Consider the following 57,671-nt stretch of genomic DNA (forward strand, 5'->3'; position numbering starts at 1 on the left):
AAATACCGACACTCGCATAACCTCCCTAGCAGGAAGCTTGCAGCATCTGGTTTTTTACGACCGCTGCAGAAGCCCGTGAGGCACTCCGCTGCGGTTCGACGTATCTAAGAGAGCGGCGTCGCGACGTCAACCAGGTATTTCCCGAAATACGACATTACGATGCAGCCGCCGTGTTGCCGCTTGATGCGCCGCTGCCAGTCGCCCCCCCCTTTCCGTCGGCAACACCCTGCATCCGCTCTGGCCATCGCGACCCAACGGATGGCCTTCTGACCGTTACATTCCGCCGTTCATGATCGTTGTTCAGTATTCCGCATGGGCGGCGATATCGGCGCACGACCGTTAGAAGCGGCAGGGTATCGGATCGGTCCTAGGGCGAACTACCCTAGTCATTTCGTCGACCGATCCCGCATCGCCAGCATCGCTTCTGGCTCGTCCGTCAGCAACATCGATGCGCCCGCCCGGACCAGTTTTCCCCACACCGCATCGGGGAGGCGCAACGCATCCTTGTCGCTACCTGCGCCCAGCACGAAACTGCCGTCGAGCATGTTGACCCACAGTCGCACGCCGAGCCTGCGCGCGCGCGTGGCGATCGCTGGGAGCGCCGCCTCGGGTAGGTGATACGGCAGTTCGATCCCGACCGGCTTGGTGCGGCCCGCCATCTGCGCGGCGATGATGTCGGGAATGGTCGCGCCGCTGTCGTCGCCCTCCATCGGAATGACGAGGAACGGCACCTGATCATACGGTGCCATCGCCGCAATCGGCGGCGAGCCAATCCCGACCCGCGTCTTGAGCGTCACGCGGTCCTGCGCCCCCAACGCGCGCACTGCCGCGATCACCTGCGGGTAGATCGCATCCTTGACGTCGAGGTTGAGCGTGATCCGTCCCTTGGCGCGCGCGAGGATTTCGTCGAGCGTCAGCACCTGTTCCGCCGTTACCGGGGCGTCGCGACCGCCCTCGTTCTGGCGAAGCCGCAGCGCCTTGATCTGCGCGAGCGTCAGGTCGGCGACCTTGCCGGTGCCCGTGGTGGTGCGATCGACGGTCTCGTCATGCACCATGACGAGATAGCCGTCCTTGGTTTCGCGGATGTCGGTCTCCATCATGTTGGCCCGAAGCGCGACGCAATGCTCGAGCGCCGACACCCCGTTTTCGGGCGCGGCACCGAACCCGTGGCGCGGCGCGGGCTCGTGGCAACCGCGATGCGCGATGACGACGAGCTTACCCTGGGGATTGCGGATGTTCGCCATGATGGCGTCGGTCGTGGTGGCGCTGGCGGTGCTGGTGGCGAGCAACAGCCCGCCGACCGCGCAGGGCAGGAATTTCATCACCAAGTCCATCACGCGAGGATCGGGTTGCGACGCGCGCATGCTCACCACTTGAGCCCAAGCGAGAAGCGGACGTTCCGGCCCCAGAGCGGCCGCCCGAAGATCGCGTTGGGCGTCCCCTGCCCGGTCAGCGTGTCGCCCGCGGTATTGCCTTCGGTCAGGCCGTGCGCGTTGGTGATGTTGTCGCCCGCGACCTGGAAGCTCCACGGACCGCGATCCACCATCACCCCTGCGCTGAAATAGCCATAGCCGGGCAGCGCGGTCGTGTTGGTCACGTCGACGAAACGCTTCCCGACATAATCGTAACGACCATAGACGCTCACGCGGTTACCGCCCGCCTCGAAATCGAGGCTCGGGCGGATGTTGCCGTACACCTTGGGCTGGCGGACAATCTGCTTGCCGGCGACCGCGCCGGCATTCGCTCCGGTGCTGCTGGTAAAGTTGATGTATTTGGGGTCCTGCACCGTCAGTGCGCCCGACAGCGACAAGGGGCCGCGGATCCGGAGCTGGCCGTCCGCCTCGACGCCCTTGTCCTGCGCCGAGCCGACGAAGTTGACGATCTGGTCGCTTCGCCCGGTGGTCGGGTTGAAGGTGGTAAAGCTCGCGTTGAGCGGATCGAACTTGGTATAGAAGCCGGTGACGTACAGATACGACCGCCCCGACACCGCCTTGACCCCGGCTTCGTACAGCTTCGCCTTGGACGCGGTGAACGACGATCCCGCGATCGCGACTGCCGACGCATAGGCGGGCACCTCGAGCTGCGAGGCTCGCGCATACACACCGAAGCTGTGGCTCAGATCGTAATTCGCACCGGCCGTCCAGTTCGTAGCCTTGGGCTTGAGCTTGGTGTTGATGATCGCGCCGGTGAAGCCGCGCGTGCTGTTGTCTGCGAGCGTCGTCGCGTTCCCAAGGTTATAGGCCGCGGTGGTCTGCGAGAAACCGGTGTAATTATACCATTCCTGCCGCAAACCGAGGTCGATCCGCAGCTTGTCGGTCACGTCCCAGGTGTCGGTGCCGTACACCGCGACCATCTGCGCATCATATTTGCCGCCGACCAGCGAGGACGCGTCGTTGAGCGCGCCATTGTCGGTGACATAGCCTCGCACCGCGCCCTGCGCGTCATAGGCGATGAGATCGAGCGTCTTGGGCTGCGACGTCACTTGCAGCAAATAGTTCTGATAGACGCCGAAGACGGTGCTGCCCCAGTCTGCGCCATAGACGCCGACGCGAATATCGTGCGTGCCGATCGGCGTCTCGAACTTGCGCGTGATGCTCAGATCGCCCTGGCCCGAATAGAATTTCGCCTCGGTCGAGCGATATTGGGCGCTCAGCACCAGGCCCGACTGGCTCGCCGGATCATAGACGGTCGCGCCGTTCGTCCCCGCGACCGCGTAGCCGAGCCGTGCGACATTGCCGAACGCCGACTGCGCCGCCGACCGGAAGCCATTGGCGAAGGTCGTCGCATCCTGCGGGTTGGACGTCGTGTAGAGCGCGTCGAGGGTGGAGCGCCCCGAGGTATAGCCGGCCTTCGCCGAGACGTGCCACGGCCCGTAATCGCCCTCATAATCGAGCTGCGCATTGCCCATCCGCATGTGGCGCCCATCGGCGAGGTCGCCGCTCCGGTTCTGCACGACGCCCGCGCCATTGCGGTACGCGATGTTGACAGAACGCAGCGCCGGCGTGCTCAACGTGCCCGTCAGCGAATTGAGGAACGGGTTGAGGCTGACCGACGGGTCGCGCGGGTCCGCGGTCGGCAGCGACAGATAGAAGCCGTTGCGGTCGTTCACATATTCGCCCGACAGCTTGATGGAGCCGTTGGAAAAATCGTGCTTCAGGTTGCCGCGGATCTGCCCGCCGCGGTCGAACGGAAAGCCCGCGTCGCGATAGCCGTCATTCTGGCGGAGGAACCCGCCGACCGCATAATAGGTGTCATGCCCGAGCGGGCCGGACTGATAGGCGTCGAGCCGGTACAGCCCGGACGTGCCGAGCGTCAGCTTGGCCTCGCCGTGCGGCGTGTCGGTGCCGGTGCGCGTGATGACGTTGGCGATCGCCGCGGCGCCGCTCGCGTAGATCGGCGCGGGGCCGCCGCGGACGACCTCGACGCGCTGCGTCATCAGGTCGGTGCGGTTCATCCCGTCGCCCGCGTTGAAGAAATAGCCGTCGAGATCGTGGAACAGCGGCAGGCCGTCCTGCTGGAAATAGAGATAGCCGCGATCGGTCGGGATGCCGCGGACGCGCGTGATGTTCTGCACCTCGCCGCCGGTCGATTCGACCTGGACGCCCGGGATCGCGCTGAGCAGCTGCGCCATGCTCTGCGGCGCGAGCTTCTTGATGTCGTCGCTCGACAGCGTGTTGACCGCATAGGAGACGTCGAAGCGGCGCTGCGCACGCGCCGAGCCGGTCACGACGATGTCGCTCGGGACAGCCTCGGGCTCGGCGGCGGGGGCAGCGGCCTGCGGTGCAGCGCTCGCCACCGGCGCGGGCTGCTGCGCGACGGCCGGGGTGGCGAGCGCGGCGAGCGCCCACAGGCCGGTGCTGCTCAGGAAACGATTCTTCTGCATGATGATACCCCCCAAAGGTCACGATTGGGGGGCGCTATGATCAGCGGTCATGACAGTTTTAATTACTTTCGCGTAATTAAATAATCGCGACCAGAATTGTATGGATGACGCCGTTCAGCCCCCGTTACTGGGTGCGGTCACCGCATGGATCGGTGCGAGCGCGGCACCGATCACCACCGCGGAGCTGCCGATCGGCGACGCGTGAACCTTGGGAATTTCCCCGCGATAGTCCGCGTCGCGCGCCGCTACGAGATGATCGATCCGTACTGCCAGCCGCTCCAGTATCGCCAGCGGCAGCGCACCCGAAATGACGACCGCGCCAGGGTCGAGCCAGACCGTTCCGGTGATGACCGCATAGTCGAGCTGGCGCGCGACGCGTTCGATCCAGTCCGCGATCAGCGGCGCGTGCCGCGCCTGCAGTGCGTCGATCTCCGAGAGCGACTCAATCGGTTCGCCCGCAGCCTGCAACAGATGCAGCAGGTCGATCCCCGAGGGGCGCGGCTGCCCGGTCGGGAACAACCGTCCGACTTCGCCCGCATTGCCATGCTCGCCCGCGAACAGATCGCGCTCGGCGATCAGCCCCGCGCCGATGCCATGCCCGAGGAACAGCACCAGCACCGAGCGATACCGCCCGATGATGTCCTTCTGGTAAAATTCGGCAAGCGCGGCGGCGGTCGCGTCGTTCTCGATCCACACCGCCATGCCGAGCACGTCGCCGAGCATCTCGGCAAGCGGCACGTCGCTCCAGCCGGAAAGACGGTCGACGACCTGACGATGGTCGCGATTGCCGCGGATCCTGTAGCCCGGAACCGCCACGCCCACCCCGAGGAACCGCCCGCGCATGAAGCCATGGTCGGCGGCCAGCGCGCGCAGCCGCGCATCGAGCGTCCGCGCGAACACGAGCGGATCGGGGCTGTCGAACCGAAGCGAATCCCGGATCAACGGCTTGCCCGAGAAATCGACGAGCACCAGTTCCAGCCACCCCGGGTGGACCGTCGCGCCGACCGCCCATCCGCCATGCTCGGAAATAGCAAGCGGCACCATCGGCCGCCCCCGCGTCGCCGCGCCCTGCGAATCATGCTCCTCGACCACCCCGAGCGCGATCAGCTGCTGCGTCATCCGCGTCATCGAGGCGCCGTTCATGCCGAGCGTTTCGGCGAGCTGGATCCGAGGGCTCGGTCCGCCGATGCGGAGCTGCCAGAGGATGCGCTTCTGCTGCTCGGTCAACAGGATCTGCGGGCGATGTCGGTTGATCATCGCGACCGTATATATCTGCAGCATGTCAAGAAAATGAAAGGCGAGGCCGCTACCCGCTCGCACGATGGCTGCTCCCCTGCCCACCCCTGCGCCTATTCGCGATGAGTCCGGGCCGCGGCGCGGGATCAACCTCGGCTATGCGGCGGGCAATCTTGGCAAGAGCGTCGTCTGGACGACGTTCGAGAGCTTCCTGCTTTTCTATCTCGTCACCGCCGCGCATCTCCCGCCCTTCTGGGCGGGGGCGCTGCTCTCGGGGATGATGTTCTGGGACGCGTGCGCCGATGTCGTGGTGGGGCATCTCGTCGACCGCTACGCCCGGCCCGACCTGCTCGGCCGGCTGATCCAGATCGGCGCGCCGCTGTGCGGGCTCGCCTTCTGGGCGATCTTTGCGATCCCGGCGCAATCCTATCCGCTGCTCGTCGTCGCGGCGGTCGCGGCCTGCCGGATCGGCTACACCTTGTGCGACATCGGGCACAACACGCTGCTCGTCCGGGTCGCGACGACGGCGCGGAATGCGTCGATGGTGTCGGGGCTCCGCCTCGTCTTCAGCGCGATCGGGGCCGGGCTGGTGGGCCTTGCCTCCTCCTACCTGCTGGCGGTGCCACGCGCCGCAGAGCCGCATACGGCGTTCGGACTGTGCGCGCTTGGCGGCGGCCTCCTGTATCTCGCGACCCTGACCCTCGCCCGGCACGTGACCCGCACGCTGCCGGCTGCCGCGATCGCTCCCGTGCGTGCGAGTTCCGCTGCGCTGCTCAGCCGGCTTTGGCGCAACCACGCCTATCGGCGCGTGCTGATGCTCATCGCGATCCAGTCGAGCCTGATCCCGATCTTCAGTCGCGCGCTGCCGTTCTTCGGCACGGTGGTGCATGGCGATGCAGCCTGGGCGGGGCTCGCTCTGTCGACGATGACGCTGGCACAAGCGCTGTCGCTACCCGGCTGGATCCTTCTCTCGCGGCGCTGCTCGTCACAGACCGTCCTGCGGCTGGTCTATGGGGTCATGGTTGCGGGTCTCGTGCTGCTGGGCTGGCGGCTCGACACGGGCGCGGGATTGGCGCCGCTCGTCGTCATCGGCATCGCAAACGCCGGTGCCAATATGGCGATCTGGGCACTCCTCGCGCGCAGCATTCGTGCCGGCAAGGACGGGGGCGGCGGATCGGAAGCGCTGCCGATCGGCTTGTTTCTCGCGACGCTCAAGGGCGCGGCAGGCGTCGGCGGGGCCATCCTCTCGATTGCGGTCGCCATGCAGGATGGCGCGTGCACCGCGTGCCTCGGCGGTATCTCCCCCATAATAATCGCCGCGCTCGCGTTGCCGGTGCTGGGCTGCGTGTCGTGCCTGCTCCTGCTGCGCCACACACCCGGCTAATCTTAGAACAGGGTGCAGTCGCGCCCCTCTCGACCGCTTGGTTGCCGAGTGACGGTAATCGGCCTCGGAGCGCGTCACCCCATCATCCGCCCACGCAGATTGAACAGGATCACCAGCGTTCCCGACACCATCAGCGCGATGATCAGCGTGGAGAATAATATCAGTTGCAGGTCATGACGCGAGGAGCGCTTCAGGCTGATGTGCAGGAAACAGCGGAACTGGACCGCCATCTGCACGAGGCCCAGCGCCAGCACGGTCCCGAAGATCGCGCGCGCCCCGAAAGACGGCCAGCGGACCAGCGCAAAGGCCGCCACCGTCAGCACGAGCGACAGGACGTACCCAACCGCATAGGTGCGCAATTCGCGGGTCCGGTCGCTCATCCGATATTTCCTTGCAGATAGACGACCGAGAAGATCGCGATCCAGACGATGTCGAGCAGGTGCCAGAACAGCCCCAGCCGCAACAGGTTGATCCTGACGCGCGCATCGAAGCCGTACGCGCAGACCTGGCCGACCATCACGATCAGCCAGAAACAGGCGACCGCGACGTGGAGGCCGTGCAGTCCGACCAGCGCGAAGAACGACGACAGGAAGCCGCTGCGCATCGGATAGGCGCCGTGCGCGACCATCGTCGCGAAGTCGTTCGCCTCGAGCGCGAGGAAGACCAGGCCGAGGCCCAGCGTCGCGCCGAGCCAGCCGAACAGCACGCGGCGCGGTTCGTCATACTTCATCGCCAGCGTCGCGCGGCCGAACGTCGCGCTGCTCGTCAGCAACAGCAGCGTTTCGACGAACGCGGGGAGCAGCTTGAACTCGGATGCCGGAGTCGGGCCGCCGACGGTACTCGCGATCATCGTGCCGTAGGTGGCGAACAGCAGCGCGAAGATCACCGCGTCGCTCATCAGGAATATCCAGAACCCGAAGATCGCGTTCTCCGCCTGGTCCTTCGTCAGTTCGCCGGTGTCGCCGAGGTTGAGGCCGGCGTGCGCCAGTTCGGGTTCGCTCATCGGACGATCTCCGCCAGGCCGCGGTTGACGGCCGCGGTCTCCAACTGGCGCGGGATCGCGAGGGTTACGCGGACGCGGGCGAGCCAGGCCTCATGCGCGCGCGCGATCTCCGCGGCGGGGATGGTGCGGTGCTGGTCGCGCCCGAAGCTGCGCATCACGACCGCCGCGACGATCACCTGGAGCGCGACGATGGTGAGCCCCCAGATCGCCCAGACCAGTCCGAACGCGGCGACCGCTGCGGCAAGCCCGATCACGACGCTGGTCGCGCTGCCCCGCGGCACGACGATATCCGTGTAGGATGGCGGCGAGGCGTAGGGATCGGGTTGGCCCTCGTCGTGCTTGTGATCGTAGAACGGGTTGCGCCCGTCGACCTGCGGCAGGACCGCGAAATTATATTCGGGCGGCGGTGCGCTGATCGACCATTCGAGCCCACGGCCATCCCACGGGTCGCCCGCCTCGACGCGCGTCGCGGCCCGGTCGCGGATGCTCACCCATAGCTGGATGCCGAGCGACGTCAGCGCCGCCAGCAGGATGAACGCACCGACGCCCGCGACGTACAGCCAAGGTCGGAACGAAGGTTCGAAGATCGCCTGTGTCCGCCGCGCCATCCCGCTCGCGCCGAGCACGTAGAGCGGGAAGAAGGCGAGGTAGAAGCCGACCACCCAGCAGGTGAACGCGATCCGCCCCCACCGCTCGTCGAGGCGAAACCCGAACGCCTTGGGAAACCAGTAGTGATAGCCCGCCAGCATCCCGTAGAGGAGGCCCGGGATCAGCATGTTGTGGAAATGCGCGACCAGGAACAGCGTGTTGTGGACGAGGTAATCGAGCGGCGGCATCGCCAGGATGATGCCGGTGAAGCCGCCCAGCACGAACGTCATCATGAAGGCGATCGCGTAGAGCATCGGCACGGTGAAGCGCACCTCGCCGCGAAACATCGTCCAGATCCAGTCGTAGATCTTGACGCCCGTCGGCACGCCGATCGTCATCGTCGCGATCCCGAACGCCGCGTTGACGTTGGCCGACTGCCCCATCGTGAAGAAATGATGGACCCACACGGTGAAGCTGAGCACCGCGATCGCCATCGTCGCGATCACCAGCGAGGTGTAGCCATACAGATCCTTGCTCGAGAAGGTCGACACGACCTCCGAATAGACGCCGAACGCGGGCAGGATCAGGATGTAGACCTCGGGATGACCGAACAGCCAGAACATGTTGGCGTAGTTCATCATATTGCCGCCAAGGTCGTTGGTGAAGAAATGGAACCCCAGATAGCGGTCGAGCGCGAGCAGCAGCGTGGCGACAGTCAGCGGTGGCATCGCGAAGATCATCAGGATCGACGTGCACAGGCTGGTCCACGCGAACATCGGCATCCGCATGAAGCGCATCCCCGGCGCGCGCAATTTGTAGACGGTGCAGGCGATGTTGATCCCCGCCATCGTCGAGCCGATCGAGCCGAGCGTCACCGCCCAGATCCAGTAGTCGACACCGACGCCCGGGCTGAACGCGCGCTCGGTATAGGGCGGGTAGCCGCTCCACCCGCCGGTCGAGAATTCTCCCACCACCAGCGACGTCATCATCAGCCCGGCCGCACCGATCGTGAGCCACAGCGCGATCGAATTGGCCCAGGGAAACGCCATGTCGCGCGCGCCGATCTGAAGCGGCAGGACATAGTTGATCATCCCCGTCAGGAACGGCATCGCCATGAAGAAGATCATGATCGAGCCGTGCGTCGAGAAAAGTTGGCCGAAATGATCAGGCGACAGGAACCCAGGATTCCCGATCGCCACCGCCTGCTGCATCCGCATCAGCACCGCCTCGACCAGCGCCCGCGACAGCATCACCAACGCGACGACGATATACATGATGCCGATCTTCTTGTGGTCGAGGCTGGTGAGCCACTCGGTCCACAGATACCGCCACTTGCCGTAGCGCGTCAGCAGCGCCGCGACGACGACCGCGCCCACCACCACCAGCGCGCCAGCGAACGCGCCGATGATCTCGCTGATCGTCGGGTTTTCCCAAGCGCGCACGAACGGCAGGTCCTGCCAGCCGAAACGCCCGAGCACCGCGGGCCAGAGGGGAACGGAAACGGTCATCGAACGGCTTTCGGAGGGGAGTGGGTCATGCCGCCGGTCGCCGCGAGCACATGCTCGAACAGCAGCGGCGGCACGCGGGCGAACTCGACGGGCTGCGTGATGATCGATCGCAAGGACAGCCGCCGCCACGTCTGCGCGTCAAGCGTGCGCGTTCCCCGGCGCGCAGTCGCCGCCCAGCGATCATAGCCCGCGGGCGACACCGCAACGACATCGAACTTCTGCTGCTGGAACCCGGCGCCGTTATACTGCGTGTTCTCGCCGCGGAACCGCCCCGGCCCGTGCGCCTGGATGTTGAGCTCGGTCGTCATGCCGCCCATCGCATAGATCTGACCGGCAAGTTGTGGGATGAGCATCGACTGCATGACGGTGCCGCTCGTCAGTTTGATATGCACCGGGCGCCCGGCGGGAATGGTCAGCCGATCGACAGCCGCGACGCCGAGATCGGGATAGACGAACACCCATTTCCAATCGAGCGCGATCGCCTGCACTTCGACCGGTGCGGCGCCCGGCAGGCGCCGATACGGATCGTCGATCTGCGTCCAGTGCCACAGCAGCATGGCGAGCCCGATGACGATCCCGGCGGGCGGGATCCAGATCAAGGCCTCCACCCACCACGAGAAGTTCCACTTCGGCCGGTATGCGTCGCTGCGATTGGACAGACGGTAATGCCAGGCAAACAGCGGCGTGAGCAGCAGCACCGGCCCGGCGACGAACAGCAGAACGATCGAGACGGTGATGAACAGGTCGCGCTCGTGCCCCGCAACCGGCCCCTGCGGATTGAGGAACCCGTGCGACAACGCCGTGCACCCACCAAGACCGATCAGCGTCGCGAGCAGCGATAGCCGCGACACCCCGCGCTTGAGCCGTACGATCACCTGTCCCCCTTATCGCCCCCTCCGCCCTCTTAAGCAACGACGGCACCGCCGTCTTCCCCTAACAGACCGGATTAACAGACCGTGCGAAAAAATGCTCCGAACAGCTCGGTTTCACACGATTTTAATCAAAAGATCTGGTTGTGGGCGAGTAGGTCGGCGCATTCCAAAACTGAGCCGGCAGCGTGATAACGATACTCGCGCGCTAGCGTCTTCCGGCTGGCTTGATAGCCGGACGCGCTTTGCTTCCCCATCCTGTTCGAGCCGATCAGCCAGAAATTCGTCGTTCGCGGCAACTTGACCCATTGCGAGGGGTTAGGGCTGCATGACCCTTTCAACCATGCCCTATGCCCTTGTCGTCGACGATGATCCGCTGATCATGATGGACACGACAGGCATTCTCGAGGACGCCGGGTTCCGCTTCTACGAGGCTATGGACGGTGACGAAGCGAAGCGAATCTTGGCGACGAATTGGGAAAATATCGTCTTGCTCTTCTCGGATGTCGACATGCCCGGGCACACGAACGGTTTCGCTCTGGCGCGGCATGTTGCCGAACACTGGCCAGCGATCGAGATCGTGATCGCGTCCGGCCATGTCCTGCCAAAGGCCGGCGAAATGCCCGACAAGGCGACGTTCATACCCAAGCCCTTCAACAAGCAAATGGTGCATCGGCATTTGCGGCAAATGCTGCCTGACAACAAATTACCGGAACCGCTCAAAAAGGCCGTTTGAATCTTCTGAACACGACAGCGCTTTCAAAGCGGGCAGTAATCCCCGAGAAGGGAGACGTGGTTCTCATCCTGGGCGCGGTGCGAAGTTGCCGTTGCCAAACGTCATCAGCATTTGGCAAGGTGCTCGAGGAAGTTGGTCAGCTCCAGCCTGCGACATTCTTCTTCGGCGAACCGGTGGTCAACCCCGAGTGCCCACAGCGCGGTCGTTCGTCCCGCATCATTCTGCAACACATCGAGCTGATCGGCGCGGCGTTCGACATCGGCCACAGTCTCCGCCAGCCCCGCATCGACAATATCCGACGCCTGCCGACGTAGCGCCACCGCAATCTCCCCGGGCGCCAATTCGGGATGATATTGAACGCCCCAGAACACGCCGCCATCATGGCGTATCTCCACGGCCTGCACGGCGCTGACCGCGTTGCTGGCAAGCAGCGTTGCGTCAGCCGGCAGCGTCTCGACCTCGTCGCCATGAATCGCGGGCGCATCCCAGCATGGACCTCGCCCCCTCAGCAGCGGGTGGTTGCGACCCTTTTCGGTCGGCGCGATGCGGCGCGAAATCCCGGCCTCCATCCGCTCCATCTTGCGGACCGTCCCGCCCGCGGCTGCGACGGCGAGTTGCAGCCCGGCACAGGAACCGAACGACGGCGTCCCGGAGGCAAAGACGCTCGCCATGAACGCCAGTTGCCGGCGAACCTCGGGGCTATCGTCGTAGACATGCAGGGGTGCGCCGGTGACGAACACCGCATCGTATCGCGCGAGATCGGCTGGCGTGAACGATCTGGCATCGGCATCCGCCGGCGCAATGATCGTAATGTCAGCACCGGGCCGCAATTGGGCGAGCGTCGCGGCGTAGGTTTCGCCCGAACTCTTGCCGGCGTGCTCGCGACGCTCATCGCGTTCGGCCGCTGTTTCGCTTTCGGCGACTAGGAAATTCGGCAAAGCATGTCCTCACGGGTCAGGACAGACTGAACGCACGGCAGACCGCATGTTCCTGCGCCGACCGGAGAATAGATGTGAATTCACCACCGGCGCTAGCGTACCGCCCGGTAACCGGTAGACGAACATTGCAATGCCGGGATTGCCCAGCCTGTTCTGACGGCGGGTGCGGTCGATCACGGCGTCGGTCGCGATGATCACGATGAGCCGGGGTGCGCGCAACGCTGCCCCGCCTATAATCCAGCTTGATCGATCATCGACGCGACCTCGACCGGCAAAGCGGACTCCGACTTGGGCAGGAACCGGTTCAGCGCGGTCTGCACGCGTTTGCGCGCGACCTGATAGGCCTTGTGGCGGATCGCGCGCGTGGCGTTGGTCCGCCATGACGGGCTCTTGCCGAGCAAGGCTTCCCACTTCGCTTCCTCTGCTTCGAGGATGGACAGTGCCAGGCGCAATCCATCGCGCCGCCCGCGCGCATATTCGTCGGACATCACAGGCTTCTCCCTCACAGACTCAGTGTTGGCGTCGCGCCCGCGCCTTGGCAAGGCAGCGCCCTTCGCAGGATGGGATAAGCCAGCAACGCGCAAGGCGCGGAATCAACCTGGAGCCGGGATAGACCGGTCTGGCTCGTATCCGATCAACGGCATTGCGCGCCAGGTCCGAATTAGGCAGCCTATGCGCTCATGGAATGGGAGACCGGATCGTGTCTGTTGCTGTCCTGGAAAGCCATCGGCTGAAGCTCATCGCGCTCGTCCCCGAAAATTCCGTCTCGATCTTCGACCGGTTCCGAGAATTCCCGCGGTTTGCCGATTTGCAGCAGATCGCGGTTCGGGGCCGTACTGTTGCAGAGCGAACCGCGACGGCGGCGCGCATCGATGCAGCCGTATCGATCTCCGACCGGGCCGTCATGCTGCTGGCACAGGGAAGCGCGTGCGCGGCGGCCGCATGGTGGGCACGGCTGTCGCCGAAATCCTATACGGCGAACGTTTCCGGCGCCTTGCTCGTGGCGCCCGAACGGGCCGGGCTCACGGGCCACGGCTTTGCATCGCCGAAGATGAAACTGCCCTTTCCGTCGATCGCGGTCGGCGCGGATGACGAAACGCAGCGGCTGGGCATCGAATGGGGAAGTCGCTTGATCGACGGCCCGATCCTGACCGCAGCGAGCGCGCCAACCAACCGATTACGCGCGATCATCGAGCGCTTCACCGCCGCCGTCGTCGAGCGCGACGTCGGTGCCGCCTATCGCATCCTCAACGCCATCGGCGATGGCTAGGTAACGCTCGACACGCACCTGATGCCGAGCTGGCATCGGGTGCGTGTCCGAACGCTCGGCCTCAATGGCCAAGCCTTACTCCGGCGCGCCGTCAGTCCGCAGCGCGTCGAGCTTGTCCTGTGTCCGCGTCTCGAAGTCGCCGGCGTCGTGGCGCTCGGGAAGCTGGCTGGAAGGCTCGCCCATAACGCGGTTGACCATCCGCCCGCGTGCCACCGCTGGCCGCGCGGCGATCATATCGGTCCAGCGCTGGACATTCTTATACTCGTTCACCTGAAGGAACTCGGCGGCCTCATAGACGAGCCCCTTTACCAGCGCGCCGTACCAGGGCCACACCGCCATGTCGGCGATCGAATAGTCGTCGCCGCCGACATACTCGCTGTCGCCCAGGCGCCGGTCGAGAACGTCGAGCTGCCGCTTCACTTCCATCGCGAAGCGGTCGATCGCATATTCGATCTTCACCGGTGCGTAGGCGTAGAAATGCCCGAAGCCGCCGCCGAGCATTGGCCCCGCCCCCATCTGCCAGAACAGCCACGACAGCACCTCCGCGCGCTTGGCGGCATCGGTGGGCAGGAACGCACCGAACTTCTCGGCGAGATAGACGAGGATCGATCCGGACTCGAAGACCCGGATCGGCGTTGCACCGCTGCGATCGATGAGCGCCGGGATCTTCGAGTTCGGATTGGCCTCGACGAAGCCGCTGCCGAACTGGTCGCCGTCCATGATCTTGATCAGCCACGCATCATATTCGGCGCCCACATGCCCTGCCGCGAGCAGTTCCTCGAGCATCACCGTCACCTTCACCCCGTTGGGCGTCGCCAGCGAATAGAGCTGGAGCGGGTGCTTGCCGACGGGTAGGTCCTTGTCATGCGTGGCACCGGCGATCGGGCGATTGATGCTGGCGAACCGGCCCCCGCTTTCCTTGTTCCACGTCCAGACCTTGGGCGGCGTATAGTCGGCGGTCTCGGTCATTCGGATTCTCCGCTACGATTGTTCGGTGTCGGCGAAGTGAGCTGTTGCGGGACCCGGCGCAAGCGCGGAGTGGCTTTGGTCGAGACCGGTGGACGCCGGCCTGTGGCGCGTAGCGTGGTTGTACGACGACGAATCTTCGTCCTGATACGGCTACCCGCCGCCTCCTGCGGGGGTGGCGCGCTCGTGACGTAGATCGCCATGAATTGGCAGGTACTCGACACCACAGCACGAAGTATTCCCTAAATAGCGTATGCCGGTAGCCACGATCCCTAAAATGCTGGTCTTACGGCCCTGTACTGGCTTTCACCGGCTGTTCCCCTTTATTGACCGCCGCACGCGGAAAATGGTCCCGCTTCGTTGGCGACGAACAGCGCCAAATACGGGGCTTTGTCGACCGAAGGCACGGTGCACGTCGCGCTTGGCATACGCGCGGATGGCGGGCTCGACATTCGCTGGCGCGAGCGGGGCGGGCCGCCTGTGCAGGCGCCGACGCGCCGCGGTTTCGGCTCGGTGGTAATCGAGCGGACGGTACCCTTCGATCTCCAGGGCACCGCCGAGATCCGGTACGCGCTCTCCGGTCTCGAAGCGGACTTTTATCTCCCCGCAAAACACGTCGTCGCGGTCGATAGAGACATGGCTATCGGCTGCGACGCCGTTGCCCCCGAGGAGGCACCCGTCGTGGCGGGCTCGACGGAAATCAACCGTCTCAACAGCACCTCTATCTTGCTGCTCGAGGACAGCATGATCATCGCGCTCGAAACCGAGGACATGCTGTACGCGCTCGGGGCGAACCGGGTGACCACCGCCTCGACGATCGCGGAGGCCGATGCCCTTCTCGCCGCCGGCCGTTTCGACCTGGCGGTACTCGACATCAATGTGGCCGGTCAGGTCAGCTTCGATTTCGCACAGCGCGTCAGGAAAGCCGGTGTGCCGTATATCTTTGCCTCGGGCTATGGCGACCAGGTGGCGCTCGATGGCGAGGAGACCGGCACGATCGTTCTGCAAAAGCCGTTCGAGCTCGAACATCTCCGACAAGCTCTGCTGATGAGCCTCGCCACCCGTCCCGCCTGAAAAGGCGCGGGCGCCGTCGGAGCGGTTGGAAGTCTTTACCCACAGACGCGCCTGTTTGCGCGCATCACATGGCTCGGCATCGGACATATCTCTGAAGGGTCGACCTGCCCTTTATTTGCCCTACAAGAGCGGCTTGGAAGTTGTGAGAGCTTGATGTCCGATCGCCTGAAGGTTTTGCTCCAGTACGTGCTGCCAAAGCAAAGTCTGACAGTCTTTGCGGGGCGAATCGCCGGCGCCCAGGGCGGCTCGGCGACAACGCGGCTGATCCGCTGGTTCGTCGGCCGATACGCCGTCGATATGCGCGAGGCCGCGGATCCGGACATCGCGAGCTACAAGAGCTTCAACGACTTCTTCACCCGCCCCCTCAGGGCTGGCGCACGTCCGGTTGCGGCCGCGGATTTCGTCTGCCCGGTCGATGGCGCGATCAGCCAGTTCGGCGCGATCGACGACCATCACATCGTGCAGGCAAAAGGGCACAGGTTTACCACGACGGAGCTGGTCGGCGGCGACGATGTGCTGGCGGCCCGGTTCCGACACGGCAGCTTTGCCAACCTGTATCTCTCCCCCAAAGACTATCATCGCCTGCACATGCCCTGCGACGGCAGGCTGACTCGCATGATCCATGTGCCCGGACAGTTGTTCTCGGTGAACCCCGTCACCGCGCGCGGCGTGCCGAACCTGTTCGCGCGCAACGAACGCGTGGTGTGCGTGTTCGATTCCGCGGAGCATGGCCCGTTCGTCATGGTGCTGGTCGGCGCCACCATCGTCGGCAGCATGGCGACTGTCTGGCACGGCGTGGTCAATGCGAAGCGCAGCAACACGACGACCGAATGGAGCTACGCCGATCAGGACATCGTCCTGCGCAAGGGCGAGGAAATGGGTCGCTTCCTGCTCGGCTCGACGATCGTCATGCTGTTCGGGCAGGATAGTATCGTCTTCAACGACCAATGGGTGCCCGAGCGACAGGTACGATTGGGCGAGCCGATGGGCCATCGCCCGACCTGAGCCGTTACGGCGATACCGGCACAGATGGCGCCGAACCTTTTAGGCGAGCTATCGTTGATCGCCGATGACCTGCCCGCCGACGTCGCCGCGCCCATGAGCGTATTTTTTACCGCCGACACGCATTTCGGCGACCATCGCACGATCAACATTTCTCGCCGACCGTTCGCGAACGCTGCGGACATGACCGAGGCGCTGGTCGAACGCTGGAACGCCGTCGTGGGCAGCGATGACGTGGTTTGGCACCTGGGAGACGTGGCGCGTCGACCGGCGGACGTCGCCGTGCTGCTGGCACGGCTGAACGGTACCAAGCACCTGCTTCGCGGCAACAACGATCCCGATGCAACGCTTGCCGCGCAAGGGTGGGACAGCGTGGCAGACTATGCAGAGATCACGCTTGAGGGGCGGCAGCTCGTCCTGTGCCATTACCCCTTCAGAAGCTGGAACGGGCAGCACCCCGGCGCGATCAACCTGCACGGCCACAGCCACGGACGATTGAAACCGATGCTGCACCAGTTCGACGTGGGCGTCGACGTCCACGACTTCGCTCCGGTCCAGCTCGACCGGCTGCTCCGGAGCCGCTGACGCAGCTCTGCATTTATTCCGCGGGGGCGGTGCTGGCGGCCGTAACCCTGCGAGCGGCACGCGCATGCTCGCGCGCGAAGTCGCCGACGCCGCGGTCGGTGCCGCACAGCCGGTCCCAATGGCGAAAATACAGACCGTAGTTGCAGCCATAGAGTTCGTGATGCCGCTGGTGATGGCTGGCCGTGATCAGCCAGCCTCCCAGCCGCCCCGTCCACATGAAGCAAGGGAAGATCTCCCAACCCATGTGATTGGTTACCCCCATCACCGTCATGATCGTCAGGACGATGGCCAAGCCGCCGACATGGATCGGCACGAAGAAGACCAGCAGCGGGATGACCACGGCGCCGGTCAGCGCCTCGATCGGGTGGAACGCCATCGCGGCCCACGCGGTCGGCGGACGGCTGGCATGATGGAGCGCATGCGCGAGCTTGAACGGTGCCGGACGATGCATCCAGCGATGCGTCCAGTAGAACCAGGCGTCATGCAGCAGCAGATACAGGAGGACCGAGACCGGCGCGTACCAGAGCGGATAGGCATGGATGTCGGTGTACACCTGCGTCCAGCCATGATGCTCCCAGCCCCAGGCGACGACCCCCGCCGGGATTCCGTAGAGCGCCGCAGACGCAAGGCTCCAGACGATCTCGCGCCGAACCTGCGGGTCCAGCCCGAGGTACAACCCGGGATGCTTTCGGACCGTCACCCACGCGAACGCGCCTGAGACGAGGAGATAGCGCACGCCCACGATGACGGTCATCGCTAGCGCGGACAGGAGGATGGCGATGATCATGAGCGGTCTCGGGCCAGTTGGCGGCCGGCGAACTTTTCGACGGTCGCGCAACGCCGCGCCGGCAGTCCCCACCATGGTGTTCCAGGAAAGAGATGATGCTCGTGATGATAGCCGCCGAAGTGGAAGCAGGTCAGCAGCGATAATAGCGGGCCGATTTTGATGCTGTGCGCGCGGTGCGAGTCCGCAAACGGCTCCGCGCCGTCGCGGTGCGGCAGCCAGGTGCCGAACACGAACAGCTGCGCCACGGCGCCCACGGCCGGCAAGGCCCAGAAGACGACGATGTTGCCGAGCGGGGCGCCAAGCAGCAGCGTATAGATCAGCGCGACCAAGGTGATCCGCACGATCTGGCCGTGCGAATAATAGGTGCGGAAGAATTGCATGAACCAGCCGACCAGGCTCGGATCGCCACCATGGAAATCGGGATCCCCCGCTCTCCCCGTGCTCTCGTGATGCAGATGATGCCGCGGGAGCAGTGCCGCATAGGACAGGCAGGCATAGAGCGCGAGGCAGGTCGTTCCGATAGCCCGGTTCAGGCGGGGATAGCGCGGCGCCAGCGCCCCGTGCATCGAGTCATGCGCGACGATGAACAGGCCGGTGCTCAGCCACGTCTGCACGAGGATCGCCACGATGGCGACCGGAACGGTGCTCAAGCTCCAGCGCCAGAAGAAGATGCCGACGATATGGATCGTCAGCCATGCCACGACGATCGCCGCGGCCAGCGAGACGCCGATCGCGGTCTGCCGGGCCAACGCCCGGTCCGCGGGGCGCGGCGCGCCGGTCATCACTTCTTCACTGCCAACGTCGGCATCGTACGAGTTTCCTGCCCCCCGACCGGACGGCGCGCCGGCTGAACGTTGGCGCGCAGCTGGGCTTTCAGCACGGCCGGCTTGCGCGCGAACAGGAAGCCGTGGCTGACGGTACCGTCCTTGCCCTCGACCGCATGGTGGAGGCGGTGCGCCTGCAGGAGCCGCTTGAAATAGCCCTGCTTGGGGACCCAGCGAAAGCCCCCGCGCTGGTGCACGAGCATGTCGTGGACGAACGCGTAGATACCACCATAGACGGTGATGCCGAGCGCCGCCCACCACAAGGGCTCCCACCGCAGGCCGACGACGAACAGGACGATCGGCACGATCGCGAAGACGATCGCGTACAGGTCGTTCTTCTCGAACCAGCCATCATGATCCTCGTGATGCGATTTGTGCCAGCCCCAGCCCCAGCCGTGCATGACATACCGATGCGCCGCCCAGGCGAAGCACTCCATGAACAGCACCATGAAGACGACGATCGCGAGTTTGTCGAACCAGGCCATCAGGCGTGGCTCACCGAAGTGCAGGCGAACGGAGACAGCGATTTCAACATGATCCGTACATATCCCTTACGCGACGTCGATGCGAGGGGGGGCATCGGCTAATTCGCATGATGGCGGGCCCCATGCGCGTGAAACTAACCGCGCGCCGGTGGCACCGCAGGCGGACACGCTGCGTTCGACCGCAATGACCGCGCCCGTCCCATCCGCCGACCGCCCCGATTTGCCTTCCTGGGTGTTGATCGCGGCGATGCTGCTGAGCCTGCTCGCTACGCAATATTCGCACATGTTTTCAATCGATCCGGTCCGGGCGGTGCCTGCGGTCCTGGCGATGGCGGCACTCGGCGCGGCGATGGTGACCGGCAGGCGCACCGCGCGGCCTCGCCTTGCCGCCGGCGCGACCGCCTTCCTTCAGATGACGTTGTTCACCGTGCTGGGCGTCGTTCTGGCCTATGCGCTGGCGGCGCAGTCGGGAGCCTTGTGGGATCAGCGCCTAGCGGCGGCGGATCGCGCGATCGGGTTCAACTGGCCAGTGGTGCTGCGCCTGCTCGACATGGCGCCCGCGGTGATCTGGGTGCTCGGACTGGCGTATCACAGTCTGACAGTGCAGATGATCGTCGTCATCGTGTGCCTGAGCGCCCTGTCGAGATTCGACACGCTGCGAACGGCGGTGTGCGCCGCGATCCTGTCCGGCTTCGTCACGATCCTGATCTCTGGACTGACGCCTGCGATGGGCAATGTGTTCGACCCTTCTCATTACCGGCATCTCTGGCCATCCGTGGCGTGGGTCGAGCAGGGTCTGATCGCCGGGCTTCGCGATGGATCGCATCATGTCCTCGACCTCACCATGCTGATGGGCATCGTCAGCTTCCCGAGTTTCCACGCGACTCTCGCCGCGATCTTCATCTGGGCGTTCCGGGCGATACCGCGCCTGTCCGTACCGGGTAGCGCATGGGCGATACTGACGATCATCGCGACGCCGGTCTTTGGCGGCCATTACGGCGTCGACGTCATCATGGGGCTAATCCTGGCGCCGCCCGCGATCATCATCGCCAACCGCCTCACGCGGCGCAGGCCGTCTTCCCATCCGGTCGGCGCAGTGTTGCCGGCATAGCGTCCGCCCAGCCCCCAAATGCGGCATCGACCAGTGCCGCGGCTTCGGTGGCGCCCCCGCCTGCCGCGATTTCCGTCGAGAACAGTCGCGCGGCGCGGCGATAGCTCCGGTCCGTCAATACGCGTCGCAGCGCGGGTTCGAGCGCGCCCCTGCCCGCGTCCCTGGACGACACGACACAGGCCGCGCCGACCCATGCGAGCCGAGCCGCCGTGGCCGGCTGTTCGAACCCCAATGGCACCGCCACGATCGGGATCCCCGCCGCCAGCGCGTCCAACACCGTGTTGAACCCGCCGTGCAGGATCGCGGCCGAGCAGTGTTGCAAGACCGTGGTCTGCGGCAGGAACGCGCGGACCAGCGGTTCACCGGGAAGCGAGGCCGCCTCTCGGTCGCTCAGCCCGCCCCCATGCGCCACCACCGCACGCGCGCCGACCGCGGCACAAGCGCGCGTCATCGCCGCGAACAGCGACCGCCGCGCCCCCTGCAACGAGCCTAGCGAACAGAATATCAGCGGCCGGTCGTCGTCCCTCGGAAGGCTCTCGTCAGGCTCGCTCCGCCGCCAGGGGGCGCCATATCGGAAGCTTGCCGGCAGCGCGGCGCGCGGAAAATCGAGGCCGGCGGGACATTGGGCGATCTGCAGCCGGTCCGACCATTGATATCGCGGGTCGGGATCGAGCCCCCAGAGACGCGCATATCCCGCGACCGTCCCGGTGATCGGCTTCATCAGCAGGTCGCTCACCGCATACCCACCCCTGTTCCGGTTGAGCCCGATCACACCTGGCCGATAGGGCCATCCGAGAAACGGCGGCGGGACCATCGGCTCCCGGAGCAGCGGCAACCCGGTCACCGCGGTCACGAACGGCAAGCGCAGATGTCGCGCCACGAGCACGCCTGCAGGTTCGACCGAGTCCGCGATTACCGCGTCGACGCCGAGCCGCGTCAACGCTACCGGCAAGGTATCTAGGAGAAGGCGAGTCATCGCTGCGCTGGTGCGGATCATCCTGGGAAGCCCGATCGGCCCTGACGGCCTGGCCAACGCCGACATATAGGTCGCGAGCCCCCCGTCGCGGTCCGCAGGATGATCGAGTGCCGCGAAGCGTACCGCCGGATCCGACACGAGCGGCGCCGCTTCCGCCAGATTGACCACGGTAACCTCGGATCCTGTTGCCGCGAGTGCAGCCCCTAGCGCGACCAGGGGATTGATATGCCCCGCAGTCGGCGGCGCGATGATCGCGATATGTCGCCGTCCAGAGATCACGTGGCCAAAGCCTTCCATTACCGCCGAAAAATCAGCGGTTTCTTCCAGCGTCCGTGCTAGGCGATAGTTCCATCCGACGGGCAGATCTCGCCGAACCACGCGAGAGCAGCCGCGCCGCGGACGGCCATTAGGGGGTGCCCTTGTCAGTGCGGCATCGCCTTCGCCTTTAGCCGGACACTGCCTAACGCGAGAGGATTGCAGCGACTCGATCGGCATAGCGCATTAGCGTTGGCACTGTGTCGGGCCCGACAAGCTTGCGGGGTTCGGGATCGATCGCGCACAGCGTCCCGTAGAACGAACCGTCGTCTAAAATGATCGGCAGCGATATGTAGCTCTTGAATCCGTAGAGCGCGGGGGCGGGATGGCTGTGCCACTTCGGATCACTCGAGACATTGTCGATCACCACCGCGTTGCCGGATTCACGGATGTCGTTGCAGATGGTCGTCGACACGCGAAGTTCGTCGCCGGGCGACATGCCGAATTCAATCTGGTCGAGGACCTGGCACGCGATCCACCGCGTGTCGGTAACGCGGGCGACGGCGACGAATCCCATGCCGGTGACGGCCGCCACCTCTTCAAGAATGCCGCGTATGCCGACATTCTCGCTATGAAGCGCGGTGGTGGCTGCGATCTCGTCAAGCATAGAATATCCCCCAGCCAAATCGTAGCAGATACGCCGGGTCTATAGTCTTACTTATGTTAGTGACTAGCAGTTTACCATGCTATTCGCACAGGACGGTGTTCTGAGGCGCACTGCGTTCCAATCGCAGCGCTTTCGGCAGGCGAGCCGTTAGATCTGCGGCTGCGTCCCCTCACCTTCACCAACTGCGGCCGTGCTATGGACGCGCGCGCCGCCCGCTATGCGCCGCGCCGGATCCCGCCCGCCGGCGGCGCATTCAGGCGAGCGCCCACCGCAGAAGCCCCCCGGCGCCTACGCCACCAGCGCGGACGGCCAGGCGCTGGGCACCCGGTACGCTGCGTCCGTGCAGGGCGAGCGCCCAAGCTGGTAGCAACTCTGCACCGGCATGCAGCAGGACTTTCTGCAACGGCAACGCAGCCACGCTGGTCGCCGGCTGGTTCATCAGCGCCGATGCCACCGCGCGTGTCCGCGCATCGCAGCGGAGTTGCGACCGCATGCTGCCCAGATAGGTCGCAACGGCCCTGCGGGTCTCCGGCACACCGGTGGCGCCCAACCGGCGCGCCAGCATCGCCATTTCGCCATAATAGGCGTCTTGCCGCCAGCCCGGGAACGCCGGCGAACGATATCGCAGATACGCGGCGAGAAAGCTGCGCGCCTCCGCCACATGGACCCATGTCAGGAGTGCCGGGTCGTTCGCCGCATAGGGCGTGCCATCCGGCATGGATCCCGCCACATACTCGTGGATCGCCCGGACTCGTGCGATCGCGGCGTTGGCGGCCTCGGTCGATCCGCGCGTCGTGACGCCGATGAACTTCGCGGTCCGTCGCAACCGACCGTGCATATCCTCGCGGAAGTTCGAATGGTCCCATACGCCGGCAAGCGCCGCCGGGTGGAGCATCTGCAAAAGCAGAGACGATACGCCGCCGATCATCATTGAGGGAAAATCGCCGTGCACCGCCCACACCGCCGAGCCCGGCCCGAACAATCCGGTATCACCGGCGGGCCGTTCAAGGCCCGGGTCCGCCGCAGGATCCGGCCGCATCACCGCGTGTATCTGTCGGCGGATTGCGGTGCGCAGAGGGTTCATGCCGGTACCTGTGCCGAGAGCATCATGGATTACGATGCAGCCTGGACGGGCAAAAGCTGCTTCGACGGGACAACGCGCGAAAGCCGAAACGGTACGCGCCCCCCGCTGCCATAGTTTCCCAACCTGTCGAGGGTCGCGGCACCGCGAGAGGCGTCAAGACCGCGGTTTCGGCCATTCGACCATCACCGGGAGATATCCTTGGGCCGACTGAGCGCCACCGCAATACCCGCGCCAACGACACCGAGGAGCAGTATGACGGGGTTGAGTTTCTGCGCCTGCAACGCGGTGCTCGACTGGCGGGCGCCGACCGCCTGGCTTCTGCGCAACGCATCGACCCGCGGCGCATAAAGGTTGTCGCGCCGCGTCGGATCGCCGGGATCTGCCGGCGCCTGTTGCGCCGCCGTGCCGAAAAGTTCGAGGATCTTGTCGCTCAGCCGCGGTGCGGCGCGCGAGAGGAATGAGGCCACCAGCCCCCCGCCGCCGGCATAGATCGTCCGCCGCGGCGTCTCGCACGCGAACAAGACCGCGTCGGCGACCACCGACGGCGCGTAGAGCGGCGGTGGCAGGCGCGGTGGCTGGTCCATGAAATTACGCGCATGCTCGGGGAACGGCGTATCGATCGCACCGGGCTTGATCAGCGTGACCGAGATGCCCGCCCCCTCCTTCTCCAGTTCCATCCGCAGCGTATCGGTCAGCGCCTGCACCGCATGCTTGGTGGCGCAATAGGGTCCCTGCTCGACGATCGCGCGGTCACTGAGGATCGAGCCGATCGTGACGATCGCCCCGCCCCGCCCGCGCAGATGGCGTGCCGCGACGAGCGAACCGTGCAGCACGCCGAAATAATTGACGTCGAACACGCGGCGGTGATCGGCGATCGGCACCTGCTCGAGCGTGCCGTACGTCCCGATACCGGCATTGTTGACCCATGTGTCGAACCCGCCAAACGCTTCGACCGCCACCGCGGCGACACGCTCGACCGCGGCCATGTCGCTGACGTCGGCGACGCAGATCGCGATGCGTCCGCCGTCGGCGGTCAGGCGATCGCGGAGAGCCTCGAGCGCCGCCTCGTTACGCGCGGTCGCGACGACGGCCGCACCGCGACGCACGGCAGCCTCGACGGTGGCGAGGCCGTTGCCGCTGGTCGCGCCGGTGACGACGATGACCTGATCGCGGAGGCGTTTGAGCGTGACGGCCATGACGATCACGCTCCCAGCGGCGATTGCGCGTAATCCGCGAGCAACGCCGCCACATCGTCGTAGATGGCGACCGGGCCCGCGGATTGCAGTTGTTCGTCCGTGAACTTGCCCGATCGCACCGCGACCGCGGCGATCCCGCACCTTGCTGCCGCCTCGATATCATAGGGTGTATCGCCAACGACGATGACGTGAGCCGGGTCTAGCCCTGGCAGCTTTTCGAGCGCGGTCGCGAAGATGTCGGGCGCGGGCTTGGTCTTCTCGACGTCGTCGCTGCTCGTCGTCGCCGCGAGCAGGTCGCGCGCGTCGAGTAGGTCGATATAATGATCGAGTTCGGATCCCGACGCGGACGATGCCAGTACGACCCGCTGGCCCAGGCCATGCGCGTAAACCAGCAGGGCGTTCGCCTCCGCGAACGGTTTTGCCACGTCGAGATACTTCGCCTTGAAGATCGCGCCATGCGCGTCGCCGAGCGCCTCCTGCTGGGCCTCGTCGGCATCGGGTAACAGCGTCGGCACGAGCATGTCGGTCCCCTTGCCGATCTGGTCGTGGATGCGCTGCCGATCGAACGATGCCCCCACGCCTGCGAAAGCTTCCCCCCAGGCGAGCACGTGCATGTCGTTGGTATCGACCAGCGTACCGTCGATATCGAAGAGAATGGCTTTGATCTGCATGAGGCTATCCCGGATCTGAACTCGTGCGTCCGCGCGTTGGCACGCCAAGGAGCCGGAAGGCGTGGCGGTCGAACGGCGTCGGCAGATTGCGATAGCGTCTTAACGGCCCGCGTTGCGAATTGGCTCCGGCATGTGCGAACTTCGCGGATCAGTCGTCGATCCGGCGGACAATCCAGACTGCGGATTCATCATACCCCAGATCACCGCGGATCGATGAAGATCTGCAACTTACTAATAATTATAGCTTTTACGGCATCGTTCTATTGGTCGCGCTGCTGTTCAGGACTAATCGAAATCAGTGCGAAATATTAAAGCTGTTACCGGTCGGAACGATGAGGCGGGTCTGATCGCTATGATCCTCGGGAGATATATGCCCTGACGGCCGCAACGCATACGCGAAATGGCCGGAAAACCGCGACGGCATTGCATGGTATTGACGACGATCGGTCGGCGCTTGCGCCGGGGCGGATCCATGTCTGGAGCGATGCCGTGCCGCGCGGGACCCTATCATCGTAACTGAATGACGGAGACTTCTGATGCGCGCACTGGTTTGGCATGGAAAAGGCGATGTTCGGGTCGACACTGTCGCGGATCCCGAGATCCAGCATCCGCGCGACGCGATCATCAAGGTTTCGGCCTGCGCGATCTGCGGGTCCGACCTTCATCTGCTTGACGGCTACCAGCCGACGATGAAGCCTGGCGATATCCTCGGGCACGAGAATATGGGCGTCGTCGTCGCGCTTGGTTCGGAAGTCACCAATCTTAAGATTGGCGACCGAGTCGTCGTGCCGTTCACCATCAGTTGCGGCGATTGCTTCTTCTGCCGCAAGGGCCTGTTCTCGGCATGCGAGCGGACCAATCCGAATGCCGAACTCGCGATCAAGGCGATGGGCCATTCGCCCGCTGGCCTTTTCGGGTTCAGCCACATGCTGGGCGGCTATTGCGGTGGCCAAGCCGAGTATCTGCGCGTGCCGATGGCCGATATCGGCCCGATCAAGGTGCCCGACAACGTCACCGACGATCAGGCGCTGTTCCTGTCCGACATCTTTCCGACCGGCTATATGGCCGCGGAGAATGCGAACATCGAAGAGGGCGACACCGTGGCGATCTGGGGCTGCGGCCCGGTCGGCCAGTTCGCGATCCGCTCGGCGCTGATGCTCGGCGCGGGCCGCGTGATCGCAATCGACGAAGTGCCCGAGCGTCTGGCAATGGCCGAGGCTGGCGGTGCGGAGACGATCAACTTCGCCGAAGTCGACAGCGTGTATGACGAGCTCCAGTTCCGCACCAAAGGCCGTGGCCCCGACAGCTGCATCGACGCGGTGGGTGCCGAGGCGTCCGGGCACGGCGCGGTGGATGCGGTGATCGACAAGGTGAAGGCGGCGACGTTCCTCGCGACCGACCGCGTGCACGTGCTGCGCGAGGCGATTATGAGCTGCCGGATGGGCGGCACGGTGTCGATCCCCGGCGTCTATGTCGGGATGGGCGACAAGATCCCGATCGGCGCGATGATGAACAAGGGCCTGACGATCAAGACCGGCCAGACGCACGTCCAGGCCTATACCAAGCCGCTGCTCGCGCGGATCGAGGCGGGCGATATCGATCCGAGCTTCGTCGTGACGCACCCCGCAAGCCTCGAGGATGCGCCCGAGATGTACCAGAAGTTCCGCGACAAGCAGGACGGGGTCATCAAGGTCGTGCTGCGACCGTAATCCCCTGCCCGCCCCGGTCCGCTCGTGTCGAGCGGACCAGGGCTGGTGAATTTGGCGTATCGCACCCTTATATCCCGTGCTTCCCTTCAGCCGCTTACGGTGTCGCGTGTCCAAGAAACTAAAGATCGACTTCGTCTCAGATATCTCCTGCCCATGGTGCGTAATCGGTCTGCGCGGCCTGGAGGCGGCACTGGCACGCACTGGCGATCTGATCGAGGGGGACATCACCTTCCAGCCGTTCGAGCTGAACCCGAATATGGGCAAGGATGGCCAGAACATCGTCGAACACATCGCCGACAAATATGGCTCCACGCCCGAACAGTCGGCTGCCAACCGCGCGATGATCCGCGAGCGCGCTGCCGATCTGGCCTTCACGATGCAGATGTCGGACATGAGCCGCATCTACAACACGTTCGACGCACACCGGCTGCTGCATTGGGCGCACCTGGAGGGGAAGCAGGCAGCGCTAAAGAATGCGTTGTTCGTGGCGTATTTTACCAATCAGCAGGCTGTGTCCGACCATGCTGTGCTGGTCGCCACCGCTGCGGCTGTCGGGCTCGCCCCCGCGCGCGCCGCCGCGATCCTGGCGTCCGACGAGTTCGCGGACGAAGTTCGGACTGCCGAACGGCTCTGGCAGTCGCGCGGGATCAGCGCGGTACCGGCCGTCGTCATCAACGATCGCTATCTGATTTCGGGCGGCCAACCGTCCGAAGCCTTCGAAAGCGCGCTACGCAACATCGCCGCCGAGGCCTGATCCCGTTCATTGGATCCGGCCCAATCCGGTGGCTGCGCTAGCCACCTGATACACTACAGACGCAGGTACCGACCCGCGTCCCGCTCGGCATTCAAGCGTCTATGCAACGCTCGCCGAAAAGCCCAACGTGGCGCCGCACATCGGTGCCGCACGCTACCGTGCCCGCTGATAGGCAGCCTTCTGGGACAACAGCCAGGAGAAATCGGCGGTCAACTGCCTAGACTGTGCATAGGCGCCGGATTTCGGATCGTAGCGCGTGTAGATACCCGCCGACGAATGGCAACCGGTGCAGCTTTCGGTCATGAACGCGGTCAGGTTTCCCGATGGCCGGGTCTGTTTCGTCCCTCGATTGAGCACGCTGGTCCACGGCTGCGGACAGGCGACTCCCGGTGGCAGTTCTTCGCCATTGCATTCCGACTGGTTGCCCGACTGAAAATAGGTTTCCATTGTGATGTTAGTCAGGAACGTCGGCGTCGGATTCCCTCCGGACTTGTTGGCGATCGCGCCCGGCAGCCCGCCATTCCAGGGTGACGGCGGCGTGGACGGGCTGGTCGGCCATTGCGTGTCGATCAGCCGGTAATATTGCCAGATGCTGCCGGCGCGCCGCATCGCAGTCGAGACCTGCGCGTTGAGATCCTGCTTGTCATCGGGAATCGGGATCGCCCGCCACGCCTGAGTCGGGACGCGTCGATAGACATTATTGTGGTCGGCCACGGGCTGCTGGTTCACCGCACATATCGCGCAATTCGGGTCGGTAAACGACGGCGCGAGATTGGGGTGCGCGATCGAATCGACGTCGAGATTGTCGGCCTGTTCGAACGTCGACCAGATCCATTGCGGCGACGTGCTGCTCTTGTGCCCGATATGCATCCCGACCAGACCGACGGTCACCTTGCGCTCGACCTGCTCGCCTCCCGGCCCCTGATCCATCACCACCGCAGGCGTCGCATAAAATCGGCTGAAATCGTCCTTGCCCGGCTTCAGGATACGCCAGGCGAACTTCAGTTCGAACGCCCCGCTCCAGTCCTGCGCCGGCGTGCCCGACGGCATCACGACCTTCCCGCCCGCCTGGCTGAAGGCAACCTGGCCGTTGATGTTGTAGAGCCCCTTGTCGCACAGATAGGCGGTTTCGTTCGGATCGATCATCATCTCGTAGAAGACGAATTCGCCATTCTGGTCGATCAGCGGGGCGGTGAAGGCCTGCTGTATTTCGCTGAGCCGCGCCGCGTTAAGTTCACCGACCGCGGATATAACACCCAATGCCCGCGTGGTGCGCGGGTCCGTGCCCGCGAGCGCGGCGGCGGAAAACGGCTTTAGCCCCTTGCTGACTGCGCGGGACAGGTCGCGCGACGCCGCCATCAGGCGGGCGCCCTGCGCGCCGCACGCGGCCGGGCGGGACCCATCGTCTTTGAAGATGTCGCTGGAGTTGTGCCACAAGGTCCAATGCGGCGCACCGAACGCGGTGTCGGTGATGCGCGGCGCCGGTTTCCCCTGCGCATCGGTCGGCCAGTTAAGCGCAAAGAACATCTGCCACGAATACAGGTCGAATTCGCGCTGCACCTGCGCGAATTGTCCCGCTTTTTCCAGCCGGGTCTTGAGCGCGATATCGACGTCGCCGGGCATCTGCGGCGTGACCATCGGTGCGAACGCCGGGAAGTCGGTGAGATAAGCGGGCGTGGCGGCGCGCGGCGGTGCCGCCGCGTAGATCGCACCGCCCCCCAGCAAGGCCACAGCGATCGGAATCGCTATCCTGCCGCGCCCCATGCCGTGCCTAAAAAACGAACGCATCGCCGCTCTCCTGATCAAGACTCTTTCGTCACGCCAACCCACCTCCCGTGCCGCTCGCCCGCCGCTCCCGGGAACACACGGCATGTGCGCACCCGCCATAGCTGCGGTCGTCGCGCGGTGTGTCCGCGGGGCGAGCGGGATCGGGCAGAAGCATCCAATGGGCACCATCGCCGCTGCAAATCTGCTGCCAACTCTGGCCAGCCAGCGTAGCCAGCCAGGGCACCGCAGCCTCCGCAGGCATGCCGATCAGCGCGGCCGCGGCCGGCAGGAAACGCAGCCCGATCAGCCCGTATCGCAGCATGGGTCGATCCGACCGCCAGAGCCTTCCGGTCGCCACCCCCCGCATCACCGTTCAGACGCCGCGCCATCGTCAAGCACCGCCGACTGGTCGAGATCCCTCTCCCACGTGCATAGCCAGTCGACCACGGATATTGCCCTCCACACTCTCCACCGCGCAGTTATGCGGTGACACGGGACGACGCTCAGCAAGATATGGCCTTACTGAAAACGCTCGTTGCAATAATTATCGATACCGTATCGACTATGGTCAAACTAAAGCCCGGCCGTTTTGGACCTGTTGCTCATGGACAAGTTCTGGAATCGGCGATTACTCTAGCCGGTGAAAGGATGCCCCATGCCTTCAGCTGCCACCAAGATTCGTCGTTCGATCAGCGACATCCAAGCCGATTATGATCGCGGCGACAAGATTGAACTCGAAACGCTGATGCGCGCGTGGAAAGGCTTGAAGGATCTATCGCCCACCGACCCCAATTCCTTCTTCATGCTCGGCGGATTCCACGGCGAGCCGTTTCGTGGTCCGGGCGCCTACGCCAATGCATGGTGGGGCGGATATTGCCAGCACGGCACCGTACTGTTTCCCACCTGGCACCGCGTCTATCTCTACAGACTCGAAAAGGCGCTGCAGAGCATTGACGGTTGCGCGGGCGTGACATTGCCCTTCTGGGACGAATGCGCCACCGACTCGCAGGAAAACGGCATTCCGCGGGCGCTGACCGATCGCTATTTCGAGCTCGACGGGGTACAGATCGACAATCCGCTTCGGTCGTTCGTGCTGCCGATCGCCATCGTCGACCAGGTCGCGGCCGATGACGGCACCGATCCCAACAGCCCCAACTATAGCAAGCCCGCGGGCTATGAGACGGTCCGCTACCCCCTGTCAGGCCTTGTCGGCACCGCGGCCGACCGTGCCGCGACGCAGGACCATAATGCCGGCTTCCCCAATTTCGCCGCGAACGTGAAGACGCTGGATGCCAACATCATGGCCTGGCTGACCATGCCGGTCTATTCCGGCCAAAAATACCGTGGCCTTGTCGTCAGCCAGTTCGCCGCATGCATGGAGGCGCCGACCTACACGCTGTTCTCGAACAAGACGTCGATGGATGCGTGGAACGCAGCCAACAGGGACATGCCCGTGGTCGCGCTGGAGTCACCGCACAATTTCATCCATCTCGCGGTTGGCGGGTTCGACATCCCTACCTACAACGCGTCACCGATCGCGGGCGCCAATGGCGACATGGGCGAGAACGACACCGCGGCGCTCGATCCGATCTTCTATTTCCATCATTGCTTTATCGATTACGCGTTCTGGACGTGGCAGAAGCGTCACGACGCGAAACACGTGCTGACGATCGACGAGAATGATCCCGGTGCGTCCTACGCCAACAACCAGCCGCCCGCCGGCGCCAATCCCGGCGACATGCTGACGATGAAGACACCGCTCGCGCCGTTCCTGCGCGACGACGGCACGCCGTACCTCAGCACCGACTGCGTCGATATCGTCGGACAGCTGGGCTACGACTATGGTCCGGGATCGCTCGACGAATATGCCACCCCGACGCCGATCGCCGAGGCGACTCTGCTCGCCGAGGAGCCTAGCCGGCAGATCCACATCACGGGGATCGACCGGTCGAAGATCGCGGGCTCGTTCGTGGTCGCGGCCTATGCGGAGATCGACGGTGCGCGCCGCTTGGTTGGGGCGGAGGCAATTCTCAGTCGCTGGACCGTAGGCGGATGCGTGAACTGCCAGACCAAGCTGCGCGCGAGCAGCAATTTCCGCGTCGCAGCCGACCTGCTCGCGAGCGGCGACGTCAAGGTCGTGCTGCATACCCGACACGGTGCGCTGGGCGACGCGCCGCCGGCCCTGACGTCAGCCGGGCAAGTGGGTACTGGGGTCAGAGAGATTGCGAGCAATACGGCCAGCGCGGTCGACATGCCGTTTCGCATGGAGATCCGTTGACCGGGGAAGGTTCTCCCTCCGCCCGCACTCGCTCCCCGATGACTGCGGGCAAAAGCAGTGATGGTTATCAGTAAGCTCTGACAGAGAGCGGCTATCCGCGATGCTATGTTTGGGCCCTGCGGCTCGGGGATTCCACCTTTGAGACATCGGAGCGATCCGGGTTTAGTCTAATCGCTCAGCCAATCGGTTGTGATCTGGCCCCTATTCCCCTCCGGCGCCAGCACAGAGCGCAGGGCTTCCAGTAGAGGCGGCAGCGCCTGTGTGAAGGCGTAGGGCGGATTGACGAAAAAAAGACCTGCGCCGTTATAGATGCCGGGCTGGTCGTCGTCGTACAACCAATGCTCCACCACCAGCAGTTTCGGGATGCCGAGCTTGCGTAGCTGCTCCTTCCATCGCCAATGCACGCCACGATCTTTCAGCGGATACCAGATCATCGTCACGCCATGCGCCCATTTGCGGTGTGCAGCGGCGAGCGTCGCGGTGATACGTGTGCGGTCATCGAGCTGCTCGTACGGTGGGTCGACCACCACCACGCCGCGCGCGGTTCGGGGCGGCAGCATCGCCAGCCAAAACTCGTAGGCGTCGCGCTCATGCACGGCAGCAGCTGTGCCACGCATCACGCCGCGTAGGGTATAGGCATCCTCAGGGTGCTTTTCGTTGAGGATGAGGAAATCCTGCGGGCGCAGAAGCTGCGCCATAAACTGCGGTGAACCGGGATATAAGCGCGGCTCGGCCCCAAGATTCACGGCTTGCACGGCGGCGCGGTAGTCGTTCAGCAGGGGGTTCAAATCGACAAAGGCCCGTAAAGCGCCGTGTGTCGACTCCCCAGTGCGTTGAGCGTCGTCGCCGCCAAGGTCGTACAGCCCGCAGCCGGCATGGGTGTCTATTAGGGTCAGCGCCCCCTGTTTTTGCTGCAAGGCCCGCACAAGGGCGATCAGCAGGCTGTGCTTCACCACATCGGCGCTATTGCCAGCATGGAAGGAATGGCGATAATTCATTGCGGTTCAAAAATCCTGACGAATTGCCTCTATACGTGATCCTGGGCGCGGCTGCCGTGCGCGAGGCGATCAAAGTAACCAGTCCGGTGCTGGTATAAAGTCGGGGGGAAACCTTCAACGCACTTTTGCGCGGGGCCTTGTCAGCGATTACCACCAGAGGCGGAAACGCAATGGTCGGGGCTATGACGGAATTGCCCGCGCGAAATTTGGAATAGCTGGGATTGATCAACACCTGCCGCCCACTTGGCAGCAGCAGTGACGGGAAACCAGCGAGTTACGCCCGATTTCCGCTTTCGAACTTCAGCAAAGATCACGGCGTGGGTCAAATGGATCAGCCGCCGTGACTGCTGGAGATTGCACAGAGCCCCCCCACCCCCAGAACATAGAGGATAAGCACGATGAGGGAGTCTATTCCCATACGCCAGACCTGCCGCTTAGGCCGAAAAATCAGGCCTGCCGCGTAGACGCAGGTCAGCAGCACGCCAAGACTTGCAAGATAGATGTCGCTTGCCTGCGCATCAGGTAACACCGCCTTGCCGGAGATGATGACGGCGAGGAGGAATAGGACCGGAAGAAAGGCGTTTCCGCCGAAGATGTCGCTGACCGCGAGCTGATAGTCCTTCATGCGTACCGAGGTGATGCCGGTCGAGAGCTCTGGCAGTGACGTGGCGGCTGCGAGTACCGTCGCGCCGAACAGAACCCCGCTCAGCCCGATGTGCCCAGCTATAGCATCGCCGCTCCGCTCGAGCAGGACCCCGGCTGCAAGGGTCGCGAGTGCGGCCGCGCCGAACACCATCGCAATACGAACCGTGCTTTCGCCTTGCTGCCCGGACGCATCATCCTTCTTTGCTTGCGAGTGACCCCTGGGCTCCTCCTGCCCGTCGGGCGCGGTACCACTCGTCTCTTGCCATGGCAGCCCCTTGCTGGCCTTGCTCGACAGCCACACGCCAACGACCCATAGGACGGCGATCAACACCGCCCCTGGGGTGAGGCGAGCAGCAATGAGCGTGCTGGGCAACTGTGTCGCCATGATCGAAACGATCAACACCGCCACTACCAGCACCGCCTCCACAACTAGCGAGAGGCTGGCGGCGCGATAGGTCAGCGGCACCGTCTCCTTCATGGCGATGTCCATGGCCACGAGCACGACCGTCTGGATGGCTATGCCGCCCAGGATGTTGCCGACCGCCACAGCCAGATTGCCTGCCAGCGCCGCGCTGACGGTAATCGCGACCTCGGGCAGGTTGGTGGCCACCGCGAGGACGATGATGCCGCCGAGCGCCTTGCCAAGGTGAAGTCGCGAAGACAGGGTGTCGGTCGTGTCGGCAAGTTTCACGCCCGCGATCCATATTACGCCCGCGCAGGTGGCAAAGATCGCGAGTAAAATCGGCAGGTCGAGTTCGTCGAACATGCGGGACTTTCAATTTGTCGAGGCGCGACAGAGGGCTGATCTGAGCGCACCAGCAGCCCGGGCGTTCCATGACAACTCATGAAACGATCCAAGGGACGTCGAAGGATCGGGCTTGACTGGGCCGCAGCATCAAAGCTCATGACGCGGCACGTTGAACTTGAACCACGTCACTGTCGGTATCCGAGAACTGGGGCCGCCAATCCGCCTTCATCTGCTTATTCTGGTCACAGAATTTGCGCCGGCGCAGTCGTGCCGCAACCGCAGATTGGCCGCGTGGGCAAGCGCCACCAATATGCCGCCAGTTACCGTGACCGCACGTTCGACGCCGCCTTCCGACAGGGCGAAGGCACCTGTCATCAGCAAACCCAGTCCAGCGCCGCCAACACAAAGCGGCCACAAGGCCGCGTGGCGGGCACGTCCGCCGAGGAGCGCGATCGCCGCGAGCGGCACCGCCAACGGCAGCACCCAGCGGTGAAAGCTTTCGGGTATGACGATGATCGCGGCGACCGCCGGGACAGCCGCCAGGAGAAGCGGCAACGCCAGGCAGTGGACCATGCAGACTGCCGAGCCCGCCATGGCTGCTCGATCGAGCCAATCCATTCTGCACGTCCCTGTCGTTCTCATCTTGCTGTAACCGATGCTATCAGCGTAATGATACATCGTATCACTGCATGTGAGGTTGGTCGATGCTCCGAGATGAGACACTGCGATCGCTCGCGCCTGGCGCGGTCGGCCTGTTCAAGGGGCGCATCCTTGCCGGCGAGCAGGCGATCGTCCACCGCTCGCCGCCGACCGCGGGTACCGGCGAGGCGCGGTTGCTGCTGGTGATCGATAGTCCACCCCCGGCGGAGACCGCCGCGCTGTGGGAGCAGGCGATGCAACGTGGCTGACATATTCACGGCGCATCGTCGTCACGCGATCGGCGAGCGCCGTCTCGCTCCTCCCATGATCCAAGCCATCAGGATCCAGACCCCATGACCCGCGTGCCGCTTCTCATCGCCGTCACGCTGGCGAGCCTTGGCGCCGCTGGCGGCGCGCAGCGGGCGCTCGGCCCGGCGGGGTATCTCAAGCCGGGTGCGTTCGACGTGCTGGCCGTCCTGCCGCCTGCGCCGAAGCCAACCGATCCTCGCGGGGTCGCCGACCGCGCGATCTTCACGGCGACGCGCGCTTTGCAGGGGAGTCCGCGCTGGGCGATGGCGACCAACGACGTGAAGCTGGCCCCGACCGACCTCTTCCGCGACTTCAGCTGCGCCATAGGGATCGCGATGACGCCCGAAAACGCCCCGCGGACCGCCGCACTGCTGCGCCGTGCGATAGTCGACACCGCGGGCCAGACCGGGATTGCCAAGACCTTCTACAAGCGGCAGCGACCGTTCCTGATCGACCGGGGGCCGATCTGCCAGCCCGCGGCGGAGGTCGCGGACAGCTATGATTATCCGTCGGGCCATACCACCGCGGGCTGGACGATGGCGACGTTGCTCGCGCAGATCGCGCCCGATCGCGCGACCGCGTTGCTCGCGCGCGGCCGGGCGTATGGCGAAAGCCGGATCGTGTGCGGCGTCCACAATGCGAGCGCGGTCGAAGCGGGGCGTCTGTCGGCGTCGTCGACACTGACCGCGATGCAGGCCGACCCCGCCTTCGCCGCCGATCTCGCCGCGGCCAGGCGGGAGATCGCCGCGCTCCGACAGACCGGTGGCGCTGCGAAGACCGACACCGCACAGTGCACACGCGAAGCGGCACTCGTCGCCCAGCCCCTCTATTGACGAGACACTCATGACCGACACGACCATCTCGTCCCTGCTCCTCAATCGCCGCACCATGATCGGTGCCACCGCCGCCATGATCGGCGCACCCGCGATTCTGCGCGCGCAGCAACTCTTCGCCGCCTACCCGTTTCGCCTCGGCATCGCGGCGGGCGATCCGGCCGCGGACGGGTTCGTCATCTGGACCCGGCTCGCCCCCGCCCCGCTGGCAGAGCATGGCGGCATGCCGATGCAGCCGGTCGAGGTCGAATGGCAGGTCGCGACCGATCCGCGCTTTGCGACGCCGGTAGCCGGTGGCAAGACGCTCGCGCGTCCCGAACTCGCGCACTCGGTCCATGTCGAAGTCGCCGGCCTGTTGCCCGATCGCCCCTATTGGTACTGTTTCACGGTCGGCAACGAGCGTTCGACCACGGGATGTGCGCGCACGCTGCCCGTCGCAGGCGCATCGCTCGACCGCCTGCGCTTTGCGGTCGCGGGCTGCCAGAATTACGAGGACGGGCTCTACACCGCCTATCGCCACCTCGCGGCGGACGATCCCGCCTTCGTCTTTCATTATGGCGACTATATCTACGAAGGCGGGAGCGCGCCGATGCCCGTCGGCTATGACGGCAAGCCGCGCCGCTTCGTCCGCGAGCATGCCGGGCAGAAGCTGTTCGACCTCGCCGATTATCGCCGCCGCTACGCCCAGTACAAGACCGACCCGGATCTTCAGGCCGCACACGCCGCGGCAGCATGGTTCGTGACCTTCGACGATCACGAGATTGAGAACAACTGGGTCGGTGAGATCGACCAGGAGAAGGATCCGCCCGAGGTGTTCGCGCTACGCCGGGCGGCGGCGTTCCAGGCCTATTACGAGCACATGCCGCTGCGCCGCTCGGCATTTCCGGGACCAGCGGGCATGCAGATCTATCGGCGGGCGACGATCGGCAATTTGCTCGACCTGCATTTGCTAGACACCCGGCAGTTCCGGACCGACCAGCCCTGCGACGACGGCTTCAAGACGCGTTGTGCAGGCTGGGCGGATCCTGCCGCACAAGTAATGGGACGAACCCAGGAGGCATGGCTCTCCACGGCGCTGAAGCAGAAGACGGCGCGCTGGAACGCACTGGCGCAACAGGTGATGATGATGCCGCTCGACCGGCGGACGGGTGACGAACCTGCGCCGATCCGCAACATGGACAGCTGGGGCGGCTACGACGCGCCGCGCGAGCGCGTGCTCAAGATGGTCCAAGGCCTCGGCAACATGGTCGTGCTGACCGGCGACGAGCATCAGAATTATGCGGGCGTCCTGCGCACGCAAGGCGGCCAGGGGGATGCCGTCGCGGTCGAATTCGTCGGCACGTCGATCACCTCGGGCGGCGATGGCGCGGACCGGCGGGTCGGCGAAGACCGCATCCGCGCGCGCAATCCGTTCCTCGCCTGGACCAACGACCGGCGCGGTTACTTGCTGTGTGATGTGGATGCGGACCAGTGGAAGACGGACTTCCGCACCGTCGATACCGTCACCCGCCCCGATGGCATGGTCAAGACGTCCGGTACGGCGATCGTCGAGCATGGCCGTGCCGCCGTGACGGTGACCTGACCGCGCCTCCGCGTGAAATCCGATACCTCACTTCGTGCCGGCAAAAGCTGCACGTGAGTCCCGGTTGCCGGTGTTGGCGCGGTTCAGAACGCGCCAACACCGTCGTCGTGCGACAGTCGCGTGATCCTCAGCCGCTGCCGACCACCTGCGTTATGGAGCTGGCACAGGCGCTCGACCTGTACGAGCGAAGCGGCGAGTATCGTCGCGGACGCGAGCGCCCCCGAACGGTGCATGCGTATGATTTCGTCGTCGGGTACCTGCATCAGAAGTTCGGTACCGATCGTGTAGAGGCCATCGAGGACATGCTCCTGGCCGTCGTCGCTCTGGAGCACGAGATCGAGCGGGCGGATCAGACGCTGGGCCGCATAGCCGTCGATCACCGTGCGCGCTGCGCCGATGTCGGCGACCAGATGATCCAGGGCTGCAGCAATATCCGTCAAGACCGGCGACGGCGCCCCGCCCTCGAACAGCGGTTCGCCCGACATCCCGATTGCCGGATCATCCTCGACCACCGCCAGTCCGGCGACCCCGTTCGGGTCCAGCCGGAATCCCGTCAGTTGCAATGCGCGCGGGCAATAGGTCGCATGGAAGCGGCGATCGTGGACGAACAGGTTGATCGGCTCGACCAAGCCGACGAGCGCGACGAGGTTGAAACGCCCCGTATTAGCGTCCTTGGCGAGGCAGAGCGGCATGTCCGCCACGGCGAGTGCCAATTCGGACAGTCCGATCTGCACGATGCGCTGCGCCGGTCCGACGATGGTCGAGTCGAAACGGAGCGCGCCGTGATCGGACCTGTTCAAGGGGCGGATGCGACTCATACCCGTTGCAGCCCGTGTTCGCGGACTGCGCGAAGGAGGTCGCGATGCCGCGGCATCTTGCGGACGAGCTCGGCACGAACCCGCGCATTGCGAGCTACCAACGAGTCGACCAATTTGCCGTCGGCGGTAGCGGGCTCCCCACGATAGCTGCTCGCGAAGCGCATGCCGTGAAGCACATATTGATAGCTCGGCCAAGAAAACACCTCACGCGCATGCGCAAAATCCTGCGCAGCGGGAGCGTGGTGTTTCCAAAGCGCTAGCCGCTCCCGCAGCCCTTCAGGCATCGACGTCGGAGCAGCATTATCGCGCCAGAAGGCGGTGTCGCGGCGATGCGTAATCGCATAATGGAGCTTCAGAAACTCGATGATCCGCTGCCAATGGTGGCTGAACGTCGCGTTGAACTGCCGCGCGATCGCATCCATCGTCGAGCGTGTCTGAGGCAGCCGATCGACGAGCGAGTCGAGCGACGTTTCGATCAGCATCAATGCCGATGCTTCCAGCGGCTCCAGGAACCCTGCGGACAGGCCGATCGCGACGCAGTTGTTCTGCCAGAACCGCTCACGATGTCCTGCTTCGAAGCTGATTCGACGGACCGGCAGCGCATCGGATGCGGGACCGACGTACCGGCGCAGTGCCGCTTCGGCCTCGTCGTCGCTGGTATGGGCGCTGCTGTAGACGTGACCGACGCCGCGGCGTGTCCAAAGACCGATATTCCATATCCACCCGGCGTCCTGTGCGGTCGAGATGGTATGGCAGGCGATCGGGTCGTCCTCGCCCTGATAGGGTACCTGCATCGCCAGCGCGCGGTCGGCGAACAGGATGTCGCGACAGCTGCGGAACGGGACATCATAGACTCCCCCGATCAGCAGCGCGGCAAATCCGGAGCAGTCGACGAACAGGTCGCCCGCTAAAATACGTCCGTCGGCGAGTTCGACGTTCCGGATATCGCCATTGCCCTTCAGGTTCGCGCGAACGACATCGCCAACGACATGCTCGACACCCAGCGATGTGGTCGCGTGGTTGCACAGCAAGGTCGCGAATTTGCCGGCGTCCAGATGATAGGCGTAATTGGCCTGTCCGCCATATTCCGGCGCCGTGATCGTCTTGGGTGCCAGTCCCGCGTCGCACAGCGCCGACTGGTAATCGACCCAGTCGGCAAAACTGGCCCGACTGGCGCCAACCTGCGCCGGCGCATCCGTGCCCATCCCCGTCTCGGTCGCCGATGCGTGGAGCCAATAGGGGGAGAGATCGATGTCCCCTGCCCCCGCCGGTGGGTTTAGCGGGTGATAATAGGCGTCACCGGCGCTCCCGTCGGTCCAGCCCACGAACTGCGCACCCTGCTTCAGCGCGGCGTCGCATGATCTGATAAAATCGGTCTCGTCGATCCCGATCTTTCGCAGTGTGTTACGCATCGTCGGCCAGGTCCCTTCGCCGACTCCGACACTCGGTACCGTCGCCGATTCGACGAGCAGGACTTTGACCTTGCTGCCGCTGCTGACAGATCGCGCCGCGAGACGACAGGCGGTCAGCCACCCCGCCGATCCGCCTCCGACTACGATGACGGTCCGTATCGCTTCTTCGTTAACGTCAGCGTGCGACATCACGTCTCCTGTTGTCTTCCCGGCTTTTCGACCCCGTAAGGCCGCCGTTTTTTCTGGCTTTCATTTATACGATAATCCGGTAGAAATCGATGTAATTCGCCCAAACGAGGCGGGTCGAGAACTGTATACAAAGGGAGAGCGATGATGATCAAACAGGGGCCATCGAAATCTAAGTACCTTTATTCTGCGTTCGGACTCGCAAGCGCGCTCGGCGCGATGGTCGCCGCCGTTCCGGCGATGGCGCAAGCGGTTCCCACGACCAGCAGGCAGGCAAGCGACAGCCAGCCTGCAGCAGATTTTCCGCCACCCAATCAGGCCGCTGTACTGCCGAGTCAGAGCGACGCCGACGCGACGGTCAACGACATCGTGGTGACCGGGATCCGCCGCAGCATCGAGTCGTCCGCTGCGCAAAAGCGTGATGCAGCCGGCATCCTCGACGCGATCTCGTCGGAGGATCTGGGTAAGTTCCCCGACGCCAACGTTGCCGAGTCGCTCCAGCGTATTCCTGGCGTCGCGATCGACCGCAGCAATGGCGAAGGCCAGTCGGTCACGGTCCGCGGCCTCGGCCCCAACTTCAACACCGTCCTGTTCAACGGCCGCAGCTTCGCGTCCGACAATTACAACCGGTCATTCTCGTTCGATCTTCTTCCCGCCGAATTGATCAGCGGCGCGCAGGTCTACAAGAGCTCGCAGGCACCGCTCCAGAGCGGCGGCATCGGCGCGACGATCAACCTCCAGACCCCCAAGCCACTCGCGCTAAAGGGCTTCAAGGGGGTGTTCACGGGGAAGGCGAATTACGAGAAGAATAGTGAAGTTTACGCCGCAGCTGTTCGGCCTGCTGAGCGACACATTCGCCGACGGGAAGCTCGGCCTGCTCGGCTCGGTCTCGTACCAGCGCCGCAAGGCCGCGGTGACGTCGATCACCACCGACGGTTACATTCCGAACACGACGGTCGGACCGACCGCCACGCCGCTGTTCACCAACGTCTACGCGCCGCGCAACCAGAATGTCGGCACCACGACCGACGACCGCACCCGTCTTGGCGCGACGCTGGTGGCGCAATACGCCCCCACTGACGAGCTGACCTTCACGGTCGACGGCCTGTTCAATCGCTTCAAGAGCGATAGCAGGACCAACGCGCTCGGCAGCTGGTTCGAACCGTCAAGCTACACCGCCGCGACGATCGACGGCAATCGCTCGATCACGTCGCTGACGACCAACGGCAACGCCGATTTCATCGCGTCCGGCGCGGTCCGCGAAACCAAGACCTACAAAGGCGGCTTCAACGCCGAATGGCGCCCCAACGACCAGGTCCATATGGTGTTCGACGCCACATGGTCGCGTGCGAAGAACGCAGGCGGCGGCAAGACCTATTTCGCGGTGATCGGCACGCCCACCAGCTATTCGTTCACCGCCGCGGGCGACGACGATATTCCTTCGACCTTCGGCTATGACGCCGGCGCACTGACCGACCCGTCGCGCGGCAAGACGCACATCGCCGGGATCAGCGGCAACGACGTCACCGAGAAGGTGACCGAATATCGCTGGAATACCGACTGGAAGCCCGGTTGGGGGATCATCGACACCATCCGCTTCGGCCTGAACCGCACGTCGCGCGACAAGAGCAACGTGCCAATCACCTCCGATCCGAACGTCGGTTGCGTCTATTGCGGCTATGCCACCTCTGCCGACCCCGCGTTGCTGAGCCCCTATTCGCCAAATTCGCTCGGTGCCAGCAGTGGCTCCGCGCCTACGCAGTTCCTGAAGTTCGATGCCAATCGCTACTTTGCGTTCCTGACCAGCGCATCGGCCGCAGCGGCGCTCGATCGTGCGCGCAACCAGCCGGTGGGCACGACTGCCGCGCTGTACGCCGCCAGCAATGGCTATGCGGCAACTCGCCAGCCGTCCAACCGAGTCAGGGAAATCGTGTATGCGAGCTACGCCGACATGGACCTCGACGGCGACGTTGCGGGCATGCCGTGGTTCGTGAATGTCGGTGCACGCTATGAATATACCGAACTGGTATCGGGCGGCCAGCAACTCCTGCTGACCGATCTCCTCCCGGTGCCGGGCGATCCGACGATCTATAACGGCGTATATGCGAACAACCGCGTCGGCGTGTCCGTCAATAGCCGGTCAACCTACAATAACTTCCTGCCCAATCTGAACGCGAAGCTGAGCTTCACGCCGAAGTTCCAGCTGCGTCTGGCGGCGTACAAGACGCTGACTCGCCCGGCTATCGGCGATCTGGCGCCGAGCCTCAGCTACGACACGCTGCGTCCCGCCACGTTGACCGCGAGCGGCGGCAATCCGAACCTGAAACCCTATCGCGCGACAAACTATGACGCATCGCTCGAATGGTATCCGACCAGCACGACGACGCTGTCGGCGGCGGTCTTCCACAAGACGATCGACGACTTCATCGTCCAGAGCTTCGGCGAGGAACTGTTCCCGATCGCCAATGCTGGCAACATTCCGGTCGGCGGGCTGATCGTCGGTCAGAACACGGCGAAATTCAGCGTCCGCCGGCCACGCAACGCGCAGTCGCTCAAGGTCAAGGGACTGGAACTTAACCTGGTGCACACGTTCGACTGGCTGCCTGGCGTGCTGAGCGGCTTCGGTGTGCAGGCCAACGCGACCTTCGTGAAGACCAACCGCGAGTTCGACGTCACACAGGTTGGTACGTCCTTCGCCGCGGAAGGGATCGGCAACTCGCAGAACGCGACCGTGTTCTACGAGAAATACGGCATCTCGGCGCGGATGGCTTATAACCGCCGCGAACGCTTCCTGCAGACCTTGGCGGGCGGTCCCGGCAACGAGCCCGTCTTCGTGCGCGACTATGGCCAGTTCGACGGCAGCGCCGCCGTCAACGTGACCCCGTTCGCGCAGGTCTTCCTGGAGGGCACGAACCTGTTCAACGCCAAGTACATCACCACCGGACGGTTCAATAACCAGGTGCTGACGTACCAGAATTTCGGACCGCGCTACGACGCAGGCGTACGCTTCTCGTTCTGATACCAGCGGGCGGGCGGGATCCGGTGACGATCCCGCCCGCGCCGTATGAACCCGGCATCGAAAGCGGCTGACAAGGACCAGGTCTCGGCATGAAAAAATTCGGTTTCTTATGTGGCGTCGCGATCGCCACGCTCGGTACCCTCGCCTCGGTCGGCGGCGCCTGCGCGCAGACCCCCGCCCCGATGCCTGCGGAGATACCCGGGGCACAGCCGCCAAGGGTTCAACCCGTCCAGATCGATCCGACACGGCCCGACTGGGAGAACCCGGCCGTGTTCGCCCGCGGCAAGATGCCGGCCCGCGCGACGGGTTTCCCGTTCGAGACGCGCACGGCAGCGATCGCCGGAGACCGTGCGAAGTCGGCGCGGTTCCAGTCGCTCAACGGTGCCTGGCAGTTCCAATTCTCGCCGAGTTCGGACGCAGTCCCGACCGGCTTCGAGCGGCCAGACTATGACGTGTCGGCGTGGAAGACGATCAAGGTCCCCGCCGACTGGCAAACCGAAGGCTATGACCAGGCGCGCTACAACAACATCGTCTATCCCTTCCCCGCCAATCGCCCGCTGATCCCGCACGCGACCAACCCGGTCGGATCGTACCGCCGCGACGTCGTGATCGCGCCGGGCTGGCAAGGCCAAGACGTCATTCTCCACATCGGCGCGGCGGGCTCCGCGTATCAGGTGTGGGTCAACGGCCAGAATGTCGGCTATTCCGAGGATTCGAAGCTCCCGAGCGAATTCGACGTCACGCGGTACGTAAAGCCGGGCCACAACACGATCGCGATCCAGATCCACCGCTGGTCCGACGGCAGCTATCTCGAGGATCAGGATGTCTGGCGCGTGTCGGGGATCGAGCGCGAGGTCTTCCTGATGGCCGCGCCGCCGACGCGGGTGCGCGACACGTTCGTGCACGCGGGGCTGTCCGACGATTATCGCGACGGGGTGCTCGGCCTCGATCTCGCGGTGACGCCGGGTCTGGCGAGCACCGCGCGCTACGTGCTGATGGACGGTGACCGCCAGGTGCTGGAGGGCCGCGTCGCCGTCCCCGCGGGCAAGGACGAGCGTATGGTGACGCTTGCCGGTCGGGTATCCGGCGTGAAGCCGTGGACCGCGGAAACGCCCAATCTCTACAAATTGGTCGTTGAACTGACCGACGCCAAGGGCCGGCTGGTCCAGTCGACCGCGCAGGCGATCGGCTTTCGCACCGTTGCGATCAAGAACGGGCTGGTCAGCGTCAACGGCAAGCCGATCACGATCCGCGGCGTCAACCGCCACGAGCATGATCCTGAGACCTTCCACGTCGTCAGCCACGAGTCGATGGAGCGCGACGTCCAGCTGATGAAAGGCGCCAACATCAACGCGCTCCGCACGTCGCACTATCCGAACGATCCCTATATCTATGAGCTTGCGGATCGGTACGGGCTCTACGTGATGGACGAGGCGGATATCGAGAGCCACGCCTATATGGAGCAGGGCAACCGGCACCCCGAATCCCGCGCCAAGTTCCAGGTCGGGTTCGATCCGGCATGGAAGGACGCGCATGTCAGCCGCGTCGTCAACATGGTCGAGCGCGACAAGAATCACCCTTCGATCATCTTCTGGTCGCTCGGCAACGAGGCGGGCATCGGCCCCAATTTCGAGGCCGCCGCCGCCGCGGCAAAAGCGCGCGATCCCAACCGGCTGATCAGCTATCTCGGCTGGGGCACCTATGAAGGCGTCGGCGATCATCGCCCCAATTACTACGCCGATATCTATGCGCCGATGTACGACCCGATCGTCAAGCTCGAGGACTATGCGACCAACTGGAACTTCAAGCAGCCGATGATCCAGTGCGAATATGGGCACATGATGGGCAATTCGGGCGGCGACCTGAAGGAATATTGGGACACGATCTACGCGCATCCGAACAAGCTGCAGGGCGGGTTCGTCTGGGACTGGGTCGACCAGTCGATGTATCGCTACACCAAGGACGGCCGCCGCTATTGGGGGGATGGCGGCGAATACGGCCCCAATCCGGGCGGCGACATCGAATTCGGCGACGGCCTGCTCCAGTCGGATCGCACGCCGAACCCCGCCTTCTACGAACTGCGCAAGGTATATTCGCCGGTACAGTTCGACGGTTTCGACGCCGCGACCGGCAAGGTCACGGTGCGCAACCGGCATGATTTCCGTGACCTGTCAGGCTTTGATCTTGATTGGACGGTTCAGGAGAACGGCATCACGGTCGGATCCGGCAAATTGCCGGGCCTGACCACGGCAGCGCGTACCGCGGAGACGATCACGCTGCCGCTAACGTCGGTACAGCGGCGACCCGATGCCGAATATTTCGTCACCGTCTCCGTCCGCGCCAAGGACGCTGCCGTGCCCTTGGTACCGGGTGGTACCGTCATCGGGTTCGAGCAGTTTGCGCTGTCGCCTGCGTCGTCCTCGGTGGCGGCCGTCGAGGCGAACGGGGTCGCGGTGCGCCAGGAAGGTGGTGGGCTGACGCTGGCCGCGAGCGGCGCGGCGCTACATATCGATCGCAAGACCGGCTTGATCACCGACTATCGCAAGGACGGTCGCGTTCTGGCGACCGGTGGCCAGCCGCATTTCTGGCGCGCGGTGACTGACAACGATCTTGGTATCGGCACCGACAAGCAGTTGGCGATGTGGAAGACGATGAGCGACGCCCGCAAGGTCCGCTCGGTGGCTGCGGACCGCGGCGCGATTGTCGTCACCTACGATCTCGGCGATGGTACCGCGTCGTTCGAGACGCGCTACACGATGGCCGCGGACGGATCCGTCGGCATCGCGGGGCGCTTTACGCCGATCAAGCAGGACCTGCCCGGTCCCTTCCGCGTCGGCTTGGCGTTCGCGATGCCAACCGAGATGAAGACGGTCGAATGGTATGGCCGCGGGCCGCATGAAAGCTATGTCGATCGCAAGACTTCGGCGCCGATTGGCCTGTGGCGGGGCGCGATTGCCGAGCAGAACCATGATTACATCCGCCCGCAGGAGACCGGTAACAAGGTCGACGTTCGCTGGATGGAACTGTCGGGTGCAGCCGGCGGCGTCCGCATCCAGGGCGAACGGCCGCTGATGATGAATGCGCTGGCTTTCCCTTATGCCGATCTCGATCGCAAGACGCCCGGCAGCTGGAAGTCGAGCGACGTGGTGCCGCATGGCCAGGTCACCCTGTTGGTCGACGCGGCGCAGTGGGGCGTCGGCGGGGATACGCAGTGGAGCGAGGTGGGCAAACCCCTGCCCGGCTACCGTATCCCGCTCGCGCCGATCGCGGTGACGTTCCGTTTGACGCCGTTCGCGGGCGAGGGAACGGATTCCAAATCGGCGCGGCCAGCGACTGCAACGACCGGCGAATGATAGTGTAGAGTGGAGTCCTGGCTGCCGTGCGGCGCAGGACTCCACTCGACTTGCGCTGATCGCTGGAGCGTTTGCGCGGACGAGGCGCCGTTGACCAATGATCTCGAGATGAATTATCTTACATATAATTTGCGATGCTGGATTGGACCACTATTACCGAGCACTGTGGTTTACCGGAGAGAATGTCGTGACGGAGACGATCGGCAACCGTTCGGCCGGCAACGATGGCAGCGGCCAGGCCCGTGGCGGATTGCGGTCACGTGCATGGTTCGACGATCCGACCAACCCCGGAATGACCGCGCTCTTCGGGACGCCGGCGGCATTCCGATCGATTTCCCGATCCATCCGATCCAAGTAACTGGCAAGCGTCCGACCGCCGGGCTCGACCGCCTGGCATATCGGAGTTTGGTCAAGGTGCTTCGCGGTTGCCCGATCGACGGCGTCGCGTTGACGATTGGCTGCGACAAGACGTTGCCGGCGTGCCTGATGGCTGCGGCAACGGTCAACATTCCGGTGATCGCGCTGTCCGTGAGCCCCATGCTCGACGGCAACTATAACGGCCGGCGGACCGGATCGGGCACGATCGTATGGAAGGTGGCGCTGATCCGCGCCGGCATCCATTCGCTCCCGTGCGGCGGCGACGGGCGCCAGTCCGTCTATCCTCAACGCCTCGCCCAAGGCCTGCCACGGGACAGCCACTAGCGTTTAGCGACGGCCGGGCGCGCCCTACTCGTCGCCGATCAACGTCAATACGTCGCCGATGATCCGCGTCATCGCGACCTTGGCCGCCACCGGGTCTCGCGCAAGGATCGCGTCCGCCACAGCAGCGTGATCCGGAATGTTCGCGGACCGCCCCTTGATCTTGTTGGTGAAGCGGATCGAGGTCCGCAAGGCGGTCGACACCACCGTCTGGAGCTGCGCGTAGAACGGGTTCTTCGATGCGCGCAGGATGGCGACATGGAAGGCGATGTCCGCCTCGAGTGGATCGGTCAGCCCCGCCTCTCCCGCCTCCATCTGTTCCAGTCCTGCGCGGATCGCCAGGAAGTCGGCTTCATCGCCGAACCGTGCCGCCAGTGCCGCCGCCTCGGGTTCGATTGCTACGCGTAGCTGATTGAAATGCCGCAACAGTTCGACCGAGAATTTCCGCTCCAGCGTCCAGCGCAGGACATCGGTGTCAAACAGGTTCCAGGCGCTTGCGGGCTGCACCACCGTCCCCTGCCGCGGCCGTGCACTGACCAGCCCCTTGGCGGTCAGCATCTTGACCGCCTCGCGCGTGACCGACCGGCTGACGCCGTGCGTCTTGGCGATCTCCGCTTCGGTGGGAAATGGGCGACTTTCATAGCGGCCCGTCACGATCGCGCGCCCGAGCGTATCGAGCATGCCATGAGTCAGGTTGCGCCTAAGCAAGGCTGAAACGGGGGAATTTTCGCTGTCTGTCATATCGATTTCCGAAGGTTTTGGCGCAACGCCGTCACCGAGTCACGCGCCGAAGCGTACGCTAGACTTTCCAGATTTGTCGTATAAATTTTGAGCCTCTGGCCTGTAAATGACGGGAACCGGATGGAAGGGGAATGTGGATGAGCCTGTCCGGTATCGATCTGATCGTCGTCATCGTGTATGCGATCGGCATATTCGGCCTCGCGCAGTGGGTGTCGCGCGACAAGGGCGGCAAGGCGAAGGACAGTTCCGAATATTTCCTCGCGTCGAAATCGCTGCCATGGTGGGCGATCGGCGCGTCGCTCATCGCTGCGAACATCTCTGCCGAACAGATCGTCGGCATGGCCGGCTCGGGCTATGCGATCGGCTTGGCCATCGCCTCGTACGAATGGATGGCGGCGCTCACGCTGCTGATCGTCGGCAAATTCTTCCTGCCAATCTTCCTTCGCAACCAGATCTACACGATGCCGCAGTTCCTCGAACAGCGCTACGGCCCGTCGATCCGCACGCTGATGGCGATATTCTGGCTCGGCCTGTACGTGTTCGTGAACCTCACCTCGATCATCTGGCTCGGCTCGATTGCGGTCAACCAGGTCGCCGGGATCAACCAGGATGCCGCGCTCGTCGGCCTCGGCCTGTTCGCGTTGCTGTACCAGTTGAAAGGCGGTCTCAAGGCGGTTGCGCTGACCGACATCGTCCAGGTGACGCTGCTGGTCGTAGGCGGGCTGATCGTCTCCGCGTTGGCGCTCCGCGAACTCGGCGGCGATACCGGGATGATGGGTGGCTTCTACCGGTTGACGCGGCAGGCGCCCGACCATTTTCACATGATCCTGTCGAAGGACAATGCATTCTACAAGGATCTGCCGGGCATCTCGGTGCTGGTCGGCGGCATGTGGATCGCGAACCTGAGCTACTGGGGATTTAACCAGTATATCATTCAACGCGCGCTCGCCGCCAAGTCGCTCGGCGAAGCGCAAAAGGGCATCGTGTTCGCCGCTTTCCTCAAGCTGCTCATGCCGCTGGTCATCGTCCTGCCCGGCATTGCTGCGGTGATCCTCGCCCCTGCGCTTGCCAAGCCGGACCAGGCGTATCCGACGATGATGCGGCTGCTTCCGCCCGGCCTGCTCGGACTCGTCTTCGCAGCGCTGATCGCGGCGATCGTCGCCTCGACGGCATCCAAAATCAATTCGATTGCCACGATCTTCACGCTCGATCTCTACGCCAAGCGCCGTGGCACGACGTCGTTCGCGGAGGACGGTTCGACACAGGCGGCGGATCCTGCCGTGGAGCGCAATCTCGTCAAGGTCGGGCGGATCGCCGCCGCCGTCGCGATCGTGCTGGCGATGATCACTGCCCGGCCGTTGCTCGGCAAGTCGGATCAGGCGTTCCAGTATATCCAGGAATATACGGGGTTCTTCACGCCTGGCATCGTCGTGATCTTCATGCTCGGGCTCTTCTGGCGGCGCGCGACCGAGGCGGGTGCGCTGATCGGCGCGGTCGCATCGTTCGTAATCTCGCTCCTGCTGAAATACGCAGCACCCCAAATTCCGTTCATGGACCGGATGCTGATCGTGTTTGTCATCGCGCTCGTACTGGCGGTGATCGTTTCGCTGATCCGCCCGCAATCGAGCGCCGCAAACCGGATCGTTACGCGCGACTTCGACTATAGGACGACGCGCGGATTTAACGTCGCGGCGATCGGCGTGGTGATGATCCTCGCCGCCCTCTACGCAACGTGGTGGTGAGGATGAGGGCGTTCGTCGGGCGTGACGATCGGCGCTGCCGAGCGGCGCATAGGCCCGCCCGACCAGCTGTAGCAGTCTTGTAAAACACCGTGTTGACGTTTGCCGAAACGCGCGCGATGATCCGGCTATCGGACTGGGTATGATCGAACCTCGGTCATAGTCTCCGGGATCAGGGACCGTGCCACGCAGAGGATACTCGCGGGCGATATTGGGGGAACGGCGTTGCACAGACGGGACTTCCTGGCCGCAAGCGGCCTGGCATTGGGCAGCGGCGTTTTGCCGACCTTTCTCGGGCGCGCGATCGCCGCCGAGGAGCTTGTTTCCACCATCGACGTCGCCGTGAAGAAGCGCCTCGCCGACGCCGCGCTGAACGCCGCCAAGAGTGCCGGCGCCAGCTATTGCGACGTCCGTGTCGGCCGGTACCTTCGCCAGTTCGTGATCACGCGCGAGAAGAATGTCGAGAACGTCGTCAGCACGGAATCGACCGGTGTCGGCGTCCGCGTCATCGCCGATGGCGCCTGGGGCTTCTCCGCCTCGAACGAGATGACCGTCGACGCGGTCGCCAACGCCGCCAAGCTCGCCACCGCGATCGCCAAGGCCAACGCCAAGTCGCAGACGGCGCCGGTCCAGCTCGCGCCGACGCCCGGCGTGGGCGAGGTGTCGTGGCGCACCCCCGTCAAGAAGAACGCGATGGCGGTCCCGCTCAAGGAAAAGGTCGACCTGCTGCTCGGCGTCAATGCCGCCGCCACCGATGCCGGCGCGAGCTTCGTCAACTCGATCCTGTTCCTGGTCAACGAGCAGAAATACTTCGCCTCGAGCGACGGATCGTACATCGACCAGGACGTGCATCGCATCTGGGCGCCGCTGACGGTCACCGCGATCGACAAGGCGACGGGCAAGTTCCGCACCCGCGAAGGCCTCTCCGCCCCGATGGGGATGGGGTTCGAATATCTCGACGGCGCCGCCTCGGGCAAGTTCGTCTCGCCCAACGGCGTCGTGAACTACGGCCTGTCCTACGACATGAAGGAGGACGCGATCGCTGCCGCCAAACAGGCGCAGGCGAAGCTCAAGGCGCCGAGCGTCAAGCCCGGCAAATATGATCTGGTCCTCGATCCGTCGCACACCTGGCTGACGATCCATGAATCGGTCGGCCATCCGCTCGAGCTCGACCGCGTGCTCGGCTATGAAGCTAACTATGCCGGCACGTCGTTCGTGACGCTCGACAAGGTCAAGCAGCGGTTCCAGTATGGCAGCGCCGAGGTTTCGATTGTTGCCGACAAGACGCAATATGGCAGTCTCGGCGCGGTCGGGTATGACGACGAGGGCGTCAAGACCAAGAAGTGGGACCTGATCCGCGACGGCAAGCTGGTCGATCTCGAGGCGATCCGCGACCAGGCGCACATCATCGGCAAGTCCGCATCGGACGGGTGCTGCTATGCCGACAACTGGGCCAATGTGCAGTTCCAGCGCATGCCCAATGTCAGCCTCGAGGCGGGCAAGAAGAAGCAGAGCGTCGCCGACATGATCGCAGGCGTCGAAAACGGCATCTACATCATCGGCGACGGCAGCTTCTCGATCGACCAGCAGCGCTACAACGCGCAGTTCGGCGGGCAGCTGTTCTACGAGATCAAGAACGGCAAGATCACCCAGCAGATTGAGGACGTCGCCTACCAGATCCGCACCCCCGAATTCTGGAACGCATGCGTCGGCGTATGCGACGCCAGCGACTACCGGATGGGAGGCTCGTTCTTCGACGGCAAGGGCCAGCCGAGCCAGGTGTCGACGGTGAGCCACGGCTCCTCGACCGCGCGCTTCAACGGCATCAACGTCATCAACACCGCCCGCTCGCTCGGCTGATAGGGAGACACAAGTCATGAGCATCCTCACCGAAGAGCAGGCGCGCGCCATCCTCGCCAAGGTCGTCGCACTGTCGAAGGCCGACGAATGCACCGCGCAGCTGACGGGCTCGATCGACGGCAACATCCGGTTCGCGCTGAACAACATCTCGACCAGCGGCGTGATCACCAATTCGGATCTCGCCGTGCAGGTTGCGTTCGGCAAGCGGGTCGGCACCGCAACGATCAACCAGTTCGACGACGCCTCGCTCGAACGCGCCGTGCGCCGCGCCGAAGACCTTGCTCGGCTGGCACCCGAGAACCCAGAGTTCGTGCCCGCGGTCGCCAAGCAGGTCTACAAGCCTTCGCCGACGTTCAGCGCCGCGACCGCCGCGATCGATCCGAAATATCGCGCCAAGGTCGCCGGGGATTCGATCACCGCGTGCAAGGCGGAGAAGCTGATCGCCGCGGGCTTCCTGCAGGACGGCCAGAGTTACGTCGCCTTCGCCAACTCCAAGGGCAATTTCGGGTATCAGCGCGCGTCGTCGATGGATTACACCTGCACGGTCCGGTCCGAAGACGGTCGCGGGTCCGGCTGGGTCGGCCGCAGCCTGCAGGATTCGTCCGCGTTCAGCCCCTCGACCGACATCCGCACCGGCATCCGCAAGGCGTCCGCCTCGGTCGACGCGCGCGCGCTGGAGCCCGGCAAATACACCGTCATCCTCGAACCCGCCGCGGCGGCGGGGCTCATCAGCTTCATGATGAACTTCTTCGATGCGCGTCAGGCGGACGAAGGGCGCAGCTTCCTGTCGAAGAAGGGCGGCGGCAACAAGGTCGGCGAACAGGTCTATGATCCGCGCGTCAACTTCACGGCCGACCCCTGGGCGCCCGGCGCCGCAGTGATGCCGTGGGACGAAGAGGGCCTGCCGCGCGAGGCGATGCCGATCATCAAGGACGGCAAGATCGTGAACCTCAACTACTCGCGCTACTGGGCGCAGAAGCAGGGCAAGCGCGCGGTCGGATCGCCGGGCAACCTGCTGATGGCGGGCGGCACCAAGTCGACCGCCGACCTGATCCGCGGCACCGAGCGCGGGATCCTGGTCTCGCGCACCTGGTACATCCGGATGGTCGATCCGCAGACCGTGCTGCTGACCGGCCTCACGCGCGACGGGACCTTCTACATCGAGAATGGCGAGATCAAATATCCGGTGAAGAATTTCCGCTTCAACGAGAGCCCGGTCATCATGCTCAACAACATCGACGAACTGGGCAAGCCGGTGCGCGTGGCGGGCGACGAGAGTTCGCTGGTGATGATGATCCCGCCGATGAAACTGCGCGACTTCACCTTTACCTCGCTGTCGGACGCGGTCTGATCTTGCCCGCCTCTCAACGACACCACCCCGGCGTGGCCGGGGTGGTGGTACGAGACGGCCACGACACGCCATGACGCGCCACGACTTCCTCAAACTGATGGGCGTAGGTCTCGCCGCTGCGGTACTCCCGCGTGCGGCGGCCGCGGCCGGCGCATATGACTTCTGGTTCACGCGGCTGCGCTATCAATCCGGCGACTGGGACGTCGACCAGCGGATGCCGTCGAATATCATTACCGCGCTGATCGATTATACCAATTTGCGCGTCGACCCGAAGGAGCGCGTCGTCGCGCTAGCCGATCCGAAGATGCTGACCGCGCCATTCTGCTACATGGCCGGGCACAAGCTGGTCGAGTTTTCAGCCGACGAACGGCGTAACTTCGAACGCTATGTGCGAAGCGGCGGGTTCGTCCTGGTCGACGATTGCAACCACGACATTGACGGCCTGTTCGCGCAGTCCTTCGAACGTCAGATGACCAAGATCTTCGGTCCCCGCGCACTCCAGAAGCTGCCGCCCAGGCATCCGATCTATACGAGCTTCTTCAAGTTCACGGGGCCCCCTGCGACGACGTTCGAGCTGAACGGCTGGGGCGATGACCTCGTCCATGACTATCTCAAGGGCATCACGATCGATGGTCGGCTGGGGCTGTTGTACAGCAACAAGGATTACGGGTGCGAGTGGGACTATGACTGGCGCAACAAGCGCTTTCTCGCGCAGGACAATACCAAGTTCGGCGTCAACATCGTCATGTACGCGCTGACCGTCTGACCAGGCCCTCCCGAGTATGCTTTTAGGACCGACATGACCCAAACCGACGTCTCCGAGACCCAGATCACCGCGCAACTGGCCAAGCTCGGCGATCTTCGCGCCGCGATCGGCCAGGCGATCGTCGGGCAGGACGCGGTCGTCGAGCAATTGTTGATCGCGCTGATCGCCGGCGGCCATTGCCTGATGGAGGGCGTTCCCGGACTCGGCAAGACGCTGCTGGTGCGATCGCTCGGCGCGGCGCTCGCGCTCGATTTCCGCCGTGTCCAGTTCACGCCCGACCTGATGCCGAGCGACATTCTCGGCACCGAATTGCTCGAAGAGGATCACGGCACCGGCAAGCGCCATTTCCGCTTCCAGCAGGGCCCGATCTTCACCAATTTGCTGCTGGCCGACGAACTCAACCGCACGCCGCCCAAGACGCAGGCCGCGCTGCTCGAGGCGATGCAGGAGCGCACCGTCAGCTATGGCGGCACCACCTATACGCTGCCCGACCCGTTCTTCGTGCTGGCGACGCAGAACCCGATTGAGCAGGCCGGAACCTATCCGCTGCCCGAGGCGCAGCTGGACCGCTTCCTGCTCCATGTCCGCGTCGACTATCCGAGCGAGGCGGAGGAGCGCGCGATCATCGCGCAGACCACCGGCAGCCGCACCGCGACGGTGCCGCGCGTGCTTGGCGCGGAGGATGTGCTGGTGTTGCGCCGATGGGTGCGCGACGTGCATCTCGGCGAAGACCTGCTCGACTGGATTACGCGGATCGTCCGCGCGAGCCGACCCGGCGACGGGATGCCCGACGCGATCCGCACCTATGTCCGCTGGGGCGCGGGCCCGCGTGCCGGCCAATCGTTGGTGCTCGCAGCCAAGGCGCGGGCGCTGCTCCAGGGGCGGCTTGCGGCGACGCGCGACGACATCCTCGCGCTCGCCGCACCGGTGTTGCGCCACCGCCTGATCCTGTCGTTCGCCGCCGAGGCCGAGGGTGTCAGCCCGGACCAGGTCGTCGCGCGGCTCGTCGGCGCGGTGAGAGGACCGGGTGCCTGAAACGCTGATACCGGCTGACGTCCGGCACAGGTTGAAGGGACTGTCGCTGATCGCGCGGCGTGCAGTGGGGGATCGCGGCATCGGGCTGCATGCGAGCCATAGCCGCGGCACCGGCCTCGAATTCGCGCAATATCGCCCGTACGAGTTTGGCGACGAGCCGCGCCAGATCGACTGGAAGCTCTACGCGCGCTCAGATCGCTTCTTCGTCCGCGAGGCCGAGCGGGAAAGCCCCGTCGCGCTCTGGATCCTGCTCGATGCGAGCGCGTCGATGGCGCAGGTCGATGCGCGCCGCGCCAGTTTTTCGCGGCTCGATGCGGGCAAGGGCCTCGTCGCCGCGCTGGCCGAACTGGCTCTGGCGCAAGGCGACCGGTTCGCGTTCGCCGCGTTGCGCGACACGGGTCTCGCTCTCACGCGTCCGGCGAGTGGCACGAGGCACCGCGACCGGCTCCACCTCGACCTCCACGGCCTGGCGGCGGCGGGCGGTTTCCCTGAAGATGCCGCCTTGGCGCCGCTGTGGGAACGCATCGGCCAGCGCGACCTGGTGGTCATCGTGTCGGACTGGTTCGACCCCGCCTGTCTCGATCTCGCGCGTCGGCTGGCGGCGGCGGGGCGCGAAGTGCTCGGGATACAGATCTTGACGATCGGCGAACGCGATTTCGACTATGACGGCGGCTACCGGTTTCGCGATCCCGAGACCGGCGAAGAACTGCTGGGCGACGGTGCCGCGCTGCGGGCCGAATATCTCGGGCGGTTCGGCGCTGCGCAGGCGAGCCTCCACGCCGCGCTCGATGCGGCCGGCGTCCGCTACGCCGACCTCGTCCTCGACCAACCGCTCGACACGCCGTTGCAGCGACTGTTCGGCCGCGCCGGCAACCGGGCTGGCGGCGAATGACGCCGACGCTGCTGCTGCCGCTCGGCCTGGCTGCGCTCGGTGCGATTCTCGTCCCCCTCGTCCTGCATCTCGCGCGCCGGACCGAGCAGCGCCCGACCGACTTCGCCGCGCTACGCTGGCTTCGCCAGAAACCGCGCCCGCGCCATCGGCCGAAGTTCGACGAACTGCCGTTGCTCGCGGTCCGGATCCTGTTGCTCGCGCTGATGGCGCTTTTTCTGGCCGGACCTGAGCTTCTGAACACGCAGGACGCGACGCCCGTGATCGCCTTTGCGCCGGGCGTCGACCCCGTGACCGTCGCCCGCGATGCAAAGGCTCGCGCGATATGGTTGGCGCCCGGCTTCCCCCCGATCGACACCCCCGCCTCGCAGCGCGCAGGGCCGATCGGCAGTCTGGTCCGCCAGCTCGACACGCAGACCGCTGCGACGACGCCACTGACCATCGTCGTCCCCGCCATGCTCGACGGCGCGGATGCCGAACGCCCGCGTGTGTCGCACCGCGTGCGCTGGCATATCGTTCCCGGCGCCGTGGCGGCGAGCAAGCCCGCTCCGTCGCCGCTCCGCTTCGCGCTTCGCACCGACACCGCACATGCGACCGGCGCACGCTATATCCGGGCTGCAGCCGCCGCTCTTGAGCTCCCGATCGATAGCGGTGGTCCCGCGCGCGCTGTACCGAAGACGACGACGGCATTGATCTGGTTGGCGAGCGGTCCCCTGCCCGCCGCCGTCACCCGTTGGGTCGAACACGACGGCACGGCGCTCGTTGCCAGCGATACGGTGATCGAGGCTGGCGCCACCGTCTCGGCATGGTATGACGAGACGGGCCGACCGCTCGTCGAAACGCGCGCGCAGGGCAAGGGGCGCGTTGCGCGGCTGGTGCAACCGCTCAACCCGATCGCGATGCCGGCGCTTGAAGAACCCGCCTTCCCGAAAGCGCTCGCGGAGCTTCTCGCACCTGCGCCACCGCCAACGCGGGTCGAGGCGAGCGCGTACCGGCCGCTCCCCGGCGGCTTGGCCCCAGCAAGCCAGTCGCGCGATCTCCGGCCCTGGTTCGCGCTCGCCATCGCCGCCGCTTGGCTGGTCGAGCGCTGGCTCGCGACCCGCGCCAAACGGGCGATCGCGCCATGAGCGTGGAAACGCCGATCGCCGACTGGGCGAGGCCCGCGCGAACGCGATCGATGCGCGACGACGCGCTGCTGGCGACGCCGATCGTGATTTTCGTTGCGGCCCTGGGTTGGCGCCTGGCGAACCCAGCAACGGGCTTAGCCTTGGCAGTGCTCGGCGCCATCGCGACAGCGCTGACCGCCCGGAAGCGCGCGCGCCGTTACGACCGCCGCTGGTTGATCGCGGCGATCGATGCGGCGCGAAGCGACGTGGAGGACAGTAGCGACCTGCTGTTTGCCGATCCGGCATCGCTGACTCCGCTGCAACGCCTGCAACGCGCCCGGGTCGAGGCGCGACTGGCCGGCGAACCGGTGCCCGAGCTGTATCGCGCGCGATCGCACCGAGCGACGGTCGCGCTGTGGCTGGTCGCGGCCGCCGTCCTCGCCGCGATCGCGCTCTGGCCCGACCAAGCCGGATCCGGTGAACCATTGTCGCCGGCGCATGAAGGCGTCGCTCGACCGGGCATTCCTACGCTGACGGCGCAGCGCCTGACGGTGCTCCCGCCCGCTTATACCGGCCTGCCCCCGCGCGCGCTCGGCACGCTCGACGCACGTGTTCCCGCGGGCTCGCGGCTCGAATGGACGCTCGCCTTCACGCCCGATCCTGCTGCCGCCGTGATCGCCGTCCTCGACGCAAGCCGCACCGCGCTTTCCAGATCGGGCGCGACATGGACGGCAACGCGGACCGCAGACCGATCGCTCCTCTACCGCGTCGTCGCGGCAGGCGGCCAACCCGCGCCGCCGCTCCACCGTATCGACGTAGTCGTCGACCAGCCCCCGCGAATCCGCCTCGTCTCGCCCAGCGCGACGCTGATCCAGATGTCCCCCGGCCAGCGCAGCTGGTCGCTGTCGTTCGAGGCGACCGACGATTACGGCGTGCAGGCCGTGGCATCGCTCCGCCTCGTCGTCGCGCAGGGCGAAGGCGAGAATGTCCGCTTCAGCGAGCGGACCGTGGCGGTCCGTGGGACCGGTAATTCTCGCCGCCGCATCTTCGCGACGACCATCGCGCTCGAAGGAACCGGCTTTACCGAACCTGGTGACCTCGTCGCGCAGCTCACCGTCGCCGACGGGCGCACACCGTCGCCGCACCGCGTCGTCGGCCCGAGCGTCATCCTTCGCCGCCCACCGGCAAGCGGTGCCGAAAGCGGACTGGAGGCGATGACGCGCAGGACGATGCCCGCCTATTTTAGCAGCCAGCGGCAAGTCATCATCGACGCCGAAGCGTTGCTCGCCGAGCGCCCCCGCCCCGCGCCCGACCGCTTTCTCGCCCGCTCGACCGCG

48 protein-coding genes and 2 pseudogenes (1 of these 50 running past the window's edge) are annotated in these 57,671 nt (G+C 64.8%); 25 read left to right on the forward strand and 25 right to left on the reverse strand.

What is annotated here, in order from left to right:
* Positions 1–386 precede the first annotated feature (386 nt).
* The 3 genes from EV283_RS16935 to EV283_RS16945 all read right to left on the reverse strand — a co-directional run bounded on the left by EV283_RS16935 (position 387) and on the right by EV283_RS16945 (position 5,164).
* Positions 387–1,322 carry a glycerophosphodiester phosphodiesterase family protein gene (locus EV283_RS16935; protein ID WP_207223176.1) on the reverse strand — a complete coding sequence of 312 codons (936 nt, stop codon included), beginning with the start codon at positions 1,320–1,322 and terminating at the stop codon, positions 387–389.
* Between the two features lie 44 nt (positions 1,323–1,366).
* Positions 1,367–3,883 carry a TonB-dependent receptor gene (locus EV283_RS16940; protein ID WP_130327414.1) on the reverse strand — a complete coding sequence of 839 codons (2,517 nt, stop codon included), beginning with the start codon at positions 3,881–3,883 and terminating at the stop codon, positions 1,367–1,369.
* A gap of 114 nt (positions 3,884–3,997) precedes the next feature.
* Positions 3,998–5,164 carry an ROK family transcriptional regulator gene (locus tag EV283_RS16945; RefSeq protein WP_130327416.1) on the reverse strand — a complete coding sequence of 389 codons (1,167 nt, stop codon included), beginning with the start codon at positions 5,162–5,164 and terminating at the stop codon, positions 3,998–4,000.
* Between the two features lie 40 nt (positions 5,165–5,204).
* Between EV283_RS16945 and EV283_RS16950 the strand changes: the two genes are divergently transcribed.
* Positions 5,205–6,503 (forward strand): MFS transporter, encoded by a 1,299-nt coding sequence (locus tag EV283_RS16950; RefSeq protein ID WP_130327418.1) that lies wholly within the window; start codon positions 5,205–5,207, stop codon positions 6,501–6,503.
* 74 nt (positions 6,504–6,577) lie between these two features.
* Here EV283_RS16950 and EV283_RS16955 read toward each other — a convergent pair whose 3' ends face one another.
* From EV283_RS16955 to EV283_RS16970, 4 genes are read right to left on the reverse strand one after another with little or no spacing between them, the layout of a single operon-like run.
* Entirely contained in the window at positions 6,578–6,883 is a 306-nt protein-coding gene (locus EV283_RS16955; protein ID WP_130327420.1) for a cytochrome C oxidase subunit IV family protein, read from the reverse strand.
* Positions 6,880–7,506 carry a cytochrome c oxidase subunit 3 gene (locus EV283_RS16960; protein ID WP_130327422.1) on the reverse strand — a complete coding sequence of 209 codons (627 nt, stop codon included), beginning with the start codon at positions 7,504–7,506 and terminating at the stop codon, positions 6,880–6,882. Before EV283_RS16960 ends, EV283_RS16955 begins: the two co-directional genes overlap by 4 nt.
* Complete coding sequence (locus EV283_RS16965) at positions 7,503–9,602, reverse strand: cbb3-type cytochrome c oxidase subunit I (protein ID WP_130327424.1); 2,100 nt, start codon at positions 9,600–9,602, stop codon at positions 7,503–7,505. Before EV283_RS16965 ends, EV283_RS16960 begins: the two co-directional genes overlap by 4 nt.
* The gene (locus EV283_RS16970; RefSeq protein WP_242616040.1) at positions 9,599–10,477 is read right to left on the reverse strand and encodes a cytochrome ubiquinol oxidase subunit II; all 879 of its coding nucleotides are present in this window, start codon (positions 10,475–10,477) and stop codon (positions 9,599–9,601) included. The genes EV283_RS16965 and EV283_RS16970 overlap by 4 nt, the downstream gene beginning before the upstream one ends.
* Before the next feature lie 322 nt (positions 10,478–10,799).
* Between EV283_RS16970 and EV283_RS16975 the strand changes: the two genes are divergently transcribed.
* Entirely contained in the window at positions 10,800–11,207 is a 408-nt protein-coding gene (locus EV283_RS16975; RefSeq protein ID WP_130327426.1) for a response regulator, read from the forward strand.
* Between the two features lie 104 nt (positions 11,208–11,311).
* Here EV283_RS16975 and EV283_RS16980 read toward each other — a convergent pair whose 3' ends face one another.
* Together EV283_RS16980 and EV283_RS16985 are read right to left on the reverse strand one after the other, a co-directional pair.
* Complete coding sequence (locus EV283_RS16980; protein WP_130327428.1) at positions 11,312–12,145, reverse strand: type 1 glutamine amidotransferase; 834 nt, start codon at positions 12,143–12,145, stop codon at positions 11,312–11,314.
* Between the two features lie 230 nt (positions 12,146–12,375).
* Complete coding sequence (locus tag EV283_RS16985; protein ID WP_130327430.1) at positions 12,376–12,633, reverse strand: hypothetical protein; 258 nt, start codon at positions 12,631–12,633, stop codon at positions 12,376–12,378.
* Between the two features lie 197 nt (positions 12,634–12,830).
* On the opposite strand from EV283_RS16985, the gene EV283_RS16990 reads away from it, so the two are divergent.
* Positions 12,831–13,415 (forward strand): alpha/beta hydrolase, encoded by a 585-nt coding sequence (locus tag EV283_RS16990; protein WP_130327432.1) that lies wholly within the window; start codon positions 12,831–12,833, stop codon positions 13,413–13,415.
* Positions 13,416–13,490: 75 nt separating this feature from the next.
* Here EV283_RS16990 and yghU read toward each other — a convergent pair whose 3' ends face one another.
* Entirely contained in the window at positions 13,491–14,384 is an 894-nt protein-coding gene (gene yghU / locus EV283_RS16995) for a glutathione-dependent disulfide-bond oxidoreductase (RefSeq protein WP_130327434.1), read from the reverse strand.
* A 387-nt stretch (positions 14,385–14,771) separates the two neighbouring features.
* Here yghU and EV283_RS19260 point away from each other — a divergent pair, with 387 nt between their 5' ends.
* From EV283_RS19260 to EV283_RS17015, 3 genes are all read left to right on the forward strand, one after another.
* The gene (locus EV283_RS19260) at positions 14,772–15,455 is read left to right on the forward strand and encodes a response regulator (protein WP_165391824.1); all 684 of its coding nucleotides are present in this window, start codon (positions 14,772–14,774) and stop codon (positions 15,453–15,455) included.
* 153 nt (positions 15,456–15,608) lie between these two features.
* Positions 15,609–16,460 carry an archaetidylserine decarboxylase gene (gene asd, locus EV283_RS17010; protein ID WP_130327440.1) on the forward strand — a complete coding sequence of 284 codons (852 nt, stop codon included), beginning with the start codon at positions 15,609–15,611 and terminating at the stop codon, positions 16,458–16,460.
* A gap of 24 nt (positions 16,461–16,484) precedes the next feature.
* Positions 16,485–17,042 carry a metallophosphoesterase family protein gene (locus tag EV283_RS17015; protein WP_242616041.1) on the forward strand — a complete coding sequence of 186 codons (558 nt, stop codon included), beginning with the start codon at positions 16,485–16,487 and terminating at the stop codon, positions 17,040–17,042.
* 13 nt (positions 17,043–17,055) lie between these two features.
* Here the strand turns inward: EV283_RS17015 and EV283_RS17020 are convergent, their stop codons facing one another.
* Genes EV283_RS17020 through EV283_RS17030 form a run of 3 tightly spaced genes read right to left on the reverse strand, consistent with a single transcriptional unit; the run spans position 17,056 to position 19,138 of the window.
* Positions 17,056–17,829, reverse strand: a complete 774-nt coding sequence (locus EV283_RS17020; RefSeq protein ID WP_130327443.1) for a sterol desaturase family protein — start codon at positions 17,827–17,829, stop codon at positions 17,056–17,058.
* Positions 17,826–18,611, reverse strand: coding sequence for a fatty acid desaturase (locus EV283_RS17025; protein ID WP_130327445.1), 786 nt, complete (start codon positions 18,609–18,611; stop codon positions 17,826–17,828). Before EV283_RS17025 ends, EV283_RS17020 begins: the two co-directional genes overlap by 4 nt.
* Entirely contained in the window at positions 18,611–19,138 is a 528-nt protein-coding gene (locus EV283_RS17030) for a sterol desaturase family protein (protein ID WP_242616042.1), read from the reverse strand. The genes EV283_RS17025 and EV283_RS17030 overlap by 1 nt, the downstream gene beginning before the upstream one ends.
* Before the next feature lie 148 nt (positions 19,139–19,286).
* Here EV283_RS17030 and EV283_RS17035 point away from each other — a divergent pair, with 148 nt between their 5' ends.
* Complete coding sequence (locus tag EV283_RS17035; RefSeq protein WP_165391825.1) at positions 19,287–20,249, forward strand: phosphatase PAP2 family protein; 963 nt, start codon at positions 19,287–19,289, stop codon at positions 20,247–20,249.
* Here EV283_RS17035 and EV283_RS17040 read toward each other — a convergent pair.
* From EV283_RS17040 to EV283_RS17060, 5 genes are all read right to left on the reverse strand, one after another.
* A complete protein-coding gene (locus tag EV283_RS17040; protein ID WP_242616043.1) occupies positions 20,197–21,504 on the reverse strand; it encodes a glycosyltransferase in 1,308 nt (435 codons plus the stop codon). The two genes, EV283_RS17035 and EV283_RS17040, sit on opposite strands and share 53 nt — an antisense overlap.
* 181 nt (positions 21,505–21,685) lie before the next feature.
* Complete coding sequence (locus EV283_RS17045; RefSeq protein ID WP_130327449.1) at positions 21,686–22,147, reverse strand: GAF domain-containing protein; 462 nt, start codon at positions 22,145–22,147, stop codon at positions 21,686–21,688.
* A gap of 253 nt (positions 22,148–22,400) precedes the next feature.
* Entirely contained in the window at positions 22,401–23,186 is a 786-nt protein-coding gene (locus EV283_RS17050) for an oxygenase MpaB family protein (RefSeq protein WP_242616044.1), read from the reverse strand.
* A 227-nt stretch (positions 23,187–23,413) separates the two neighbouring features.
* On the reverse strand, positions 23,414–24,427 hold the full coding sequence (locus EV283_RS17055) for an SDR family oxidoreductase (protein WP_130327453.1): 1,014 nt from the start codon (positions 24,425–24,427) through the stop codon (positions 23,414–23,416).
* A 5-nt stretch (positions 24,428–24,432) separates the two neighbouring features.
* Positions 24,433–25,098, reverse strand: coding sequence for an HAD family hydrolase (locus tag EV283_RS17060; protein ID WP_130327455.1), 666 nt, complete (start codon positions 25,096–25,098; stop codon positions 24,433–24,435).
* Between the two features lie 536 nt (positions 25,099–25,634).
* Here EV283_RS17060 and EV283_RS17065 point away from each other — a divergent pair.
* Positions 25,635–26,807: a zinc-dependent alcohol dehydrogenase gene (locus EV283_RS17065; protein ID WP_056412523.1), complete on the forward strand. Its 1,173-nt coding sequence runs from the start codon at positions 25,635–25,637 to the stop codon at positions 26,805–26,807.
* Positions 26,808–26,913: 106 nt separating this feature from the next.
* Complete coding sequence (locus tag EV283_RS17070) at positions 26,914–27,561, forward strand: DsbA family oxidoreductase (protein WP_130327457.1); 648 nt, start codon at positions 26,914–26,916, stop codon at positions 27,559–27,561.
* A 153-nt stretch (positions 27,562–27,714) separates the two neighbouring features.
* Here EV283_RS17070 and EV283_RS17075 read toward each other — a convergent pair whose 3' ends face one another.
* On the reverse strand, positions 27,715–29,349 hold the full coding sequence (locus EV283_RS17075) for a hypothetical protein (RefSeq protein WP_130327459.1): 1,635 nt from the start codon (positions 29,347–29,349) through the stop codon (positions 27,715–27,717).
* A gap of 634 nt (positions 29,350–29,983) precedes the next feature.
* Between EV283_RS17075 and EV283_RS17080 the strand changes: the two genes are divergently transcribed.
* Positions 29,984–31,606 (forward strand): tyrosinase family protein, encoded by a 1,623-nt coding sequence (locus tag EV283_RS17080; protein ID WP_130327461.1) that lies wholly within the window; start codon positions 29,984–29,986, stop codon positions 31,604–31,606.
* A gap of 167 nt (positions 31,607–31,773) precedes the next feature.
* Here EV283_RS17080 and rlmJ read toward each other — a convergent pair whose 3' ends face one another.
* From rlmJ to EV283_RS17095, 3 genes are all read right to left on the reverse strand, one after another.
* Complete coding sequence (rlmJ, locus tag EV283_RS17085) at positions 31,774–32,604, reverse strand: 23S rRNA (adenine(2030)-N(6))-methyltransferase RlmJ (protein WP_130327463.1); 831 nt, start codon at positions 32,602–32,604, stop codon at positions 31,774–31,776.
* Positions 32,605–32,935: 331 nt separating this feature from the next.
* Complete coding sequence (locus EV283_RS17090) at positions 32,936–34,015, reverse strand: sodium:calcium antiporter (RefSeq protein ID WP_130327465.1); 1,080 nt, start codon at positions 34,013–34,015, stop codon at positions 32,936–32,938.
* A 207-nt stretch (positions 34,016–34,222) separates the two neighbouring features.
* On the reverse strand, positions 34,223–34,615 hold the full coding sequence (locus EV283_RS17095) for a MerC domain-containing protein (protein ID WP_165391826.1): 393 nt from the start codon (positions 34,613–34,615) through the stop codon (positions 34,223–34,225).
* 86 nt (positions 34,616–34,701) lie between these two features.
* Here EV283_RS17095 and EV283_RS17100 point away from each other — a divergent pair, with 86 nt between their 5' ends.
* From EV283_RS17100 to EV283_RS17110, 3 genes are all read left to right on the forward strand, one after another.
* Positions 34,702–34,905 carry a DUF1826 domain-containing protein gene (locus EV283_RS17100; protein ID WP_130327469.1) on the forward strand — a complete coding sequence of 68 codons (204 nt, stop codon included), beginning with the start codon at positions 34,702–34,704 and terminating at the stop codon, positions 34,903–34,905.
* Positions 34,906–34,989: 84 nt separating this feature from the next.
* A complete protein-coding gene (locus tag EV283_RS17105; protein ID WP_130327471.1) occupies positions 34,990–35,778 on the forward strand; it encodes a phosphatase PAP2 family protein in 789 nt (262 codons plus the stop codon).
* 10 nt (positions 35,779–35,788) lie between these two features.
* The gene (locus EV283_RS17110; RefSeq protein ID WP_242616045.1) at positions 35,789–37,360 is read left to right on the forward strand and encodes an alkaline phosphatase D family protein; all 1,572 of its coding nucleotides are present in this window, start codon (positions 35,789–35,791) and stop codon (positions 37,358–37,360) included.
* An 83-nt stretch (positions 37,361–37,443) separates the two neighbouring features.
* On the opposite strand, the gene EV283_RS17115 is transcribed toward EV283_RS17110, so the two are convergent.
* Positions 37,444–38,160 carry a SapC family protein gene (locus tag EV283_RS17115; protein WP_165391827.1) on the reverse strand — a complete coding sequence of 239 codons (717 nt, stop codon included), beginning with the start codon at positions 38,158–38,160 and terminating at the stop codon, positions 37,444–37,446.
* Between the two features lie 14 nt (positions 38,161–38,174).
* Positions 38,175–39,779 carry a tryptophan halogenase family protein gene (locus tag EV283_RS17120; protein WP_130327475.1) on the reverse strand — a complete coding sequence of 535 codons (1,605 nt, stop codon included), beginning with the start codon at positions 39,777–39,779 and terminating at the stop codon, positions 38,175–38,177.
* A 237-nt stretch (positions 39,780–40,016) separates the two neighbouring features.
* Between EV283_RS17120 and EV283_RS19505 the strand changes: the two are divergent.
* The 4 genes and pseudogenes from EV283_RS19505 to EV283_RS17140 form a co-directional block, all read left to right on the forward strand.
* Positions 40,017–40,487: pseudogene (locus EV283_RS19505) on the forward strand (TonB-dependent receptor plug domain-containing protein); the annotation flags it as partial.
* A gap of 100 nt (positions 40,488–40,587) precedes the next feature.
* A complete protein-coding gene (locus EV283_RS17130; protein ID WP_165391828.1) occupies positions 40,588–42,795 on the forward strand; it encodes a TonB-dependent receptor in 2,208 nt (735 codons plus the stop codon).
* Between the two features lie 182 nt (positions 42,796–42,977).
* The gene (locus EV283_RS17135) at positions 42,978–46,148 is read left to right on the forward strand and encodes a glycoside hydrolase family 2 TIM barrel-domain containing protein (RefSeq protein ID WP_130327709.1); all 3,171 of its coding nucleotides are present in this window, start codon (positions 42,978–42,980) and stop codon (positions 46,146–46,148) included.
* 292 nt (positions 46,149–46,440) lie between these two features.
* A pseudogene (locus EV283_RS17140) lies at positions 46,441–46,763 on the forward strand (dihydroxy-acid dehydratase); the annotation flags it as partial.
* A 111-nt stretch (positions 46,764–46,874) separates the two neighbouring features.
* On the opposite strand, the gene EV283_RS17145 reads toward EV283_RS17140, so the two are convergent.
* Entirely contained in the window at positions 46,875–47,588 is a 714-nt protein-coding gene (locus EV283_RS17145) for a FadR/GntR family transcriptional regulator (RefSeq protein ID WP_130327481.1), read from the reverse strand.
* A gap of 137 nt (positions 47,589–47,725) precedes the next feature.
* Here EV283_RS17145 and EV283_RS17150 point away from each other — a divergent pair, with 137 nt between their 5' ends.
* The 8 genes from EV283_RS17150 to EV283_RS17185 form a co-directional block, all read left to right on the forward strand.
* Positions 47,726–49,330, forward strand: coding sequence for a sodium/sugar symporter (locus tag EV283_RS17150; protein ID WP_130327483.1), 1,605 nt, complete (start codon positions 47,726–47,728; stop codon positions 49,328–49,330).
* A gap of 222 nt (positions 49,331–49,552) precedes the next feature.
* Complete coding sequence (locus EV283_RS17155) at positions 49,553–51,187, forward strand: TldD/PmbA family protein (protein WP_165391829.1); 1,635 nt, start codon at positions 49,553–49,555, stop codon at positions 51,185–51,187.
* A gap of 16 nt (positions 51,188–51,203) precedes the next feature.
* The gene (locus EV283_RS17160) at positions 51,204–52,538 is read left to right on the forward strand and encodes a TldD/PmbA family protein (RefSeq protein ID WP_130327485.1); all 1,335 of its coding nucleotides are present in this window, start codon (positions 51,204–51,206) and stop codon (positions 52,536–52,538) included.
* 70 nt (positions 52,539–52,608) lie between these two features.
* Positions 52,609–53,304, forward strand: coding sequence for a DUF4159 domain-containing protein (locus EV283_RS17165; RefSeq protein ID WP_130327487.1), 696 nt, complete (start codon positions 52,609–52,611; stop codon positions 53,302–53,304).
* A gap of 33 nt (positions 53,305–53,337) precedes the next feature.
* Entirely contained in the window at positions 53,338–54,339 is a 1,002-nt protein-coding gene (locus tag EV283_RS17170) for a MoxR family ATPase (RefSeq protein ID WP_130327489.1), read from the forward strand.
* Complete coding sequence (locus EV283_RS17175) at positions 54,332–55,231, forward strand: DUF58 domain-containing protein (RefSeq protein ID WP_130327491.1); 900 nt, start codon at positions 54,332–54,334, stop codon at positions 55,229–55,231. Before EV283_RS17170 ends, EV283_RS17175 begins: the two co-directional genes overlap by 8 nt.
* Positions 55,228–56,355 (forward strand): BatA domain-containing protein, encoded by a 1,128-nt coding sequence (locus tag EV283_RS17180; RefSeq protein ID WP_130327493.1) that lies wholly within the window; start codon positions 55,228–55,230, stop codon positions 56,353–56,355. Before EV283_RS17175 ends, EV283_RS17180 begins: the two co-directional genes overlap by 4 nt.
* Positions 56,352–57,671, forward strand: the 5' portion of a protein-coding gene (locus EV283_RS17185; protein WP_130327495.1) for a DUF4175 family protein. It continues 780 nt past the right edge of the window; 1,320 of the gene's 2,100 nt are visible here — the first part of the coding sequence; the start codon lies at positions 56,352–56,354; its stop codon lies off the right edge, out of view. The genes EV283_RS17180 and EV283_RS17185 overlap by 4 nt, the downstream gene beginning before the upstream one ends.

It is taken from the genome of Sphingomonas sp. BK036 (assembly GCF_004216825.1).
In the GTDB taxonomy this organism is placed as follows: Bacteria; Pseudomonadota; Alphaproteobacteria; order Sphingomonadales; family Sphingomonadaceae; genus Sphingomonas.

Bases quoted from the DNA above. Each gene is read 5' to 3' on its own strand.
- EV283_RS16935 (WP_207223176.1), bottom strand. From the start codon at position 1,322: ATGAAATTCCTGCCCTGCGCGGTCGGCGGGCTGTTGCTCGCCACCAGC.
- EV283_RS16940 (WP_130327414.1), bottom strand. From the start codon at position 3,883: ATGCAGAAGAATCGTTTCCTGAGCAGCACCGGCCTGTGGGCGCTCGCC.
- EV283_RS16945 (WP_130327416.1), bottom strand. From the start codon at position 5,164: ATGCTGCAGATATATACGGTCGCGATGATCAACCGACATCGCCCGCAG.
- EV283_RS16950 (WP_130327418.1), top strand. From the start codon at position 5,205: ATGGCTGCTCCCCTGCCCACCCCTGCGCCTATTCGCGATGAGTCCGGG.
- EV283_RS16955 (WP_130327420.1), bottom strand. From the start codon at position 6,883: ATGAGCGACCGGACCCGCGAATTGCGCACCTATGCGGTTGGGTACGTC.
- EV283_RS16960 (WP_130327422.1), bottom strand. From the start codon at position 7,506: ATGAGCGAACCCGAACTGGCGCACGCCGGCCTCAACCTCGGCGACACC.
- EV283_RS16965 (WP_130327424.1), bottom strand. From the start codon at position 9,602: ATGACCGTTTCCGTTCCCCTCTGGCCCGCGGTGCTCGGGCGTTTCGGC.
- EV283_RS16975 (WP_130327426.1), top strand. From the start codon at position 10,800: ATGACCCTTTCAACCATGCCCTATGCCCTTGTCGTCGACGATGATCCG.
- EV283_RS16985 (WP_130327430.1), bottom strand. From the start codon at position 12,633: ATGTCCGACGAATATGCGCGCGGGCGGCGCGATGGATTGCGCCTGGCA.
- EV283_RS16990 (WP_130327432.1), top strand. From the start codon at position 12,831: ATGGGAGACCGGATCGTGTCTGTTGCTGTCCTGGAAAGCCATCGGCTG.
- yghU (WP_130327434.1), bottom strand. From the start codon at position 14,384: ATGACCGAGACCGCCGACTATACGCCGCCCAAGGTCTGGACGTGGAAC.
- asd (WP_130327440.1), top strand. From the start codon at position 15,609: ATGTCCGATCGCCTGAAGGTTTTGCTCCAGTACGTGCTGCCAAAGCAA.
- EV283_RS17015 (WP_242616041.1), top strand. From the start codon at position 16,485: ATGGCGCCGAACCTTTTAGGCGAGCTATCGTTGATCGCCGATGACCTG.
- EV283_RS17020 (WP_130327443.1), bottom strand. From the start codon at position 17,829: ATGATCATCGCCATCCTCCTGTCCGCGCTAGCGATGACCGTCATCGTG.
- EV283_RS17025 (WP_130327445.1), bottom strand. From the start codon at position 18,611: ATGACCGGCGCGCCGCGCCCCGCGGACCGGGCGTTGGCCCGGCAGACC.
- EV283_RS17030 (WP_242616042.1), bottom strand. From the start codon at position 19,138: ATGGCCTGGTTCGACAAACTCGCGATCGTCGTCTTCATGGTGCTGTTC.
- EV283_RS17045 (WP_130327449.1), bottom strand. From the start codon at position 22,147: ATGCTTGACGAGATCGCAGCCACCACCGCGCTTCATAGCGAGAATGTC.
- EV283_RS17050 (WP_242616044.1), bottom strand. From the start codon at position 23,186: ATGCGGCCGGATCCTGCGGCGGACCCGGGCCTTGAACGGCCCGCCGGT.
- EV283_RS17055 (WP_130327453.1), bottom strand. From the start codon at position 24,427: ATGGCCGTCACGCTCAAACGCCTCCGCGATCAGGTCATCGTCGTCACC.
- EV283_RS17060 (WP_130327455.1), bottom strand. From the start codon at position 25,098: ATGCAGATCAAAGCCATTCTCTTCGATATCGACGGTACGCTGGTCGAT.
- EV283_RS17065 (WP_056412523.1), top strand. From the start codon at position 25,635: ATGCGCGCACTGGTTTGGCATGGAAAAGGCGATGTTCGGGTCGACACT.
- EV283_RS17075 (WP_130327459.1), bottom strand. From the start codon at position 29,349: ATGCGTTCGTTTTTTAGGCACGGCATGGGGCGCGGCAGGATAGCGATT.
- EV283_RS17080 (WP_130327461.1), top strand. From the start codon at position 29,984: ATGCCTTCAGCTGCCACCAAGATTCGTCGTTCGATCAGCGACATCCAA.
- rlmJ (WP_130327463.1), bottom strand. From the start codon at position 32,604: ATGAATTATCGCCATTCCTTCCATGCTGGCAATAGCGCCGATGTGGTG.
- EV283_RS17090 (WP_130327465.1), bottom strand. From the start codon at position 34,015: ATGTTCGACGAACTCGACCTGCCGATTTTACTCGCGATCTTTGCCACC.
- EV283_RS17095 (WP_165391826.1), bottom strand. From the start codon at position 34,615: ATGGATTGGCTCGATCGAGCAGCCATGGCGGGCTCGGCAGTCTGCATG.
- EV283_RS17100 (WP_130327469.1), top strand. From the start codon at position 34,702: ATGCTCCGAGATGAGACACTGCGATCGCTCGCGCCTGGCGCGGTCGGC.
- EV283_RS17105 (WP_130327471.1), top strand. From the start codon at position 34,990: ATGACCCGCGTGCCGCTTCTCATCGCCGTCACGCTGGCGAGCCTTGGC.
- EV283_RS17110 (WP_242616045.1), top strand. From the start codon at position 35,789: ATGACCGACACGACCATCTCGTCCCTGCTCCTCAATCGCCGCACCATG.
- EV283_RS17120 (WP_130327475.1), bottom strand. From the start codon at position 39,779: ATGTCGCACGCTGACGTTAACGAAGAAGCGATACGGACCGTCATCGTA.
- EV283_RS17135 (WP_130327709.1), top strand. From the start codon at position 42,978: ATGCCTGCGGAGATACCCGGGGCACAGCCGCCAAGGGTTCAACCCGTC.
- EV283_RS17145 (WP_130327481.1), bottom strand. From the start codon at position 47,588: ATGACAGACAGCGAAAATTCCCCCGTTTCAGCCTTGCTTAGGCGCAAC.
- EV283_RS17150 (WP_130327483.1), top strand. From the start codon at position 47,726: ATGAGCCTGTCCGGTATCGATCTGATCGTCGTCATCGTGTATGCGATC.
- EV283_RS17160 (WP_130327485.1), top strand. From the start codon at position 51,204: ATGAGCATCCTCACCGAAGAGCAGGCGCGCGCCATCCTCGCCAAGGTC.
- EV283_RS17165 (WP_130327487.1), top strand. From the start codon at position 52,609: ATGACGCGCCACGACTTCCTCAAACTGATGGGCGTAGGTCTCGCCGCT.
- EV283_RS17170 (WP_130327489.1), top strand. From the start codon at position 53,338: ATGACCCAAACCGACGTCTCCGAGACCCAGATCACCGCGCAACTGGCC.
- EV283_RS17180 (WP_130327493.1), top strand. From the start codon at position 55,228: ATGACGCCGACGCTGCTGCTGCCGCTCGGCCTGGCTGCGCTCGGTGCG.